The organism is Bradyrhizobium sp. IC4060 (assembly GCF_020193715.1).
Classification (GTDB): domain Bacteria; phylum Pseudomonadota; class Alphaproteobacteria; order Rhizobiales; family Xanthobacteraceae; genus Bradyrhizobium; species Bradyrhizobium yuanmingense.
The window spans coordinates 1-56086 of sequence record NZ_JADYVJ010000016.1; the positions used below are offsets into that span (position 1 = coordinate 1).

A 56086-nucleotide genomic window follows, 5' to 3' on the forward strand; every position below is an offset into this window, starting at 1 on the left:
GCGGGGGCGCCGGGGGCCGGCGCAGGGGTCTGGGCCTCGGCGGCAAACGGAACGGCCAACGCCGTCGCCGTCAACAGGGCGAGAAGTCGCCCGCGCGGCCGGACGGACGCGGCCAAGTAACGGAAATTCATTGCGGAAAACCCTTTCTGAACGGGAAGTGCCCGAACCGCTCCGAAGCGCCGAACCTGGCCGCCTTGGGCGCGGCTCTCTCCCCGTCAATTGAGGCGGATAAGTGACGGGCTCGACGCTCTTGCGCGATTGGGTGCCTTCTTAACGTGGCCGACGAAAAGATCAATGCCGACAAGCGTCTTTGGCCGGTCTGGCGCGAAAGCCCCATCAAATTCCCTGTGATAAGATTCGCCCGACGGTCCTCGAATCACCTTGTGCCGATGTTCATGTTCCAGCGCCTCTTCGAGGGCCCCGGCCTCCGCCTCTATACCCTTGCCCTTGCGCTTGCCGGGATGCTGTCGGCAGGCACCGCCGCGGCCGAGGAGGCCCACGCGATCGCCATGCACGGCAAGCCGGCGATGCCCGCCGACTTCAGCCACATGCCCTACGCCGACCCCGATGCCCCCAAGGGCGGCCGTCTGACCTGGGGCATTCTCGGCACCTTCGACAGCCTCAATCCCTTCATCGTGAGGGGATTGGCGGTGCAGCCGGTCCGCAACTACGTGGTCGAGAGCCTGCTGGCGCGCGGGCAGGACGAGCCGTTCACGCTTTACGGCCTGCTCGCCAGGACCGTCGAAACCAATGACGAGCGAAGCTTCGTCACCTTCCGTCTCGATCCTCGCGCCCGCTTCTCCGACGGCAAGCCGGTCACGGCCGAGGACGTGCTGTTCTCCTGGCAGCTGCTACGCGACCACGGCCGCCCCAATCACCGGCAGTACTACGGCAAGGTCGCCAAGGCCGAAGCGCTCGATCCCCTCACCGTCCGATTCGACCTGACAGGCGCCAACGACCGCGAGCTGCCGCTGATTCTCGGCCTGATGCCGATCCTGCCGAAGCACGCCATCGACTTCGCGACCTTCGAGGAGACGACGCTGACCGCGCCGATTGGCTCAGGCCCCTATCGCGTCACGGCGGTGAAGCCCGGCGCCAGCGTGACGCTTGCGCGCAATCCCGATTATTGGGGCCGCGACCTCGCCATCAATCGCGGGCTCTACAATTTCGACGAGATCCGGCTCGACTATTTTCGCGAGGCCAACGGGCAGTTCGAGGCGTTCAAGCGCGGCCTCTACGATTTCCGCGTCGAGCACGAGCCGCTGCGCTGGCACGACGGCTATGACTTTCCGGCAGCCAAAAGCGGCGAGGTGATCCGCGACACCGTCAAGCCCGGCCTGCCGCAGCCGTCCGAATTCCTGGTGTTCAACACCCGCCGTCCTGTCTTCGCCGACATCCGCGTGCGGCAGGCTCTGACGCTGCTGCTCGATTTCGAGCTGGTGAACCGCAGCTATTTCTTCGGGCTCTATTCGCGCGTGGCCGGCTATTTCGCCGGCTCGGAGCTGTCGGCCTATGGCAGGCCTGCGGATGCGCGCGAGCGCGAGCTGCTCAAACCGTTCGCCACACGGATGCCGCCCGACATCCTGGACGGCAGCTACCGCCTGCCGGTCACTGACGGATCAGGCCGCGACCGCACCACGCTGCGCGCCGCGCTGAAGCTGCTGTCGCAGGCCGGCTACGATCTCGACGGCACCGTGCTGCGCAATCGCGCGACCAAGAGCCCCTTCACCTTCGAGATCATGGTCACGACGCGCGACCAGGAGCGCATCGCGCTCGCCTTCCAGCGCGACCTCAGACGCGCCGGCATCGAGGCCAGCGTGCGCTCGGTCGATCCCGTGCAATTCGACCAGCGCCGGCTCGCCTACGAGTTCGACATGATCCAGAACCGCTGGGACCAGTCGCTGTCGCCCGGCAACGAGCAGTATTTCTATTGGGGCAGTGCGGCCGCGGACAATCCGGGCACCCGCAACTACATGGGCGCCAGGGATCCCGCCGTCGATGCCATGATCGCCGCCCTGCTCGAGGCCCGTGAACATACGGATTTCGTTGCGGCGGTGCGCGCGCTCGACCGCGCTCTGATCGCGGGCTTCTACACAATCCCGCTCTTTAACGTATCGGAGCAATGGATCGCGCGCTGGAATCGGATAGAACGGCCCAAGACCACCTCGCTCTCGGGCTATTTGCCGGAGACCTGGTGGTCGAAGGGGCAGCCGCAAGCTCATCAAGCGAAGTGACGCCGTGAACCAGCCAGCAATATCGCCGACGCTCGACACATTGTTTCAGCGCACGCTGATGCGGCAGCCCCACGCGACCGCCCTGCTCGATCCGCTCAACAAGGCACGCATCACCGGGCACCGGCCGCGGCGGATGACCTATACCGAGGCCGATACCGCCATCGAGGCGCTGTCGGCGCATTTCGTCGAATCCGGCCTGCCCGCCAATTCCGTCATCGCGATCCAGCTGCCGAATACTGTCGAGTTCGTGCTGACCGTGCTCGCGGCCCATCGCGCCGGCCTCGTTGTCGCCGTGCTGCCGCTGCTCTGGCGCCATGCGGAACTGACCGCAGCGCTCAACCGCACCGCCGCGCGCGCCATCGTTACCATGAGCACGGTCGACGGCGTCAGCTATGCTGATCTCGCCATGCACGCCGCGGCCGAGGCGTTCTCGATCCGGCACGTCTACGGCTTCGGAAGCGACCTGCCCGAAGGCATGGCTTCGCTCGACGACGTCCTGGCACGCCCGCCCGGCACCACGCGCGCCGTGATCCAGGACGGCCGCAAGGCGGCCATGATCTCCTTCGACGTCACGGCGGAGGGCTTCCGTCCGGTGCCGCGGCCGCATTTCAGCCTGATCGCGGGCGGCCTTGCGATGTCGCTCGAAGCCGACATCAAGCAGGGCGCGACCGTGATGGCGGCGTTCACGCCGATGTCGTTCGCAGGGCTCGCCTCCTCGCTCGCGGTGTGGCTGCTCTCGGGCGGCACGATGGCGCTGCATCATCCGTTCGAGAACGATGTGCTGGAGCAGCAGATCAACGAGCACGAATGCGAGGTGCTGATCGCGCCGGCGCAGCTCGCGCTGCGGCTCGGCGATGCCGACCTCGCGGCGCGGATGCCGACTTTGCGCAACGTCATCGGCCTGTGGCGCGCGCCCGAGCAGGTCGCGGCGAGCGATGCCTGGATTGCGCCGCATGCGCCGCTGACCGACGTCTACCTGTTCGGCGAGGCCGGATTGTTCGGCGCCCGCCGCGGCGAGGACGGCATGCCGGTGCCTGTCATGCCGGGGCCGCACGGCGCTCCGCGCGAGCAGTCCGGCTCCTCCATCGCCGGCGAAATCCTGCTGACGCCGAAGGGCACGCTTGGCCTGCGCGGCGCGATGGTGCCGATCGCGGCCTACGCCCCGCCGCAGCCGGTCGGCGAGACGCTGACGGCGCAGCCGCCGCGCGACTATGTCGACACCGGCTATGCCGCGCGGCTCGATCGCCCGAGCGGCGCGATCTGCATCACAGCGCCGCCCTCCGGCATCATGGCGGTCGGCGGCTATCGCTTCCTCTCAAACGACCTGCAGGAATGGGCGCGCCGGCTCGGCCAGGGCTCGCTGCTCACGGCGCTGCCCGACCGCCTCTCCGGCCACCGGCTCGCCGGGCGCGCCCAGGACAATGCCCGCGCCCGTGAGGCGCTCAGCGAGCTCGGGCTTAACCCCCTGATGGTCGAGGCTTTTCGCGACCGCTCCGGGCCGGTCTAGGCGCGGTTTCAGCGCCTGCGTTGACGCAGCATTAAGGCGGCCAAACTAGATTGCGGCGGCAAATTGTTGCGCGATCAGAGTTTTTACATGTCCCAGGCGGGCCCGATCCTGTTTGTGTCCGATGCCGAACGCCCCGCCTTCGTGGCGGCGCTGGACGAGGCCCGGCTCTTTCCCGTCGTCGACACCAACTGGACCAGCGCGCCGCGCGCGGTCGAAGAGGTGCAGCCGGCCGCGGTTCTCGCTGCGGTCCATGCCGGACACGAGCCGCATGTGACGCGGCTCGCAAAGACGATCACCGCTCAATCGCCTTACCTGCCCTTCGTGGCCCTGGATGCGGCGGGCACGCTGCCGCACAACGCCCTGCCCTTCTCCTCGCGCGGCGGCAATCCCGACCGGCTGATCGCGCGGCTCCGGGCGGCGCTGCGCGTGCGGACATTGCACGCAACGGTTCTGCGCCGGCTGCCCGAAGTGAAAATCGCGCTGCCGCAGGGCGATCCCGCACGCGATGCCACCGTGCTCCTGATCGGCCGCGGCGCGGCTTACCCTGCGCTCTCCGTCGCGTTCGGCGAACGCGTCGGCGTGGTCGGTGCGCTCTCGATCGAGGCTGCCGCGAAACACCTCAACACCCGCGATCTCGACGGCGTCGTGCTCGCCGAAGGTTTTACCGCGCGCGTGACCGACGCGTTTCTGACCGTGCTCGCCGAGGACACCCGCTTCCGCAGCCTGCCCGTGGTCGTCACCGCCCACCAGCTCACCCAGAGCTACGACCTGCCCAATCTCGAGCTGATCACCGGCGAGCCGCCGAGGATCGCGGCCAACGCGCTGCCCTTGATCCGCCAGCACGCCATGGAAGCGCAGCTGAGCCGCACGCTACGCTCGATCGATGCCGGCGGCTGGCTCGATCCGCGCAGCGGCCTGCTCACGGTGGAAGCCTTCGCCCGCGATTTCGCCAAGGCGGTCGAGCAGACGCTCGCCCGCGGCGGCGGCCTCTCGGTCGCGCGCTTCGCCTTCGATCCCAACAATCCCCGCGCCCAGCTCGACGCCGCCCGCATCCTCAGCCGCCTGATGCGGCAGATGGACTTTGGTGCCGCGCAGAAGGACGGCTCGGTCATCGTCGTGTTCGCCGAGACCGACTTCCGCACCGCGCATATGATCGCGCGCCGCCTGTCGGCGGTGATGCGGCACACCTCCAACGGCAAGCACGAGATGCGCAGCGATCCCGTGGTCAGCGTGGACTCGCTGTCGCCGTCGGACACGGCACGCTCGCTGCTGGCGCGCCTGTCGGCGGAGGCATCGAGGGCGGCGTCGTAGTTTTTCGCGAGCTGCAGCAACAACCACCGTCATTGCGAGCGCAGCGAAGCAGTCCAGACTCTCTGCGCGGAGAGACTCTGGATTGCTTCGTCGCAAGGGCTCCTCGCAATGACGCGGTGAGGCCGGTGCCTCTACGCCGCCTTCTTGCTCTCGGCGAGCTGCGCCAGCTGCCGCATGATCTCCGTCGTGCCCGCGAGCCGCTCCTCCGGCGTTTCCCAGTCCTGCAGGAACACCACCTTCATGTCGGGGCGCACCTTGGCGGCCTGGCCGTAGCTGCGGATGAAGCTCACGAGGCGCTCGGGATGGGCGAAGGAATTGTCGCGGAAGACGATGACGGCACCCTTCGGACCGGCGTCGATCTTCTCGACATTGGCCCGCCGGCAGAACGCCTTGATCGCGGCGACCTTGAACAGATAGCGCACCTCGTCCGGCAGCACGCCGAAGCGGTCGCGCATCTCGGCGCCGAAATTCTCGATCTCCTCCTCGGTGTCGAGATCGGCCAAGCGCCGATACAGCGACAGCCGCACCGAGAGGTCGCTGACATAGTCCTCCGGAATCAGCACGGGCATGCCGATGGTGATCTGGGGCGACCAGCGATCGGCGGCGGGCTCGGAGACGCCGGCCTTGAGATTGACGATCGCCTCCTCCAGCATCGACTGATAGAGCTCGAAGCCGACCTCCTTGATGTGGCCGGACTGCTCCTCGCCGAGCAAATTGCCGGCGCCGCGGATGTCGAGGTCGTGCGAGGCGAGCTGGAAGCCGGCGCCCAGCGTCTCCAGCGATTGCAGCACGGTGAGCCGGCGCTCGGCCTGCGCCGTGATCTTCTGCTGCGCCGGCAGCGTGAACAGCGCATAGGCCCGCAGCTTGGAGCGGCCGACGCGGCCGCGCAGCTGGTAGAGCTGGGCAAGGCCGAACATGTCGGCGCGATGCACGATCAAAGTGTTGGCGTTGGGGATGTCGAGGCCGGACTCGACTATGGTGGTCGACAACAGAACGTCGAACTTGCCGTCGTAGAACGCGGTCATGATGTCCTCGATCACGGCCGGCGGCATCTGGCCGTGCGCGACCGCGACCTTCATCTCGGGCACGTTCTTGTCGAGGAAGTCCTTGACCTCGGCGAGATCGTCGATGCGCGGCACCACGTAGAACGCCTGGCCGCCACGATAGCGCTCGCGCAAGAGCGCCTCGCGGATCATCAGGGGATCGTGCGGGGCGACGAAGGTGCGCACCGCCAAGCGATCCACCGGGGGCGAGGCAATGATCGAGAGCTCGCGCACGCCGGTCAGTGCCAATTGCAGCGTGCGCGGGATCGGGGTAGCCGACAGCGTCAGCACGTGCACCTCGGCGCGCAGCGCCTTCAGCCGCTCCTTGTGGCTGACGCCGAAATGCTGCTCCTCGTCGACGATGAGCAGGCCAAGGTCGCGGAATTTGATCGCCTTGCCGAGCAACGCGTGGGTGCCGACGACGATGTCGACCGAGCCGTCGGCGATACCCTTCTTGACCTCGTTGAGCTGCTTGGTCGGGATCAGGCGCGAGGCCTGCGCGACATTGACCGGGAAGCCTTTGAAGCGCTCGCTGAAGGTCCGGTAATGCTGGCGCGCCAGCAGCGTGGTCGGCACCACGACCGCCACCTGCTTGCCGTCGAGCGCCACGGCGAAGGCGGCGCGCAGCGCCACCTCGGTCTTGCCGAAGCCGACGTCGCCGCAGATCAGGCGATCCATCGGGCGGCCCTTTTCGAGATCCTTCAGCGTGGACTCGATCGCGCCCAGCTGGTCCTCGGTCTCGTCATAGGGGAAGCGTGCGCAGAACTCGTCGTAGACGCCCTGCTGCACCGGCAGCTTCGGCGCTTCGTGCAGCATGCGTTCGGCCGCGATCTTGATCAGCTCGCCCGCGATCTCGCGGATGCGGTTCTTCAGTTTTGCTTTTCGGGTCTGCCAGCCCGAGCCACCGAGGCGGTCGAGCTCGACGGTGGTTTGATCAGAGCCGTAACGCGACAGCAGCTCGATGTTCTCGACCGGCAGGAACAGTTTGGTCTCGGCGGCATAATGCAGCTCGAGGCAGTCATGCGGCGCGCCGGCGACGTCCAGCGTCTGCAGGCCGATGAAGCGGCCGATGCCGTGATCGACGTGGACGACGATGTCGCCGGCGGTGAGGCTCGTCACCTCCGAGATGAAATTGTCTAGCTTGCGACTGGCCTTGCGCGGCCGCACCAGGCGATCGCCGAGGATGTCCTGCTCGCTGATGACGGCGATCTCGTCGGTCTCGAAGCCGCTCTCGAGGCCGAGCACGGCGAGCATGGTCTCGTTGCGCGGCGTCGCCTGCACCGTCCGCCATGAGTTGACGCTGGTAGCGTGGGCGAGCTTGTGGTCGCGCAGCATCGAGGTCATGCGGTCGCGCGAGCCCTCCGTCCACAGCGCGATCACGACCTTCTTGCGCTGCACCTGCAGCGCCATGACGTGGCTGACCACGGACTCAAACACGTTGACATTGCTGTCGTTGCGCTCCGGCGCGAAGTCGCGGCCCTTGCGCGCGCCGGCATCGACAACGCCGGTGCCGTCGGTCGGCACCGAGAACGGCGTCAGCCGCGCCAGCGGGATCGCGCCGAGGCGCTTGGTCCATTCCTCCTCGGTCAGGTACAGCCGGTCGGGCGGCAGCGGCTTGTAGATCGCGCCGCCGCCGGGATGCTCCATCGCCTCGCGGCGGGCCTCGTAATAGTCGAGGATCTGCTTGAAGCGCTCGCGCACGGCGTCCTCGGCCTGCGGCTCGATCGCGATCGGAGCGCCTTGCAGATAGTCGAACAGCGTATCCATCCGGTCCTGGAACAACGGCAGCCAGTGCTCCATGCCGGGATGGCGGCGGCCCTCGCTGACGGCCTCGTACAGCGCATCGTCGCGCTCGGGCGCGCCGAACTCGGCGACATAGCCCATGCGGAATCTCCGGATGGTGTCGGTGACGAGCTGAAACTCGGAGACCGGCACGAGGTCGAGCGAACGCATGTCGAGCAGCGTGCGCTGGGTCTCCGCGTCGAAGGAGCGGATCGATTCCAGGCTGTCCCCGAAGAAGTCGAACCGCACTGGCTGCTCGAGGCCGGCCGGAAACAGATCCAAAATGCCGCCGCGCACGGCGTATTCGCCGGGCTCGCGCACGGTGGAGGAGCGGTTGTAGCCGTTGTGCTCGAGCCAGGCGACGACCGTGTCCATCGGCACGACATTGCCCGGCGCGACCGACAGCGCCTGCGCCGCGACCAGCTCGCGCGCGGGCACGCGCTGCACCACAGCGTTCACCGTGGTCAGCACGATCAGCGGCTTGTCGCTGCCGGTGAGCGAGGCCAGCCGCGCCAGCGTGGTCAGGCGCTGGGCGAGAACGCCGCCATGCGGCGAGACGCGGTCATAGGGCTGGCAGTCCCAGGCCGGGAAGGTCAGCACCGGCAGATCGGGCGCGAAGAACCTAAGTGCGCGTTCGAGCGACTGCATGCGCCCGCCGTCGCGGCAGACGACCGCAAGGCTGACCGCCGGCTTCTTCGGCCGCGCCGCGATGGCGCGCGCGAGATCGGAGACGACGAGGCCTTCGGCACCTTCCGCGACATTGGCGAGCGTCAGCGCGCGGCCGGGCGCGAGCAGCTCGGCCGGAGATTTCATTCCCTGCTTCATGCGTTGCCGTCCGCGATCGGAAACGCCTTGATGCGGGCAAACAGCGCGCCGGCGACGTCGGCCGGCAGCACCTTGTCGCCGGTGATGGCGGCATAGAGATCGGGATCGTTGACCTCGAGCAAGGTCTCGAGCTGGCTCAGCTCGTCGTCGGACAGATTGCCGATCTCGGCATCCGCGAAGCGGCCGAGGATCAGGTCCATCTCGCGCGTGCCGCGGTGCCAGCAGCGGAACAGAAGCCGCTTGCGGCGGTCATCCAGCCCGCTGCTCGATCGTGTCGTTCCCGTCATGTCTCAAATCCAGTCAAACGCAGAAAGCCCGGACGTGCCGGGCGGGGGTGATATAGCCACTTGGACCCCCGGTGTCAGCCCTTGATTTGGCATGGCCGGAGCTCGCGGGCGGCTACGAAAAAAGACGTGGATGCCCGGCATAAAGCGGGGCATGACGGGCCGAAACGATCCTAGATTCGCTCTCATGCGCCCCAGCCTGCTTAATCCGCTGTTTGCTCCCGTGACCAGCCTGTCCGGCGTCGGTCCGAAGCAGGACAAGCTGTTGCAGTACCTGCTCAGCCGCAGCGAGACGCCGCGGCTGGTCGATCTGCTCTTGCATCTGCCGAGCCAGGTGATCGACCGCCGGGCCCGGCCGAAGATCCGCGACGCGGCCGTTGGAACCATGGTGACGCTGGAGGTTACCGTCGATCGTCACCGCCCGCCCCCGCCGCGCAATTCGCGCGCGCCGTATCTGGTCTACGCCAGCGACGATACCGGCGACGTGGTGCTGACCTTCTTCCGCGCCAAGCCGGGCTTTGTCGAAAAGCTCTTGCCGGTCGGCGAGAAGCGCTTCGTCTCCGGCACGCTGCAGATGTACGACGGCATCCCGCAGATCGTGCATCCCGATCGCGTGCTCGACGAGGAGGCGATCTCGAAGCTGTCGGGGATCGACCCGGTCTATCCGCTGACGGAAGGCCTCGCGCTGGGATCGCTCCGTCGTGCCATCGCGCAGGCGCTGCAAAAGCTTCCCGCGCTGCCGGAATGGATCAGCCCGGAGGTGCTGCGGCGCTGCGACTTCCCGCCGATCGCGGAAGCGCTCAACCGCGTGCATCAGCCGGTCGAGCTAACCGACATCTTGCCCGACCGGCCGTTCTGGTCGCGCCTCGCCTTCGACGAGCTCTTGGCCGGCCAGCTCGCGCTCGCCCTGATCCGCGCGCAGCTGCGCCGTCCCGCGGGCGTGCGCAATGCCGGCGACGGGCATCTGCGCAACAAGATCATCGATGCCCTTCCCTACGCGCTCACACCGTCACAGCGCAACGCTGCGGCGGCGATTGCCGAAGACCTCAAGCAGGCGCTGCGCATGCTGCGCCTGCTGCAGGGTGACGTCGGCTCCGGCAAGACCGTGGTGGCGCTGCTCGCGGCCGCCGCGGTCGCCGAGGTCGGCAAGCAGGCCGCGTTGATGGCCCCGACCGAGATCCTGGCGCGCCAGCACATCAAGACCATCGCTCCGCTCGCCGAGCGCGCGGGATTGCGTGTCGCCATCCTCACCGGCCGCGAGAAGGGCAAGGAGCGGCGCGAGATCATCACCGAGCTCGCCGACGGCGAGATCGACCTGCTCGTCGGCACCCATGCGCTGATCCAGGACGATGTCGTCTTCAGGGATCTCGCGCTCGCCATCGTCGACGAGCAGCACCGTTTCGGCGTGCGCGAGCGCCTCGCGCTGACGTCCAAAGGCGAGGCTGTCGACGTGCTGGTGCTGAGCGCAACGCCGATCCCGCGCACGCTGGTGCTGACCTATTTTGGCGACATGGACATTTCCGAGCTGCGCGAAAAGCCGGCCGGCCGCCAGCCGATCGATACCCGGGCCGTGCCGATGAGCCGCATCAGCGAGGTCATGGAAGGCGTCGGTCGCGCGCTCGAAGCCGGCAAGCTGGTCTACTGGATCTGCCCGCTGGTCGAGGAGTCCGGGGCTGAGGGCACCGAGCATCTCACCAACGCCACCAAGCGTTTCGAGACCCTGCAAAAGCGCTTCGGCGATCGCGTCGGCCTCGTCCACGGCCAGATGAAGGGCACCGAGAAGGACCGCGTCATGGCCCAGTTCGCCGCGCACGACATCGGCCTGCTGGTCGCGACCACCGTGGTCGAGGTCGGCGTCGACGTTCCGGCCGCCACCATCATGGTGATCGAGAACGCCGAGCGTTTCGGTCTTGCCCAGCTCCACCAGCTCCGCGGCCGCATCGGGCGCGGCTCCGAAGCATCGACCTGCATCCTGCTCTATGGCGAGCCGCTCGGCGAGATGTCGAAGGCGCGGCTGAAAGTGATCCGCGAGACCACCGACGGCTTCCGCATCGCCGAGGAAGACCTGAAGCTGCGCGGCGAAGGCGACGTGCTGGGAGTGCGCCAGAGCGGCCTGCCCGGCTACCGCATCGCGCGCCCGGAGGTGCATGGCCAGTTGATCGCCCAGGCAAGAGACGAGGCGCTGCGAATCCTCAAGGAGGATCCGAAGCTGAAGGGCGAACGCGGCGAAGCGCTGCGGAGCCTGCTGTATCTCTATGAGCGCGACGAGGCGATTCCGCTGATCGGAGCGGGCTAACTTTGAGGCAGTGCCGCAAGGTTCGTGACAGACGCAAAGGCACCGGAACCTCCACGTCATTGCGAGCGCAGCGAAGCAATCCAGAATCTTTCCGCGGAGGCAGCCTGGATTGCTTCGCTGCGCTCGCAATGACGTGTTGAGAGAGCGAGAATGCGCGATCAGGCCTTCTTCCGCGCGATGCTCGCCGCGAAGGTCTTCATCAACGCGGCATCCACAGCCTCCCCCTTCGCATCCTCCGCCAGATGCTCGAACCACCGCGCAAAGCCCTCGTAGATCTGGCTGGCCGGATGATCGGGCCCGAGGAATCCTGAAATCTCCCGCATCTCGGCGACCCAGCGATAGGCCTTCGGGATCATGTCGGGCAGCGCGACTTCGAGCCGCGCCAAGATGGCGGGCTGGCTCAGCGCGAGCTCGTCGCGCAGTGCATCGGCCGCGCCCGCCTTTGTGGCTGCGATCACCATCGCCGATCCGATGCCGGCGAGGCCCTTGACGATGCCGGCATAGGACATTTTCAACGCCGAGGCCGCGCCGACCGGGCCTTCGACGATCCGCACGTCGAGGCCGAGATCCCCAAGCACGGCAACGTCCTTGGCATGCTCGCCCGACATGTAGAAGGCCGGGCTCTTGCCACCTGGCTGCGGCGGAAAGCCGATGATGCCGGCATCGACGAACGGCGCCTGCGCCGACCCGATGATCTCCTCAATTCTTTGCACGGTATCGACATTGACGGCGTTGCAATCGACCACGACCGGCTTCTTCTCGCGCCTGACGATCAGCGCGGCCAGCCGTTCGGCCAGCGCGACGGCTTCGCCCGGCGGCACGATCGAGAGGATGATGTCGGCGTCCGCGATCGCATCGTCCTCGGCGCCGACCATTCCGGCGTCCGCGGCGCGTTTGCGCGTCGCCTCGCTCCGCCCCTTGAGCGACGTCAGCACGCGCGCACCGTTCTCGCTGAGGCGCCGGGCCACGGCGCTGCCCATGGCGCCGGGGGCGAGGATCGCAATGGTTTTGGACATCGTGCACTCCAGGTCGAATTCCGAGCGGCAGGTTCGGTCGACCTGAGACCAACAGAGGACGAATGCGCCCGCGTGAACGCGACCATCCCGCGGCGGAATGGCCCTACTCCGCCTTCGCAGGCTCGGGCCGGAGCGTGGAGGCATTGGCAATCCGCGCAGCATTCGCCATGCCCGCAAGCGCGGCCGCCTTCTTCGGATCGGGCGACGAGCCCGGCTGCACCACGCCGGCCGACATGATCAGCGTCGCGGCGTCCTCGGCGGTGAGATCGACCTCGATGATCTTGCTTTTGGGGACATAGAAGAAGAAGCCCGTGGTCGGGTTCGGCGAGCACGGCAGGAACACCGACACGTGCTCCTCCTGCCCCGGCAGGCTGCGCGAGATGTCCTCGTTCGGCGACTGCGAGATCAGCACGATCGACCACATGCCCGGCGAAGGAAACTCGACCAGGCCCACTTTCCGGAAGCTCGAGCCCTTGCCCGAGAACAGCGTCTCGAACACCTGCTTCAGGCCGCGATAGATCGCGCGCACCGCCGGGATCCGGCCGAGAAAGGTCTCGCCGACATCGACCAGCGTGCGGCCGATCAGATTGGCCGCGAGGAAGCCGACCAGCGTCAGCGTGAAGAATGCGACAATCAGTCCCCAGCCGGGAATGACGTAGGGAAGATAGGTTTCCGGCCGGTAGGCCAGCGGCACGAACGGCCGCACCACGCCGTCGACCCAGGTAACGAACCACCAGACCAGATAGAGGGTGATCGCGATCGGCCCCGTCACCACGAGGCCGGTCAGGAAATAATTGCGGAAACGGCCCATCAGGCCGGTATGCGGTTCCGGAACGGGATCAAGAGGCGCAGGCGCGTCGTCGCGGGGGGTCATTCGGGTTCCAGGTCGGTCGCTACCACAAGCTAGGGTCTTCTAGCAGGTTTTGGAAGAGAGCGGCCGATCGATATCCAGATTGCCTATTCCACGGTCACCGATTTTGCGAGGTTGCGCGGCTGGTCGACGTCGGTCCCCATCACAACGGCCGTGTGATAGGCGAGCAGCTGCACCGGGACGGCATAGACCATCGGCGTGAAGGCTGCTGCCATATCGGGCATGACGATGGTGACGAGGGACTCGACCGTCGCCTCCGCCGCACCCTTGGCATCGGTCATCAGAATGATGTTGCCGCCGCGCGCGGCGACCTCCTGCATGTTGGAGACGGTCTTCTCGAACACGCGGTCGTGGGGTGCGATGACGACGACCGGCATGGTCTCGTCGATCAGCGCGATGGGGCCGTGCTTGAGCTCGCCGGCGGCATAGCCCTCGGCGTGGATGTAGGAGATCTCCTTCAGCTTGAGCGCGCCTTCGAGCGCCAGCGGGAAGCTGGTGCCGCGGCCGAGATAGAGCACGTCGCGCGACTTGGCGATCCGGTGCGCCAACTTCTCGATCTGGAGCTCGCTCGTGAGCGCATCGGCCATCAGGCGCGGGACCTCGACGAGCCCGTGGACCAGCTTGGTCTCGTCCTCGTCCGACAATTCGCCGCGCGCCTTGCCGGCCGCGATCGCAAGGTTTGCCAGCACCATGAGCTGGCACGTGAACGCCTTGGTCGAGGCGACGCCGATCTCGGGTCCCGCCAGCGTCTGCAGCACCGTCTCGCTCTCGCGCGCGATCGTCGAGGTCGGCACGTTGACGACCGCGATCGTATGCACGCCCTCGGCCTTGGCATAGCGCAGCGCCGCCAGCGTATCGGCGGTCTCGCCCGACTGCGAGATGAAGATGGCGAGGTCGCCCTTGCGCAAGGGGGCCTCGCGGTAGCGGAATTCGGAGGCGACGTCGACCTCGACCGGCAGGCGCGCAAAGCGCTCGAACCAGTATTTGGCGACGAACCCGGCATAGCTCGCTGTGCCGCAAGCGGTGATGTTGATGCGCTGGATGTTCTTGAAATCGAACGGCAGCGCGACCGGCAGCGCGACGCGCTCGGTTGCCATGTCGACGTAGCGCGCCAGCGTGTGGCCGACCACCTCCGGCTGCTCGTGGATCTCCTTGGCCATGAAGTGACGGTAATTGGCCTTGTCGACCAGCGAGGTCGAGGCGGCGTGCCTGATCTTGTCGCGCTGGACGGCATGGCCGTCCTTGTCGAAGATCGCGGCGCTCTTGCGGGTCAGCACCACCCAGTCGCCGTCCTCGAGATAGCTGATCGTGTCGGTGAACGGGCCGAGCGCGATGGCGTCCGAGCCGAGATACATCTCGCCGTCGCCGTAGCCGATCGCCAGCGGCGGGCCGTTGCGGGCGCCGATCATGAGGTCGTTGTCGCCGGCGAAGATGAAGCCGAGCGCGAAGGCGCCGCGCAGGCGCGCCAGCGTCAGCTTCACCGCTTCCACGGGCTTATTGCCGCGGGTGAGCAAATCGTCGACGAGATGCAGCACGATCTCGGTGTCGGTCTCGGTGTGGAACACCGTGCCCTTCTTTTCGAGCTCCTCGCGCAGCTCGCGGAAATTCTCGATGATGCCGTTGTGGACCACGGCGACGCGCTCGGTCGCGTGCGGGTGGGCGTTGTTGACGGTCGGCTTGCCGTGGGTGGCCCAGCGCGTGTGACCGATGCCGGTGGTACCCTTGAGCGGCTCGGCCTCCAGCCGCTTCTCCAGATTCTTCAGCTTGCCCTCGGCGCGGCGGCGCTCCAGGTGCTTGCCTTCGAGCGTGGCCACGCCCGCGGAATCGTAGCCGCGATATTCGAGGCGTTTGAGCGAATCCACCAATTGCTCTGCAACCGGCTCACGCCCGAGAATGCCGACAATCCCGCACATGCGGATCACTATCCCCCAAATCGTCGAAAAATCGCCTAAACGACGCGCTTGGTTTTTAGCGAAAATCGCAGGGAACCAGATACTCAATAATTATTGCTGATTGAGACAGCACGGGCCCGCGACCGCTGCGCCGTCTGCGTCGAATTGGCCGGCCTTAAACCGCGCCCGTTAACTTATTGTCAATACATTTGGCCAACGATTCCGGTCAGGAGAACCAGGCCATGAAAGGCTCATCCGACCGCAAGGGTCTGTCGTCCATGTATCTGCGCGCCAGCGAGACCACGGGCACGCACCTTGCGCATTGGCCGCCGCCGCTGCGCGGCAAAGAGAACAAGCCCCTCTTCATCAAGCATCCCGAAGGCGAGCCGGTGAAGCGCGCCAAGCCGCGCGGCTGGCGCCTGACCCGCGCGATCTTCTCCGAATTCGCCGACGAAGAATAGCGCCGCTCACGTCTCCGGCTTCTTGCCGCCGGTCTTCATCTCGCGATAGCGCGCCGCGCCGCCTTCCCGGATGGTCTGCGGGCTGCGCTCCAGCGCCATCGCGTCGTCGGGGACGTCCTTCGTGATCACCGAGCCCGAGCCGATATAGGCACCATTGCCGATCGTTACCGGGGCGACCAGCGAGGAGTTGGTGCCGACGAAGGCGCCCTTTCCGATCACCGTCTTGTGCTTCTTGAAGCCATCGTAGTTGCAGGTGATGGTGCCGGCGCCGATGTTGGAATTGGCGCCGACGGTGGCGTCGCCGATATAGGAGAGATGGTTGACCTTGACGCCGGCCTCCAGCGTCGCCGCCTTGGTCTCCACGAAATTGCCGATGCGCGCGCCGTCGCCGAGCGAGGTGCCGGGACGCAGCCGCGCATAGGGTCCGATCGAGACCTTCCTGCCGAGCGTCGTCTCGACGATATGCGAGAACGAGTGGATCACCGCCCCGTCCGCGATCGACACGCCGGGGCCGATCACCACGAACGGCTCGATCGTCACGTCCTTGCCGAACACGGTGTCAGTGGACAGATACACCGTCTCCGGCGCGATCAGCGTGACGCCGGCCTCCATCGCCGCCTTGCGCAAACGCGCCTGCATTACGGCTTCGGCCTCGGCGAGCTGCGCCTTGGTGTTGATGCCGCGCACCTCGTCTTCGCTGGTTTCGATCACCACCGACTCCCATCCCTGCCTGCGGACGATTTCGACCGCATCCGTCAGATAATATTCGCCCTTGGAATTGGCATTGCCGATCTGCCCGAGAATGTCGAGCGCACGGCGGCCGTCGATCGCCATCACGCCGGCGTTGCACAAATCGATCTTGCGCTCGTCCGCGCTGGCGTCGGCCTGCTCGCGGATCGCAACCAGGCGGTCGCCCTCGACGATGAAGCGGCCGTAGCCGGTCGGGTCGGCGGCGCGAAAGCCGAGCGCGGCAATGGCTGCGCCGCGGGCGAGCGGCGCGCGCAGCCGCGCAAAGGTCTCGGCCGAGATCAGCGGCGTGTCGCCGAACGCGATGAGGAGATCGTCGGCGCCGCGCGCGATCGCCTCGCGCGCCGCCAGTACCGCATGCGCGGTGCCGAGCCGCTCGGCCTGCACGAAGGTCAGCGCGTCGGGACGGATGCGCTTGGCTTCGTCGGCGACCGCCTGATGATCGGGGCCGATCACCACCGCGAGCGAGGTGCCGGTTCCCTTGGGTGCGGCGGCGAGCACGTGCGCGAGCAGACTCCGGTGCGCGACCGGATGCAGCACCTTCGGCAGGCTTGATCGCATGCGCGTGCCTTCGCCGGCGGCGAGCACGATCGTGAGGCTGGAACGGGCGGTCATCGAAATCCTGACAGCTATGGCCGAATCAAATTGGCGCGGACGGGCGGCAACGCCCTCGGAAGCTATCGCCTTGCTACCCCCGCAAACGCCCGGAATTCAAGTGCGGCGCGCTTTTCCTGTTAATGTTCCCTGATTGATTCGGGGAAGCCGGACGGGGCTGGGCGCTTAACATTCATGGCAAGGGATTCCGACCCACTGGCGGACGCTTTCTCCACCAAGGAGACCGGCGGGCTGTTCTCCGGACTTTTGGCCGAGGAAAGCGCCTTCGACGGGCGCATGATGTGGCGGCTGGGCTCGTGGGGCGTGGCGGCCGTCGGCGCCGTCGTCATTGCCGTGATGGCCAACCAGGCCCAGCTCGGCTGGCGGCGCGACCAGGTTGCGTCCGCCGATCTCGTGCGCCAGGCCGACCGGCTGCAGCTGCTGACCAAGGAGAGCCAGAACGAAGCGCGCCGGCTCGCCGCCGCGATCGAGACGCTGAACAGCGACCGCGACCGGCTGTATTCGCGCGTCACCGTGCTGGAGCAAGGGCTCGATTCCGTCACCGGCGCCATTGCCAAGCAAGCGGCCGCGCCGCCGCCGGGCGCGAAGCCGCAGGACGCAGCACCCGCGGCTCCCAATGTCGCGCCGGTTGCTTCGACGCCGACGGCGACGAGCGAGAAGCCGCGCAGCGAAGCCGCCAAGGATGCTCAGAAGGATTCGCCAAAGGATGCTCAGAAGGAAACGTTGAAGGAGCCGCCGAGCCCGCCGCCGCAGACCGCGGCCGCCGCCTCGCTCGTGCAACAGAATCCGGCCATGACTTCGGCGCTGCCGACCATTCCGCTGGTGCCCGCCAAGTCGCTCATGGCGCCACCTGATCCGGCCGCATCGAAACTGATTCAACCTGAGACAGCCGAGCAGAAGTCCGAGCCGGCGCCCGCCGCAGCCGAAATCGTGGCGGCAGCAACCAAGCCGCCAGAGCCAGCCGAGAGCGAATCCCCTGCCATCGCCGTTCAGCAGACGCGCTTTGCGATCGATCTCGGCGGCGCCAACTCGATCGACGGCCTGCGCGCGCTCTGGCGCGGCGTGACCAAGTCCAACCCGGAGATCGCAGCGCTGCGGCCGATCATCATGATCAAGGAAGGCAACACCGGCCTCGGCATGCAGCTCCGCCTGGGCGCCGGCCCCCTGGTCAATGCCGCCGCCGCCGCAAAATTCTGCGCGGGTCTCGCCGAGAGCAATCGTCACTGCGAGACCACCGTGTTCGATGGCCAGCGCCTGTCGATGCGTGGCGGTCCGGACAAGGTACAAGACAAGGCGCAAGAGAAGACTCAGGACAGAGTCCCGGACAAGGGTTCGGAGACGAGCCAGGACGCTGGCCCTCCAGCTGAAACGGCCCCTGTGTCGAGCGCGAAGCCCGAAAAGCCGCAACGCCGCCGCAGCTACTCCTCAAAACGCACCAAGCGCGACGAGCCCGCCCCCGCTCCCGCCGCGCAGCCGGCGCCAGCACCGGCGAAACCGGAGGCGGCAGCGTCGTCCGCGGGATCGACGCTGTCGTCGTTCTTCAGGCGACAATGACGCCTCGGTCCCGGCGCGCACGCAGCCAGCATGCGACCAACGGACGCTTGGACCTCGGCCGCGCTTGGCAGCAAGTTCGCAGGTCCATGTCCGACGTGCGCGAAGCGTCGCCCCTCCAGAAACGCGGGTCTTGATGAACGAACTGGATGATGTGCTGAGGCTACTCGTCGCGGCGGCTACGGGCCTCGTGATCGGCATCGACCGCGACATGAACGACAAGCCGGTGGGCATGCGCACCCTGGCGCTGGTGGCCTTGGGCTCTGCGCTGATCTCGATTTCCGTGATCGAGTTTCAGAATTTGCGCGACCACCCGGATGCAGTCTCGAGGGTGGTCCAAGGCATTGTTACCGGCGTGCTGAGCGGCGTCGGCTTCATCGGTGCGGGCGTCATCCTGCACGACGTCAAGGCCAAGACGGTTCATGGCCTCACTACCGCGGCGACTGTCTGGATCGCTGCCGGTCTTGGCATCGCCTGCGCGCTGGGCGCCTGGCTGCTGGTGGGCGCCGCCATCGCAGTCACGTTATTCGTGCTGTTCGCGCTCAGCTGGCTCGAACGTCGCCTGGGGTTGAAGTAAGTCTGGTAGTCGCACATGGCCGGTGAGCGGCTTCATGCCTCCGCCCAAGTACCAAATGATACGAACGAGACCAACCTGACACGGCACACTCCGCACCGGACTTGATTCGGAGCGGAGATGACGGACGCGAACTTTCTGCGTGAGCAACTCGCGTTGATCCGCGAACTGGCCGAGCTGGCCGATCCCCACATCAGGAAGCGACTGCTCGCCTTGGCGGAAAAATACGAGCGCCGGCTGGCGGAGCAGAGCCGGAACACGCAAGGTCGCAGCTGATCGTCCTTGATCGCCCTTGGCGCAGGCGATGACCTATTCCATGCGCGCCTTCTCCTTCAGATCGCGGATGCGCATCTCCGCCTCGTCCTTGGACTGGACGATGTCCGACCAATCCTCGACCCGCGCCTCCTTGCTCAGCCTCTTGAGCTCGCTCAGCTGCTCCTGCGTCGGCTTGTCCATGCCTCACTCCTAGGCGGTGTTGGCAACACAATGTTGAGAACCAGCGGGAGGCTCGCGTGTTCCTGGAGAGTGCCCGGGCGGATCAACAGAAACCTCGCCTGCCCTGTTGCCTGGCCGCGCCTTCCCGACCATATTGCGGCCATGACAAAGAAGCCCTTCCGCCTCACGCCCTACCAGGTGCAGTTCCTGCTCGTGGTCGGATTCGTCACCGTCGGCTGCGCGCTCTACGTGCGCTATCTCGCGATCGAGTTTTCGCAAGTAGCGCTCGCCTGCGACGCCGGGCTTCAGACCCTGGTCTGCAAGTCGCGCTCGGTCTCGACCGTGCTGTTCAAGAATTCGGTGTTCGGCATCGTGGCGCTGGTGGTTGCGACGCTGAACCTGATGCGGCCGTCGATCGTGCTGCTGACCGTCGGCCTCATCGCCGCCGGCCTCGGCATCGTGCTCTACAATGTCGTGCTGTCGGGCCTTGCGATCGGCCTGCTTATTCTTGGCTTTGCTCGGCCCGCGCCCGCCACAGCGTGAGCGCGAACAACAGATAGATCGCGCAGGTCCATAGCGACTGCCAATTGTCGCGACCTTCGTTGAACAGCACGTACACGGCGGACAGCGCCAGCACCCCCGCGAACACCGCTTCGGCGATCGGACGCTGGCCGATCTGCGGCCGGTTCAGCATCAGAAGCGCAAACGGCACCACAGCCATCGTCAGCGCGGCGTAAGGAAAATCCTTGTAACGCGGATCGAACACGAAGCCGAGCGCGGTCGCGGAAGCGATCACCGCGGTCACCGCAAGCGTCAGGCCGAGCACCGCGGTGAGCTTCGACCATTTCCGGCCCTCGCGCGGGCCGAGCAGATCGAGGAAGGTCGGCAGGCTGCGGCCGATCACCATCGCCTGCGCGCAGAAAATCGGCGACAGGATGCCGGCCAGCAGCAACGCGCCCCAGAGCAGCCAGCCGCCGATCCCGTAGCTCTCGTAGTACATCTTGTCGGCGCCGATCCCGAGCAGGATTCCGGCGGTCGTCGCCGAGATGCCGACGCCGAGCCAGGCCGGGAAACGCGGTGTCCACGGCCGGCGGCGCAGCGTGATCAGCGCGACAGCGAACACCAGCACGGAAAGCCCCATGCCGGCGCCCATGTACCATTTCCAGTACGGGAAATTGCTGATCGGCTGTCCCGGCGGATATTTCAGGCTCCTGCGCACCGAGTCGTAGAGGCCCCAATAGCCGCCGACGGTGCCTTCCAGCCTGCGCTTCCAGGGCTGGTCGTAGGACTCGATGAGATTGACGCGGAACTTCTGCGCCTTCGCAAGGCCGAGGATTTCCGAGACGACGCGCGCCTGATTGGTGCGCGAGGGCAGTGCGCCGTCGCGCATGCGGCCCGCGCTCGGCCAGCCGGTTTCGCCGATCAGGATCTCCTTGCCGGGAAACGCCACCGCCATGCGCTCGCGGATCTGTTCGACATGGGCGGCAGCGAACTTCGCCCTGATCGGAAAATCCTCCCAATAGGGCAGGATATGAATCGTGACGAAGTCGACGGCGTCATACACCTCGCGGTTCTTCAGCCAATATTCCCACACATCGGCATAGGTCACGGGCACGCCGACCTGGGTCTTCACCAGGCGGATGAGAGCGACGAGGTCCGCCGTCGTCATCTCACCGCGCAGCAGCACCTCGTTGCCGACGATGACGGAGGTGATGACGTCAGGGAATTGCTTGATGAGGCGAATGGCGAGCCCGGCCTGCTCGTAGTTCTTGGTGCGGTTGCTCGAGAGCCAGATGCCCTGCAGCACCTTCATCCCGCCGACCTTGGCGGCGATCGCCGGCACCTGGTCGAGCCCGTTCTCCAGCGAATAGGTGCGGACGCAGTCGGTGATCTCCTTGAGCTGGCGCAGGTCCTGTTCGATCTGGTCGGCATCGATATGGGTCCATGCCTCCAGCGGCGACTGCTCGCCGCGGAACGGCGCGTAGGAGACGCATTGAACCTTGTCGGCGGGATCGATCGGGGCGCGCGCGAGCGTGATCGGCGTGGCAAGCCACCACCACACGGCAGCGATCGCACCCAGTGAGACGAGCAGAAGCGCCAGTGGCGTACGAAGAGAAATCGGTTCCGTCCTCCGCGAAGGGCCGTCGATTACCTTCTCGCACGCCGTCTGCCAAGGGGGCACGTCCGGTGGATCCCTTGCGCCCCCAAGGAATTTACCTGCGCCGGTTCACCGTGATCTAGGATCGTGACCTTGCTGGACAAAATTCGAAATACAGGTCATGGACTCCGAAAGACTTTTCCGCCGCATTGGAGACCCATTTGGACGCCATCAGCTAGCGCGTCCGCGGGGCTCCTGACGCGGACGGCCAGCGGATACATTGGGGAATTCATGCGGCAACGGGTGTTCGAGTCACGAAATGCGGTCCTGCGGCAGTTCGCCGCCACCTTGGCCGTCTCCTGCCTGCTCGTTCTGACCGGTGCTGGCGGCGCCTCCGCCCAGAGCGGTCCGCCGGGCCCCGAACAGGGCAAGGCGGCCGCCCAGCCCGCCGACGCCGCCAAGGACGCCGCCCAGAATCAGCGCCGCACCGACGAGTTCGCGGAAGCCGCCCAGGTCATCAACGGCCCGGCCGGCAATCCCGAATGCGTCTGGCTCGGCCGGCGCGTGGTGCGGCTGATGTGGCGGGACGACCTCGATACCGCATTCCGTCATCTCGACCTCTACGACCGCTTCGGCTGTCCCGGCGGCCACATCCAGGCCGCGTTCCGCTGCCTGACCCGTTTCGGCGGCCAGATCGACCCCAAGGTGGCCGAAACTCTGGATAGCCGCGTGCACGCGTGCTGGATCAACCCGGCCGCCCAGCCGCAGCAGGCGGCGGCCGCGGCCGCTCAGCCGGCAGCGCCGGCCGCCAATGCGCAGCCGCAGCCGGCCGCGAGCCCCTCGCCTGCGGCAAGCCCGTCCCCCACGCCGGCGAAATAGCCCAAGCCCAAATCGCTCCGGTCGTTTCAGCTGCCGTTCAGGAACGACCGGCCATAGAGACGGTTGGCACTGCCGCGCGTCGTTCGAAAAGGCCATGCCCTCATAAGGACATGAGGCCATGACAGTTGTGAAACCGCGCGGCAGAGATATGCTCCCTTTGCCGCGGACTTGGTCGGATCTCGGGGTCGGATCCGCTTCCCTGCCACCTCAGCCCCTATTGGTTTAGCCGCGATGCGCGTTGTCGCCGCCGTTCTGTTGCTCGTGTCTGCACTCCACGCAGGCAGTTGGGGAGTCCTGCGCGACAGGGAACCTGCGCCGGACTTCAAGGGCCTGGTGCCGAGCCTGTCCTATACGCCGTTCGAACCGGGCCATGTCGTCGACCTCAAGGTCGACCCCGACAAGATTCGCGCGGACTTGAAGAAGCTCTCGACCCTCACGCGAGCGATCCGGTCCTACACCGCGACGGAAGGCAGCGAGCTGGTGCCGCCGATCGCGGCCGAGTTCGGCCTCAAGGTCACGGTCGGCGCGTGGATCGACAAGGACGAGGATCGCAACGAGCGGGAGATCAAGGCCGCCATCGAGCTTGCCCGCAAGAACAGCAACGTGATCGGCATCGTGGTCGGCAACGAGGTGATCTACCGCGGCGAGATGAAGGTCGAGGACCTCATCAGCAAGATCAAGAAGGTCAAGAGCGCGGTCCGTGTTCCCGTGACGACGGGCGAGATCTGGAACATCTGGCGCGATTTTCCGGACCTCGCCTCCAGCGTCGACTTCATCGCCGCGCACGTGCTGCCCTATTGGGAAAACTTCCGTTCGGATCAGGCCGTCGACCAGGCCGTGGACCGCTACGACCTCCTGCGCAATCAGTTCCCGGGCAAGCGCATCGTGATTGCCGAGTTCGGCTGGCCGAGCGCAGGCTATAATTTGCGCAACGCAGATCCAGGTCCGTTCCAGCAGGCGCTGACCTTGCGCAACTTCGTCACCCGCGCCGAAGCGCTCGGCATGGACTACAACATCGTCGAAGCCCTCGATCGGCCCTGGAAATTCTTCGAAGGCGGCGTCGGTCCGTATTGGGGCGTCCTCAATGCCAGCGGCGAGCCGAAATTCGCCTGGACCGGCCCGGTCGAGAACCCCGACTATTGGAAGCTGATGGGCATCGCGCTGCTGGTCGGCGTGCTGCTGTCGTTACCGATCCTGCGGATCGAGAAGGCGACCGCGAGGCAAGCCTTCCTGCTGTCGGCGACCGCCAACGGCGTCGGCGCCTGGGCCGCGACCGTGTTCGCCTATTGGAACGGCCACTACTTCCTGTTCGGCTCGGCTTTCGCGCTGACGCTCGGCATGATCCTCCTTGTTCCGCTGGTCCTCATCGCGATGGCGCGCATCGACGAGATCGCCGCGGTTGCCTTCGGCCGGCCGCCGCAGCGCCTGATCGCCAAGAACAAGCCGGTCGAGAACGTGCCCGAGGATTACTGCCCCAAGGTCTCGATCCATATCCCCGCTTATTTCGAGCCCGTCGAGATGCTGAAGCAGACGCTGGATGCGCTGTCGCGGCTGAACTACCCGAACTACGAATGCGTGGTCATCATCAACAACACGCCGGATCCCGCCTTCTGGCAGCCGATCCAGGACCATTGCCGCGCGCTCGGTGAACGCTTCAAGTTCATCAACGCCGAGAAGGTGCAGGGCTTCAAAGCCGGCGCGCTGCGGATTGCGATGGACCGCACCGCGGCGGATGCCGAGATCATCGGCATCCTCGATGCCGACTATGTCGTCGAGCCCGATTGGCTGAAGGACCTCGTGCCTGCTTTTGCCGACCCGCGCGTCGGCCTCGTGCAGGCGCCGCAGGAGCACCGCGACGGCGATCTGTCGATCATGCACTACATCATGAACGGCGAATATGCCGGCTTCTTCGACATCGGCATGGTCCAGCGCAACGAGGCCAACGCCATCATCGTGCACGGCACGATGTGCCTGATCCGCCGCGCCGCGATGGACATGGCCGGCGGCTGGTCGAGCGACACGATCTGCGAGGACTCAGATCTCGGCCTTGCCATCCAAGAGCTCGGCTGGACCACCCACTACACGAATACCCGCTACGGCGCAGGCCTCCTGCCGGACACCTACGAGGCCTTCAAGAAGCAACGGCACCGCTGGGCCTATGGCGGCCTGCAGATCGTCAAGAAGCACTGGCGCCGCTTCCTGCCCGGCGCAAGCCGGCTGACGCCCGACCAGAAGCGCGAATATGGCCTCGGCTGGCTGAACTGGCTGGGCGCCGAAAGCCTCGGCGTGGTCGTGGCGCTGCTCAACCTCATCTGGGTGCCGATCGTCGCCTTCGCCGACATCGCCATTCCCGACAAGATCCTGACGCTGCCGATTGTCGGCGCCTTCATCGTCTCGCTGGTGCACTTCCTGTCGATGTACCGCGCCCGCGTCGCCATCAAGCCCGGCCAGATGCTGGGCGCCATGATCGCGGCGATGAGCGTGCAATGGACGGTGTCGCGCGCGGTGGCGCAGGGCCTGATCACCGAGCACATCGCCTTCGCCCGCACCTCCAAAGGCGGCCTCTCCCGCATGTCGATCGAGTTCCAGGCGTTCTGGGAAGCCGTGATCGGCACCCTGCTCCTGGTCGGCGCCGGCGTGCTGATCGCCACCAACAGCTACAAGCAGATCACCGAGATCTACATCTTCGCCGGCGTCTTGGTGCTGCAGAGCCTGCCGTTCCTCGCCGCCGTCGCCATCGCCATCCTCGAGCTCAGCCGCATCAACTCGTTCCAGTTCTGGCGCGACAGCGCGATCCGCACCGCCGAGCTGATCGGCCTGCGCCCGGTCGCGCTGCCCCACCCGACCGGCACGCCGCAGCCGGTGCCGAGCGAGGTCCGGCGGGAGACGAACTGATCCTGCTCCACGCCGGTCTTCGGCCTCGTGCCTGGAATCACGTGGTCTCCGGCGTGGATGACCGGCCGCCAATCGAGGTGAGAATTTTGGCCTAAGCGACGGATAGCCCAGGCAAATCCCCGCTCCTGCCGCGATCTTCGGCAACCACCCGCACTATTGACCTCCGCAGCCACTCCCCCTACACAGCGCGGGCCGAAGGCATGATCCGGAAACAGCCGGTTTTCCCCGCGACGCGATCTCTAGGCGAAGCGGCAAGACATGCCTCTCGAATGTCCGAACACGATGGCGATCTCTTCGAGCCATCAGCGGCCATGGGAGCGCGTAGCTCAGCCGGTAGAGCACGTGACTTTTAATCACGGGGTCCTGGGTTCGAGCCCCAGCGCGCTCACCAAGCTAATCAAGCACCTAGAGCCAAAATTCAGCCCTTCGAGTTGAGGGGATTTTTGGGGCCTGCACACAGTGTGCACACTCGCCGGGTGCAGCCATGACCGCCATCGATATTGTCGGCTGGGTTCTCTTGGCAGTGGTTATGGTGCTAACCCTAGGCTTTGCGAAGAAGCCGCCAACGTGAGCCGTGCCATTCACAGCGGGTTCATACGTGCTGAGGCACGCTGCGCCCCATGGAGATTCTCAGATGATCGTTTCCGTGCTCGCCGCAGCATTACTTATGGGCCCGCCCGTGCCGGGGCTGGTTCAGCCACCCATCCAGCAGGTCCAGTATGGTGTGCCAAGACACCCGCCTCCATGCGGCCACGGTTGGGACCTGAGCGCCCGAGACGGCATGTGTTATCCGAACGGAGCCCTCCCTCCTCAAGAACAGGCTGCGCGGCAGTACTATCATCGCGGCGGCGGAGGTTACGGTGGAGGCTACGGTAGACATCCCGTCCGATGCGGCCACGGCGCCGACGTCGATATTCGAGACGGTCGGTGCTACCCCAACGGCACGGTGCCGCCACAGTTTCAGCAGGGCCGGCAGGGATATTACGGTTATGGCGACTATTATCACCGCCCAAGGCGCCATTACTATTAAGCTATCAAAGGCCCGCCAGCGCGAACCGGCGGGCTCCTGTCACAAGCCTGTGGCATGTCCGTTGCACAGTCGAAGCCAACTGGGATTTCAGCGCTCAGTTTGAGAATGACACGCTGCCGGGACATGTATTTCGAGCCCGGCAGCGTTCGATTTCGAGACTCGTGAGACAACCGCTATGGCATGAGCAGAATCAAGCGCACGGGCACATTTCCGGAGCCTGCTGCTTCGCCTCCTCCGGATCATCGTCCTCAGCGTCGCTGTCGTCCTGCTCCATGTCGGTGAAATAGTCGCCTCGCATGCTCTTGGTTCATTGCCCGATCCAGGCTCCCGGCCCTGGGTTCGAGCCCAGCGCGCTCACCAATAAAATCAAGTAGCAAAAATCGAAATGCCGTCCGGCTCAGCAGGTGGGCAGGAACAAAGGTCACCCGTTCCAGCTTGAGTCTCGCTGGCTCGTCGGCCGAGTTGGCGGAGGCGGCGCCGACCAGCCGGCACTATGTTTTCTGCGCATGGGTCCTCATGTCGTGGACGAAGAGCGCGACTGGAGGGAGACTTGCGGGTTCTTGTAGCCGAAGACGAAGACCTGATCCGGGACGTGGTGGTCGACATCCTGGAGACTCACGGGCACGAGGTGATGGAAGCTGATAGCGGCGAGCGCGCGCTCGAGCTCTGTGCCGAAGCCACACCCGATCTCTTGTTCACCGACATCAGGTTGGCAGGCTCCCTGACGGGCTGGGATGTCGCCATCCAGTGCAGGCAATCCAATCCGCGCATGCCTGTGATCTACGCCACCGGCTACACGCACGCCGCTCCGCGTCCGGTGTCCGGCAGCATCATGCTCCAGAAGCCGTTCGGGCTTGAACGCCTCTTGGAAGCGATGCAGTCGCTCGCGGGCGATTAGCTGCAGCCAGCCGCGGTCAATGCTCCGCAGACTGACAATTGTCAGTCGTTCGACTCCACACAGGAACGAAGGGCCTTCCGCACGCTTTGGCAGGAATGCCAAATGTCTCGCCCGGGATGGTCAGGCCGCTGCGGCTCGCTCTGCTGTATGGGCACCTGATCGCGCGGGGCACGCGGCTGTATCATCCGGGCGGCTCGCAGCCGGTGTGCAGCCTGTCATTTGCCAAGCAAATGGTCGAGGCGGGTTTGCTCTGCGCAAATGGCGAGAGCTTCGAGCTGACGCAGGAAGGCCGGAGCTTCGCCGGTTGATGCGCACATCATTGGCTTCCCCACGAACTCAACAACCGCTGGCGCGTGACCAGGGTCGTGAAGTCAAGCGAGGCGTTCCAAGCAGCGCGCCCGCCGGATCTGACAATCTACGGTGACAGTGCACTCAACTGTGAACGAAACCTCGACCAATTGCCATTTTTTCCCGAAACGATTCACATATGCGAATGAAGCTACAAAGAAGAATGCCGCTTCCTGAGAGGTGCTGGGCAAATCGGGAGCATGCTTCATTGACTGACGAGGTTCCGTCGCAAAGCCGATTTTTCATTCGCATGGGCGGCAAGGGTTGGATGGTCTACGATCGAGAACGCAGGGGCCCAGCACTGATCGGGACCGATATGGCGGCCAATCTGACCAAGGAGCGAGCTGAACAATTGCTACTTCTGCTGATGCCCTCACGCGCGGAGAGGTCGCGTGCGGCGAACGATGGTGGTTCGCCAGCGTGAACCGGTAGGCCCAATGGTTGCGGCCTCCTTTCTCGCGCGCCGCATTCGAACGTGTTCACCGGCCGCCGTTCGCGTTGCCGTCGGGGCTGGTTCTGGCCTAGACCTCGAAAATTTAATGCTGGACGGTATCTTTTGAGACACCCAGCTCGAATGTTTGAGCAGACGATATCACCCGGCGTGCCACGCTGAGTGGTGCGTCGGGCGGCCTCGGTGTGTCCGCAGCCAGCCCCGGGACGCCCGGGGCCGTTCCTTTGGATTCACGTTTGTTGATGCAGGAACGTCCCTCCAGGACGAACATGTCGTTACCGGGGCCGGCAAGTTTCATCTCAGATCTATCGTAACCCGGTAGGGCCGCTGTTCCAGAGCGGCGGCCCTTGTCCTGAAGCGTGAACCGGGGGCCGCGCCTAGCGCCTCTTTGGCCGATCGGTTTCTGCTGATCGCGATTTAGGGTTGCCACCCTTGCGAATTGTCGGGGGCGGCTTGCCCGCGTGACTATGCCTCTCTTGCATTTGCTCGGCTGCGACTACGCGCGAGCGCAGATCTTCCAATGCGGAAAGCCCAGAAGCAAGCTCATCGAAACGCTGCTTCAGAACAGCGGTGTGATCGAAAGTGCCCATGTACCCCCTCCGTCAACGAGCCGACCGAAAAGTGGGAAAATCATGCAATCGAGGAATGCAGAGGCATGGAGTCAGTTCCTTTGAAGAGTGCTGCGCCGTTGTCGCAGTTCGTGCGATGCGACTCGGCTCCTCCATCCGCGAACGCTCAGAGGCAGGCGCCACGGCTACGATCGCAAATCGCGCCTAGCGCCAATGACGGCCCCGACCGTGGGGGGCTTTTGGGGTGTGAGGCCGGGGCCGCTGGAGGTGCTTGGACCTTTGGGGAAGGCCAAAGCCACCGAAGACTAGGAAAAATCGGCAATCGCTTCTGCTCGCTTTCGCACATTGCTTGTACGTTTTGTTTGCGCAGAACGAAGCCAATTGCCAATGAAGGACTATCTGGCGCAGATCGAGAAACTTGGCAAAGATGCGGCCGAACGCGCCCTGATCCGCGACTTGGCTACCGATCCAGCCAAGCGGGAAGTGTTCGACAGGCTCGCAAGCCACCTCACGGTCCTTGCTGACCAAGTGGAAATGGCGATGGTTGAGCGGAAGGCCGGGACCGACCCGTCTCGGCCTTAGAAGCACGCCGCGGATCCGGTGCCCGATCCGCGCAGACATGGCCCAGTGATTTTGTGGCTCCAGGCTTCGAAGCCGCAGTGGTGGTCGACATGCTGAGCGGAGCTGCGGAGATGCTGATGCACCGCCAATCCAGATCAGCATGGGAACGTTTCGATCGGCACTGAGTCCTACAGGCGCAATCCATCCCGTTTCCTCGTGGATCGAACGATGGAAAAAGCACTCGCCTATGCCATCTCGGCGGCCCTTGTGGGCTTCGGTCTTTTGATCTTTTTCGCCGGTCTGTCTTCCAGCTCGCCCGCCTTATGGACGATCGTCGCGCTGGTCCCGATCACGATCGGGATCGTGAGCGCCTTTGGTCCTGTGTGACTTGATGTGGAAACCAGGGCTTTAGGTCAGCCCGTCTGTATTTTTCGAATCGGCAGCCCGTGTTCGCTCTCTCGGAGCTTCCAACCGCTGGTGACCCGCGTGAGCCATTTCGTCTCGATGCTTCTGCTTGCGACGGCCCTGGTCCTGACGTTGTGCTTCGGAGTGGCGGCCTGGCGCCTCTCGGCAGACAAAGAGGCCGACATCACCGCCACGATTTCCCATCAGGAATACGGTTGGAGGCCAAGGCCCAGCAACTGAAACTTTGACAAACCCGCTGACATCGCGCCGGAAACGTGTAGGATTCCCCAAAACCGGAGGAACGGCATGTTTGAAATCAACGGTTTCGACACGGCGGGCGTCGTCAATCTCAAGCGGTCCTCACTCGCCGCGGCCCTCAAAAAGGCCAGGGAGCTGGTCGAGGACGGATGCTGGGACGTTCAGGTCGTTGATCCCACAGGCCGGGTCTATACCTCGTTCGAGGAGGAAGCGGCCTAGCCAGAACGCGTCCTCAGCTCTCCGGCGCCGCCACCGCAGCCGGCGCGGTCAGCGGAGCCCCTCCGATCGACACCGGCCCTAGAGGCCCCAGGGGCTTGGGCTCACGCACCAGCCGCTTGCGCATCGCGGCGGATAGTCCGTAGCGCGCATTCGCTCTGCGAACGGACGATGTCACGTCCGACATCATCACATTCTGCAGCGAGTCGACCTTGGCGATCAGCGTGGACAGCTGCGAGGAGATCTTCTTCACGTCGACCCGCTCGTCCGTGATGCTCTGCCGCAGCGACAGCAGCAAGAGTGAATCCTGCTGCAGCAAGGCTGCATTCTGCTGCAGCGTCTGGTTGTTCTCATGCAGCGAAGCGGTGTGCTGCTGCTGGGCCGACTGGATCTCCTTCAGGGCGGTGACGACCGGATCCGGTTTCGGTGCCGGTGCCTCCTGCCGCGGCAGCAGTTCGGCGAGGCTGGCAACATTCAATGACGGCATGCCGGAGGGCGACGTATAGATGGCCGCCGCGCCGTTGATGGCGAGGGCACACACCGCCAGCGGCAGGATCGTCTTGCGGCGGGGCGTGATTGGCGGCGTTTCAGCTTCCGGGCCTGCGGGTTCCTGCGCGCCTGCAGCGTCTGCAAGGGCGACGGCGTCGAGCTCTTCGGCGAAGCTTGGCGTTTCGAAGGACGTGGTCATTTGCACTGACCCCCATGGAGCGAGCAACAGGAAGCCGCCCCTGGAACGCCCTCGCGACGATCCGCTTACGCAGCACCCATACACAACTGCCTAAAATTGTCGGCTTTCTGGATTAATTCCGCGTTAGCGGCGCGGCCGGCGGACGGGCCGGCGCCCCCGGCCGATTACGGATCCGGCGCAAGCTCCTCGCCGCGCATCCGGCAACAGCCATGCCAGCAACGGATTTTCCGAAGTTGGCATAATGCCACTGTTTTGCCCGACAAATCAACGGCCAAGTGACGGCGCCTCCGGCACGGACTCGGCACGATAGGCCTGATCCGGGTCGTGGACCACGCTTGCTTGGGCCACCTCGGCCGCGATGGACGCGCCGAATGCAGAACGCCTTATCGCACAAGCACATAGCTACTGTGCATGGGGTTGTTTTCGCACTTTCCGATTTACCCCTCGTCCAGCAGCTCGAACAGCTCGTGCGTCCGCTCAAACCGCGAGCGCCACATGTGCTTTGGTAGAGCGCGATGCACCGAGTCGACCTGTTCCCCCGTCGCTCGCAGATTACAAACCTGGTCCTGTCGGGCTCGTAACGCGTTTGGGCGACACAGTCGTTCGTCGCTCGACCCGGGCCTTGGCATCCAGCACCTTGTCTCCAGCTCGTGCGGCTCGCGGCCGACTGATCTGGTCCGAAAGGCTCGAGCCTCTCCCTGACAGACTATTTGAACCAACACTGGCGTTTCCTTGAGCCTGTGTTGCCGGTCGGAATCTCCTTTGGGAGAACGCCGAACCAGCGGCCTTTTGATCTTCATTGCTCGTGCCGCTGCCAATTGCGCCGATCGGCAGGCCATTTTGAGCGCGACCAGCCCCGGCATTTCTCGCGGCCTGAGCTGCCGCCCGCGACCTCGCAGGCGTGGCGGGCTGGACGTTCGAATTGGTCGCTTCGCTGTTGGTGCCCAGATCTCCGCCGGGCGCGATGTCCTTCGTCCCCATCCCTGGGGGTGCTGAGGGACCTGCATTGCCCGCACTCGTCCCCATTCCAGAAGGCGCCGAGCCGCCAGCGCTACCCTGCCCCGTTCCCATGCCCGCTCCGGCGGAGCCGGCATTTGCGCCGCCCGCTTGCACCAGGGCCAACAGACATGAGCCTGCGACAATCGTGGCAATCACTGGACGAATGGCATGTGACATCGGACGATCTCCTTCGCCACGCCCAAATTAACTATAATGGTGGAGCAGGGTTTCCGCTACGAATTCGCAGTTGCGAGCGCTGACGAACGCGCAAGCCCCTACCCCTCGTCCAGCAGCTCGAACAGTTCCTCTACCCGCTCGAACGGCGCATCGCGCATCGGGCTGTGATAGACGACGCGGTCGCCGTCGCGTTGCAGTGACTTGCCTCGCGACTTGCGCAGGCGTCCGGGCAGGAACGTCGCGGCCGCAGCTTCAGGCCCGACGTCGAGGCGGATGATGCCGCGTCGCTTGCATTCGATCCTGAGCTTGGCCGCGGCGAAGAAGTCGCGCGAGAGCTTCGGTAACGGTCCGAAGCGGCGGGAGGTTTCCTCCTCGAGGTCGTCGAGATCGTCCTCGTCGTTGCATCGCGCGGCGCGGGCATAGAGCTCGAGCCGCACCGGCTCGGACTGCACGTAGCTCTCGGGCAGCATGTCCCCGACCGGCAGGTTGAGGTCGGGCACCCACAGCTGCTCGTCGCTCTTCTCCGAGGCCATCTTCAGCAGGTGGCTGTAGAGCACGGGCCCGAACACCTGGACGTGGCCGGATTGCTGCTCCGAGAACAAATCGCCCGCGCCTCGCAGATCCAGGTCGCGCTCGCTGATGGCAAAGCCCGCGCCCGGCCGGCTGAACTCCTCGAGCACGGCGAGGCGCTTCTCGGATTGTCCGGACTCCGTCTCGGTGAGCAGATGCGCGAAGGCGCGGATGCCGCCGCGGCCGACGCGTCCGCGCAGCTGGTGCAGCTGGGCGAGGCCGAACTTTTCCGGCCAGCACACCACGATGGTGTTGGCGCGTGGAATGTCGAGGCCGCTCTCGACGATGTTGGTCGCGAGCAGGACGTCGGCATGGCCTTCGACGAAGCTCATCATGCGGTCGTCGATCTCGTCGGCCGCCAACCTGCCGTGCAGGCAGACGATGCGCAGGTCCGGCGCCACGGCCCGCACCCGCGCCAGCATGGGATCGAGATCCTGGATGCGCGGGCAGATCAGGAAGCTTTGGCCGTGGCGGCGCTGCTCGCGCAGCAGCGCCGAGGCGATCGCCGCATCCGACAGCGGCGCGATCCGGGTCGCGACCGGAAGCCGGTGCACCGGGGGCGAGGCGATCACGCTGAGATCACGGAAGCCGGCAAGGCCGGCGGCCAGCGTACGCGGGATCGGCGTCGCGCTCATCATCAGCACATGGACGTTCTTGGCGAGCCCTGCGAGCTTTGCCTTTTCCGCCGCGCCAAAATGCTGCTCCTCGTCGACGATGACCAGGCCGAGATCATCGAACCTGACGTCCTTGCCGGTGAGCGCCTGTGTGCCGATCACAACTTTGATCCGGCCGCTGCGCAGGCCCTCCCTGGTCTCCCGCAGCGCCGCGCCCGAAGTGGCGCGCGAGAGGTTGCCGACCTCGATGCCGAACGGGGCAAATCGCTTCTGGAACGTCGCGACGTGCTGGCGGGCCAGCACCGTCGTCGGCACCGCGACCGCCACCTGCTTGCCCGACAGCACCACCGCGGCTGCGGCGCGCAGCGCGACCTCGGTCTTGCCGAAGCCGACATCGCCGCAGATCACCCGATCCATCGGATGGCCGGATGCGAGATCATCCAGCACGTCCCGGATCGCCTGGGCCTGGTCGATGGTCGTGAAGTAAGGAAAACGCGCGACGAACTTCTCGTAGGCCGATCCCGGCGGCACCAGCTTTTCGCCGCGCCGCCGCCGGCGCTGGCTGATGTGCTTGGCGAGCGCCTTGCCCGCGATCTGGATCTCGCGCTCGGCCTCGCTGCGGCGCGCCCACCACGTGCTGCCGTCCGCCTTGTCGAGCGAAAGCCTGCCGAGCTCGGCGGCGTAAGGCCACATCAAGGCGAGATCGGGCGGCGGCACCAGCACCGCATTGTCGCCGGCGAACTTCAGGCGGATCATCTCGCGCATCGCGCCCCCGCCGGTGTTGACGGTCTGCAGGCCGTCGAGCAGGGCAAGGCCGCGCTGGAGATGAACGACCACCGTGCCCTGCTCCGGCGCATCGGCATGGTCGAAGGCCGCGCTCCAGGCGCGCGCCATCGGCTGCGGATGATGCGCGCGGCTGCCGAGCACGTCGGACGCCGTCACCACGACCAGAGGCTTCTTCGCCGGCACGACGAAACCGGCATCGAGATCGGCGAGCAGCGCCATCTCACCGCCCCGCCCGCGGGCCGCCTCCTCCCAGTCTTCGCAGCGCTCCGCCTTGACGCCGCTCATCCGCTCCATCACGCGCAGATCGTCCTCGTGCGCGGCAACGAGGATCAGCCGCGACCCGGCCCGGCGCGTCTCCTCGACGAAGCCACGCAACGCCTTCCGGGAGGATGTCAGCTTCGAAAATTCCGGGATGGCCTGGAACGGTGCCCTCCGCGGCAGCACCTTGATGCCCTTGGAGAGCCGCTTCCAATCGCTGCGCCCGAGATATTCGCGCTCCCGCTCGCTGCGGGGCGCGGCCTCCTCGATCGTATCGAGCCATCCGTCGGCATGCGACGGCACGCCGGCATCGGCGATCCATCTGGCGCCCGCGCAATAATCGAACAGGCTGGCGCGCTTGCCGCCTTTGCCGGCAAGGCCGAGCCGCTCCGACATGGGATCGACGAGCAGCTCCCTGGTCTCGAAGATGATCCTATGCTCATGCGGGTCGAAGGCCACGATCCGTTTGATCGTGTGCTGCGAATGCTCGATCCGGAACGGCCCCAGCGCGCCCGCCGGGAATATCTCGAAGGTCTGGCCGTGGAACAGCGCCCCGCCCGGATAATCCGGCTCATCGTCGAGATCGTAACCGAGGGATTGGAGGCGGGACTCCAGCTCCTGCTCGGAGAACGTGCCGCCCACCTTCAAGCTCAGGCTCAGGCGCGACAGGCTGGCCGGCGGCGGCATCCGCTCCATCACCGCTTCGGCCGTCGATACCAGAAACACCGGCTTCTTGGACTTCGCAAGGCGCCTCAGCACGGAGGCTCTGCGCCCCGCGAGCTCGTGCGAGGGCTCCAGTTGATCGAACGGCAAGGTATTCAAGCGCGGAAACACCAGCACCTCGCAGGCGGGGTCGAGCGCGTGAATGACGCTGCCGAGCCGCTCCGCCCTGTTCTCGCTCTCGGCGAGAAACACGATGCCGCTGCGTCCGGACTGCTTCCATTGTCCAAGCAGATGAAGGGCCATCATGCCGAGAGGCGACGAAGACGAGATCGTGGCGCGCTGCGATCCTTTGCTCTTCTTCGGCGGCTTCTTGGCCACCCTTGCCTTCGTGGAAAGCCTCACTTGGACCCGTTTCTGCTCTTGAACCGCCGCAAACTGAATGCGAGCCGCCTTGCCCCTCGAATCGGCAGCTCGGCGCCATGCATATGGGATTTGCCCTGCGAACGCACCCCTCCTCGATAACGTTCGAGGCGGCGGCGCGATCCTTTCGATCTGCTCTTGGCTGTGAGAATGGAGGCACGAAAAAGCCCCAGCGCTTGGAGCCACGCTGGGGCGTTTCGTTCGAAATGAATCGGTTAAGCAATGACGTCTTCATAGCAGCGGTTTCGCCGCGCGCTTGTGAACTGGTTCACACGTCTTGTTGGCTCGGCGATGTCTGGCGGCATCGGGCCAGGCCGGCATTCAAGCTTTCTTCAGACATTTCGGATCAGCTGACGATCCATTTCAAAGTGATTGTCATCCGCGCATGAGTTCGGTCCAGGTTCAGTGCACGCGGTGCAAGAACGTGTTTCGCGATCGCGCCGGCCGGTTGCAGGACGGCTATTCCAGGCAATGTCCGAGCTGCGAAGTCGTGCTGTTCTTCGCCGAGGACTCGCAGCATCCTTTCATCAAGCGGGCGATGCGCAGTGCGCGCCAGGTCCGCAAGGAGATGCGGGAGCTCCAGGCCGCGAAGCTCGCCGCACCCGAGCCGGAGGTGGCGCAATCGAGGAGGTTTGCTGGCAGGACGCGATCGGCGGCGCGGGAGGACTAGCGGCTCAGCTTCGCCGCCGCTTGCGCGGAAACAGGCGGTCGCGGATGTAGCGCGAGGTCGCCGTCAGGCGGATGCCGCGGGGCTTGTGCCAGGCGGCGCGGTCGATCTCCTTCTTGTCGCCGATCGCCAGCCTGCCCTTGGCGGACTTGGCGATGAAGATCGCGTCGCTCATCTTGCGGCCGGAGCGCTTGTTCCTCGCCTTCACTTCCTTCCAGAGGCTGATCCTGCCGAGCTTCAGCTTGGGCAATTCCTCCTTGATCTCCCGCCGCAGGCAGTCCTTCTCCGACTCGCGCGCACGCTTGCGGCCGCCCGGAAACATCCACAGGCCGTCCGATCGGCGTCTGACCAACAATACCTTGCCGCGCCTGGCGGCAACCAGCTTGGAAGACTTTGCCATTGCTGCCGTTGTCGAAAACAGAATCGACCCAATGGTAACTTGTCTAGTCAAACAGACAAGTTAGCGAAGCGCCTTGATCACAAGCCACGAGCTAACCGGCATGGGCGGCTGACACCGCGCTGGCGGGGCGAGATCAACCCTTCCCCGCCTCCGCCCGGTCCTCGGTCCTGATCCAGGCCATCATCATTTCCCAGGCCACCGACAGGATGATCGGTCCGATGAACAGTCCGACGATGCCGTGGGCCAGCGTACCGCCGATCACGCCGACGAAGATCACGATGGTCGGGGTGGTCAGGCCACGGCCCATGACCAGCGGCTTCAGCATGGTGTCGATGAAGCCGACCAGGACGAAGAACACGGTGAGCAGCAGCGCGGTGGTGACGTCCTTAGCGGTCCAAATCCAGATGATCACTGGCAGCAGCACCAGGAAAGCACCGATCTGCACGATCGAGAGCAGCAGCACGATGAAGGCAAGAAGGCCCGCGCTCGGCACCGAGGCGAGCTTGAAGCCGATTCCGGCGAGCAGCGCCTGGACGATCGCCACGCCAATGACGCCCTGCGCCACGGCGCGGATGGTCGCACCGGCGAGCGAGAGGAAATGCTCGCTTTGCTCCGGCACGATGCGAAACAGGAAGTTGCGGCCGGCCGCGACCAGGCGCGGCCCATGCGGAAACAGGAAGCCGGCCACGAACACGGAGACGAGAAACTGGAGCGTGCCAAGGCCGGCGTCGCCCGCGAGCGAGAGCAGCGGGCCGGCCAGCGGCTGAAGATACGGCGCCACCTCGCGCACCGCCGTCCGAACGTTGTTGTAGGCCTGATCCCAGAGCTCGTAGAGCCAGGGGCCGACCAGCGGCCAGGACTTAAGCTGCTCCGGAGCCGATTGGAGCACGAGGTCGCCGGTGCCGAGCTGGTGCGCCAGCTCACGCACGCCGTCCACCGCGCTGATGCCGAGCCAGGTCGCCGGGCCGATGACGATACCCAGCGTGATCAGGGTCAGGATTATTGCTGCGGTTTTGGGCCGGCCGCCCAGGATCTTGGCGACCCAGCTGAATGCCGGATAGAACGCGACCGCCAGCACGCCGCTCCAGGCCAGGATCGGCACGAATGGGCGGATGATCAGGAAGGTCCAGATGATCAGCAGGGCGAGCAGGCCGAGGCGGATCACGAGCTGGATGACGTCCTCGCCCGTCAGCAACTGACGGAGGCTTTTCACGGGCACAGCTTTCCTTGCGAACGCAACTTCCGCGCTTGCGGGCTCAGCCGTTATTGCCAGCAACGCATCTGGCGTCAAGACGACCGGCTGCCGGATACCGCATCGCCCGTCCCAACCCGGCTTGGCTAACGCGGGTTAACCGGATTTCCCCGCGCCGGTTTACGCCGCTGCAAATGCTGGTGACTACCTTTCTTCGTAGTCACCGAAACGCATTCTGGGCCATGGCCAACAGCATCTGGACGATCGAAGAATTCACCTGCACCGGTTGCGGCATGAACTACACCGCGACCAGAGAGGAGCACAGCGAGGCTCACAGCGGCAGCTTCAAATGCGGCATCTGCAGCGGCATCGTGCATGCCTGGTCCGGCAAGCACCACTTCTTCGGCTGGCAGGCCGTGAAGACGAGGCCACCGGTGTTCGGGCGGCGCTGGGCCGGCGTCGAATGGTAAGCCGCCTGCAGTGACGCCGGATCCGCCGAATTGCGCCGGCGCCGTTTGCACTCCGTTCACCGATCGCGGCTAGATCAGGACGGATCCTCCGCTTCGAACGCCATGGCCGACCTCAACGCCGTCCTGACCAGGCTCAACGACCGTCTGCTTCGCCTCGAGGGCGAGCTGTTCGTGCTGCGCTCGCTGGCGCGCGCGACATTGACCGCGGGCGACGACCATGCCGCGCGCATGCGCAAGCTGGTCGAGGCCGCAAAAGTCGCGCTCGACGACGAGGCCAAGCGCCCTCTCGACAAGCCGACCCGAAAATATGTCGATGCCGCAACCGCACTGGTAGAGGAGCTGCTGGTCGAACCCACCCCGGCGCGGCCGCTGTTCACGGTGATCGACGGCGGCCGACGCGACTGAGCGCCCGCCTCAGCACGGCGATGACTACCGCCCATACATGCCCGGCGCACGTGCCCCGTGCGGGTAGCACTGTCCCTGCGAGTAATTGTAATCATAGCCGTCCGGACAGAGCCCGCCGCGTCGTCCGTAATATTGAGGGCGACCGTAAGCGCCGGGCGCGTGCGCACGATTCGGGTAGCACTCGCCTGTCGAGTAATTATAGTCGTAACCGTGCGGGCACAGGCCACCACGGCGCCCATAGCCCGAGCCGTGGCCCCCGGTGTAGACACCCGGCGCGTGACGGTCGTTGGGATAGCAGCGGCCGTTCGAGTGGTTGTAATCGTAGCCGTGTGGACATTGCCCGCCCGGACCGCCCCTGAACTGAACCTGCTCCACCATGGGCGCTGTCGGCGCCGCAGGCACGGTTGCAAGCGCAAGCAGGCCGGCCAGCGCAAGTTCGATCATGACGATTCCTTCAAAACACGGGACAAGCCTATCAGGATTCGCGTCCCACGAAACGACATGGCAATTGACGCATGGCTGGCCTGAACCCCGCATGAACCGGGCTCGGACTGCGACAATGCGTCAACGCCAGGCATCGCGCACGATGCCGACGTCTAGATCGTGGACTTATCCGACTTGAGCCGGCTGAGCCCCGCCTCGATGATCGCGATCTCCTCGTCGATCTGACCGATCGGCAGGCTGAAATCATAGCCGGACCGGCTCTTCAGATCGACCGCGAGCCGCTGCCTGTGCATCATCAGCTCGTCCAGTCCACGGCGGTTCTTCAGACGCACATAGGCGTCGACGATCTGCTCGATCGCGTTCGGCATGAGATCTGTCCCGGCGAAAAGGCCCGGCGGCGCGCCCACGCCGGCGGACGATTTCGGTGTCGCGGTACGCAATACAAATCCGCGACGGATTCGTCGATACGCCAAGCTGGTTGAGATCGTGTTACCGTTCGATGATTTCGTCAGTCGTGGGCATGAAAGGCCGCCGGCGGCCAAAAGCCGGGGTCGAAAACGGATGCGGGTTTGAAATGTCACCAGCCCCGGTTGGCGCACCCTTATCAGCCAATCCGAGGCATCTCTGTTAAGAACGAAACACAGGAACCCGCTACAGGCTCTCGTCGACGACGCAGCGCCCCAGGCAACGGTAGGCGTCCGAGATCGGCGCCACCTGATGGCGCAACGCCGGTCGGGACCGCCGGGTAAGGCCCGCCAGCTTGGGCCGACGTGGCCGCCAGCAGCGTCGCGACAACAAAAAACCCGACGCTCCGCATGCCTTCACTCCCAAGCCGATGTCATGCCCGCTTGGAAGGCGCCGGACGGCTCGACGGCGCAATCCCGGCGTTCGCGCAAGCGGCGCCCGGCGCATTGTTGATAACCCACGCAAACGCTGCGCGGGTGGTGACAGGGCATGCGGACGTGTTATCGGGGGATGACGCAGTTGCGAGACGGATCGGACACCCATGCGAATTACCCTCGTCGGCTCCCGCCATTTTGGCGTGACCACCCTGAACATGCTCCGGGAGCACAGCGTCTCGGTCGTCCGGGTCGTGGTGGCGGACGCCGACGACCGCCTCGCCGCGGCGGCCAAGGCGGCGGGCATCGAGGTGCAAGTGCAAGCCAATCCCAAGCTGGTGGTGGCCTCCGAGATCGCCCCGGACACCGATCTGATCATCACCGCGCACAGCCATGCCAGGATCGGCAAGGATGCGCTCGCCGCCGCCAGGCTCGGCGGGATCGGCTATCATCCCTCGCTGCTGCCGCGCCACCGCGGCAAGGCCGCGGTGGAATGGACCATCAAGGAAGGCGACCCCATCGCTGGCGGCACGATCTACCATCTCGCCGACCGCATGGATGCCGGCGCGATCGCCGCCCAGGACTGGTGCTTCGTCAAGAAGGGCGAGACCGCACGAGAGCTTTGGGAGCGCGCGCTGGCGCCGCTCGGGCTCAAGCTGCTGGCCGACGTGATCGATTACGCCAAGGTTCACAAGGCGCTACCCGCCAAAGTCCAGGACGAGCAGTTCGCGACCTCCGCGCCGAGCCTCTCCTGAGCCAAGACCCTCTGAGCCAGCCCTCTGAGCCGAGGTCTCCTGGAGTCGTCCTGACGTTTACCCTTAACGTGCGGCGCCCTTGATTCTGCTTCGGAAATTGGAGCCAAAAGCGCAAATAAACCATTGTTCCCAAAGGAACAATTTTCGCTTTGGCATCGCAACAAATTTCCGTCACATTTCGTCCGAATAAGCGTCAGCAACTCAGACACATTCAAGGACGAATTCATGCGTTTTGGTCGCATTGCGGTGTTCTGTGCCGCCCCAGTTCTCGCTGGCACCCTCGCCGCCCCCGCCTTCGCCCAGAATCCCTATGACGGCAATTGGCAAGTCACCATCGTGACCAAGAGCGGTTCGTGCGAGCCGACCGCAAGCTCGATGCTGACGGTTGCCGGCGGCAAGATCACCGCGCCCGGCGCTAACGTTTCCGGCACCATCGGCAGCGGGGGACTTGTGAAAGTTTCGATCAATGGTGCATATGCCAACGGTCAACTCAGCGGCAACGCCGGATCGGGGAAGTGGAATGGAGCATCTGCAGGCATACCGTGCAGCGGGCGGTGGGAAGCATCGCGCCAATAAACCAATTGAGGCTCGCGCCCGGAACCGGCGGCTGCTGATCGCGGCCGCCGTTTTGTTTGGGGCTGGGATCGCCGCGACCGAAAGCAGTGCCCAGTCCGGCCCGTTCGCCCCGCTGGCGGGCAGCTGGAGCGGTAGTGGCACGGTCACGCTGGATGACGGCTCGACCGAGCGGATCCGCTGCCGGGCCAAATACGCTCCGATCGGACCGACCATGGAGATGTCGCTGACCTGCGCCAGCGATGCCTACAAATTCAACCTCGGCGCCAACGTGAAGGCCGAAGGCGGCGCCATTGCAGGCAGTTGGTCCGAGACCAGCCGCAACATCTCCGGTTCGCTCCAGGGCCGCGGCAGCGGCGGAAGCTACGAGCTGGTAGCCTCCACTGCGGGCTTCAACGCCAACATCTCTCTCAAGACGTCCGGCAACAAGCAGAACGTCACGATGCGCGCGGACAGTCAGTTCCGCGGCGCGCACATCTCGATGTCGAAATAAGACGCTAGCTCACGCGACAATCGATCCGGCGCCCGCGCCGGATCGATTTTTTATGGGCCGGGCACGAACGCCGTGACCTCGATCTCGACCTTGGCACGCTCGTCCACGAGGCCTCCGATATAGAGCAGCGTCGAGGGCGGAAAATTGCGGCCGAGCGTTTCCTTCCAGGCCGCGCCAATGCCGGCACCTGCCGCTTCGTACTCGGCGCGGCTGGTCAGGTACCAGGTCAGGCGGACGATGTGCTCGGCGCCGGCACCGGCCTCGCCCAGCAGCTTAACGATCCGCTTCAGCGCCGTCGCGACCTGGGCTGCCATGTCGGGATCGTAACTGCCGGCCTCGTCGCCCCCGGTTTGGCCGGCGAGTACCACCCATCGGCCCGGCCCCTCGGTCACGACGCCGTGGGAAAAGCCGCGCGGTTTCTTCCACTCGGCCGGCTGCAAGATGCGCATGGGCAATGTCTCCCGATCTTTGTCGTTGTTCGCTGATGCCTTAGCATGCCGCCCAGCATCGCTGCATCCGCAGATTTGGCCGTTGCAAACGGCGGCAATGTCGCCGATACCGGCCGCCCCTCCTCTGTCCATCCCTTTCCGTATCCGCCGCAGATGAGCACCACACCGTCGAAAATGATGGCTGCACTGTGGATGGCCGGCTGGCTGTCGCTGATGCTGATCATGGCGGTGGCCGGGCGCGAGACCACGCGCGAGCTGAATGTTTTTCAGATCATGGAAATGAGGTCGCTGGCCGGCTTCGTCTTGCTCTCACCGATCATCTACCGCGCCGGCGGCTGGAAGGTGCTCAAGACATCGCGGTTGCCGCAGCATGTCGGCCGCAATTTGGTGCACTATGTTGCCCAACTCGGCTGGTTCTTCGCACTGACACTGATCCCGATCGGCCAGGTGGTCGCAATCGAGTTCACCATGCCGATCTGGACGGCCGTCCTCGCGGCGAGCTTCCTGTCCGAGCGGATGACGCCATGGAAGATCGCCGCCATCGTGCTCGGCCTCGTCGGCGTTATCGTCATTGTCCGCCCCTCGACCGGGGAGATCAATCCGGGGCAGCTCATCGCGCTTGGCGCCGCCATGGGATTTGGCGTCGCGATGGCGCTGGTCAAATCGCTGACCCGCACCGAGAGCGCTCTCTCGATCCTGTTCTGGATGCTGGTGGTGCAGTCGGTTGCGGGCTTCATTCCGACGCTGTTGGTCTGGACGTGGCCGTCGCTCTATGTCTGGGGCTGGGTCGGCGTGATCGCCGTCTGCGGCACGTTCTCACATTATTGCCTGGCCAGTGCGATGCGCTACGCCGACGCGACGATCGTGGTTCCGATGGATTTCCTGCGGGTTCCACTGACTGCAACTGCCGGTTGGCTGTTGTATTCCGAGCGGCTCGACGCTTGGACCCTGCTCGGCGCCGCGCTGATCCTGTTTGGCAATTTACTCAATTTGAAGCCCGTTTCGTCGGTTCCCGCCCGGGCCAGGTGAACCTCGCGCCGCCTCGCGCGACAAAACCAAGTGGCCGTGTGATTTGGATCACGTTGGAGCGACACTCCATCGTGCACATTCGGCCACACAGCAGCGGGTTGAACGCAACGGACTGCCGTTTTGGTGGCGCGAAGTCGGGCACTTCGTGTAGGTTCGTGGCCGATTTGTTGCTGCCTGCAATTCGATTCTGGGGATTTCAGAATGCGCTATCTCACCCTCCTCGCTTCGCTGATGTGCATGGCGCTGTCGATCAGTGCCGCCAAGGCTGACCGCCGCGTCGCCTTCGTCGTCGGCAACGGCTCCTACAAGAACGTCGCGCAATTGCCGAACCCGCCGATCGACGCCAAGGCGATGGCGGCCACGCTGCGCAATGTCGGCTTCGAGGTGATCGAAGGCTCCAATCTCAGCCGCGACCAGATGACCGAGAAGCTGCTTGATTTCGGCCGCAAGGCGCAAGGCTCCGATATCGCGCTGTTCTATTATGCCGGCCACGGCATCGCGGTCAGCGGCACCAATTACCTGCTGCCCGTCGATGCCGACATCAAGTCGGAGATGGACGTCAAGCTGGGCGCCGCCATCAACATCGACCTGACGCTCGAGCAGACCATGGGCGATGCCAAGGTCAAGCTCGTCTTCCTCGACGCCTGCCGGGACAATCCGTTCGCCGCGAAGATCAAGTCGAATTCGGCGACCCGCAGCGTCAACGTCCAGAGCGGCCTCGCCGAGATGAAGTCCGGCGAAGGCACGCTGATCGCGTTCGCCACCGGCCCGGGCCAGACCGCACTCGACGGCCAGGAAGGCAACAACAGCCCGTTCACGCGGGCGTTGATTGACAACATCACCAAGCCCGGCGTCGAGATCCAGCAGGCCATGACGTCGGTGCGCGCTCAGGTCAATGAAGAGACCCGCAAGGGCCAGCTGCCCTGGGGCCACACCAACCTGACCGGCTCCGTCTATCTCAATCAGGCGCCGACCACCCAGGTCGCCGCTGCGGCCCCGACCGCGACCGGCATTGTGCCGGCGGCGACCGGAAGCTCGGACGGTGTCGAGCTCGAATACTGGCGCTCGGTCAAGGAGTCCAACAAGGCCGAGGAGCTCAATGCCTACCTCACCGCTTACCCGAACGGCCAGTTCAAGGCGCTGGCGCTGGCGCGGCTAGCGGCGATCAAGAGCGGCCCCTCGACCGCGACCCGCACGCTCAATGCCGGCGTCGATCCCGCCACCTTCACGGATGAGGCTACCCAAGTGACCGAGGACCAAATCGGTCTCGACAAGAACAAGCGTCGCGACGTGCAGCGTCGACTCACGGCGCTCGGCTTCGACACCAACCAGACCGGCGTCTTCAACGACGAAACGCGGTCCGTGCTCAAGCGCTGGCAGACTGCGCGCGGCTATCCCTCCTCGGGTTATCTCAACAAGAACCAGCACAAGGCCCTGCTCTCGGAAATCGTGGCTGCCCCGGCAACGGCGAGCGACGGCAGCCAGAAGCCGGCTCGGCGCGCCGCCACCGCCCCGGCTCAGAGCAGCGCGCCGGCACCGGCTCCCCAGCCACGCAGCAATCCCGGCGATGCTGCCGGTGCGGCCTTCGTCGGTGGCGTCGTCGGCGGCATGATGGGCGGCATGTTCCGCCGCTGAGAGCGAGACGGATCCCAGACGACAGAAGCCCGGCTCGCGCCGGGCTTTTTCGTTTGTGATCCTCATGGTGAGGAGGCGCGAAGCGCCGTCTCGAACCATGAAGGCGCGCCTCGACCAGCGGGGCCTTCATCCTTCGAGACGCTTGCTTCGCAAGCTCCTCAGGATGAGGAGCTACAGCCCATCCGCGAAGTCTACTTCCCTGCCACCTTGCGCAGCGCCTCGTTGATGCGATCCTGCCAGCCGGGACCGCCCTCCTGGAAGAACTCCAGCACGTCCTGGTCGATGCGCAGCGTGACCTGCTCCTTGATGCCGGGCACGGCGTTTTGCTTGGGCGGCGCCGTGGCGACCTTGGCCGTCACCTTCTTGAACGCCGCCTCGGCCTCGGTCCTGGCATCGCCCAGCGTGCGCGGCCGTCTCGGTTGATCCGCCATGTCCTAGATTCCCTCAAACAGAGCCGTCGAAAGATACCGCTCGGAGAAGGACGGCACGATCGCCAGGATGGTCTTTCCGGAAGCTTCCGGCCGCTTGCCGATCTCGAGTGCGGCGGCGATCGCGGCGCCCGAGGAGATGCCGCCCGGAATGCCCTCATGCCGCGCCAGCGCGCGCGAGGTCTCGATCGCCGTGGTCGAGTTGATCTTCACGATCTCATCGATCACGGAGCGGTCGAGGATGTCAGGGACGAAGCCGGCACCAATGCCTTGGATCTTGTGCGGAGTATGCTGTCCCCCCGAGAGCACCGGGCTCTCCTCCGGCTCGACCGCGACCACACGCAAGCCCGGCTTGCGCGGCTTGAGTACCTGGCCGACGCCGGTGATCGTGCCGCCGGTGCCGACGCCGGCCACGAAGAAGTCGATGCTGCCGCCGGTGTCGTTCCAGATCTCCTCCGCGGTGGTGCGGCGGTGCACCTCCGGATTGGCGAGGTTCTTGAACTGCTGCGGCATCACCGAATTCGGCGTCGTCTTCAAGAGCTCCTCGGCGGCCGCGATGGCGCCCTTCATGCCCTGCGCCGCCGGCGTCAGCACCAGCTCCGCGCCGAGAAAGGCCAGCATCTTGCGTCGCTCGATCGACATCGATTCCGGCATCACCAGCTTGAGCCGGTAGCCGCGGGAGGCCGCGACGAAGGCGAGCGCAATGCCGGTATTGCCGGAGGTCGGCTCGATCAGCACGGTGTCCGGCTTGACGATGCCCGCCTTCTCCATCGCGATGATCATGGCCGCGCCGATGCGGTCCTTCACGCTCGCGGCAGGATTGAAATATTCAAGTTTTGCCAAAATGGTCGCGTTCACGTCGTGCATGCCGGGCAGCCGGCGCAAGCGCACGATGGGCGTGTTGCCGAAGGCATCGACGATCGAGTCATAGATCCGGCCACGGCCGGGTTGGTGCGCTGCACCCGTGTTGGACGATACGTCCATGATGAACTCCCTGTGGCGACGATCTGCACGTCTGTCGCGGCCCTGCGCAGTTACGGACAGCTTGCGGCGACACGCAAGCGGCAATGCAGCACATGTTAAATACGCTGCATCGCAAAATCGCGTGAGCTTTAATTAGCAGAGAACCAACGCATTTGTGTTGCGACCTCGTCAACTGATTCTGCTTATGTTAGACTTAGGTCTCAAAGCAGGGAGGTCACCACGATGTCAGCGGTTGCTGAAGTGATGTCGACCGTAGCGCTAAGGCGTGATCCGCGTTGCAGCGAGTTGCCGACCTGTCCCGTCTGCGCCGACTCCATGGTCGCCGCTGAAGCATCTGCCTACGTCTCGGACCACATCATCAGCTACCTCTGGACTTGCGACAATTGCGGCTACGGCTTCGTGACCAAGCATGCCGTGAAGCGGCGGCTCGTGTGCAACTGAGTTTGGACTGTTGAGCTAGCGCGGGGCGATATCGCCCCTCGCCCAGTCCGCGCGCGTACGCTGATAGAACTCCTCGAAATTTCCTTGCGCGATCGCGTCCCTGATGCCCTGCATCAGGGACTGGTAGTACGCGACATTGATCTCGGACAGCAGCATCGCGCCCAGCGTCTCGCCGGCCTTGACGAGATGATGCAGATAGGCGCGCGCGCAGTTCCGCGTCGACGGCCATGAGCTCTCTTCATCGAGCGGGCGTGGATCGTCGGCATGGCGCGCGTTGCGCAAATTGACCTGGCCGTAGCGCGTGAAGGCGACGCCGTGCCGGCCGTTGCGGGTCGGCATCACGCAGTCGAACATGTCGATGCCGCGCTTCACCGCCTCGAGGATGTCGTCGGGCGTGCCGACGCCCATCAGATAGCGTGGCCGCTGCTTCGGCAGCAGCGGCGCGGTCTCGTCGATCATCGCCAGCATGACCGCCTGCGGTTCGCCGACGGCGAGCCCGCCGATCGCATAGCCATGGAAGCCGATCCCGACCAGGCTTTGCGCGCTCGCATGGCGCAGCTCGGGCACGTCGCCGCCCTGCACGATGCCGAACAGCATGTAGCCATCCGGGGCGCTCGCGAAGGCGCGCTTGCTTCTCTCCGCCCACCGCAGCGACAATTGCATCGCGCGCTCGATGTCGGCGCGCTCGGCAGGCAACCGTACGCATTCATCCATCTGCATGGCGATGTCGGAGCCGAGCAAACGCTGCACCTCGATCGACCGCTCCGGCGACAGCTCGACCTTGGCGCCGTCGATGTGCGAGCGGAACGTGACGGCGTGCTCGCTGACTTTGCGCAAATCCGCCAGCGACATCACCTGGAAGCCGCCGGAATCGGTCAACATCGGTCCGTTCCAGCCTGTGAACGTCTGCAGGCCGCCGAGCGCCGCGATCCGCTCGGCGCTTGGACGCAGCATCAGATGGTAGGTGTTGCCGAGCACGATGTCGGCGCCGGCATCGCGCACCTCGCGCCAGTGCATGCCCTTCATGGCACCGGCGGTGCCGACGGGCATGAAGGCCGGGGTCCGCACCACGCCATGCGGGGTGGTCAGGCGCCCGGTGCGCGCGGCCCCGTCGGTGGCGAGCAACTCAAAGTGATTGGGAAGGTCATTGTCGGGATTCATGGCGGTGCTTATTGCGTGTCGGAGCAGGCTGATCAACCCGCCGACCGCGCTCGGGCCGGTTTGTGCATCAGACTGGGACACCGACCCACACAAGGATAGTGTGCCCGCGCCCTTGTCAAACGAAACGATACAGTATAGTTTTGTGCGCGGGCTGGACGAGATGCCGCGGCGAACTTGCCGGCGGCGGTAGATGCGTGATCGCCAGCCACCGACAATGCCGTACCCTTCGTGTTCGACCGACGCATCCGTCTCCTCGCGTGACCGGATCAGGCAGACTGGCGTCGGGCTGATCGGATCGGTGGTCCTGATCTGCAGCCTGGCGCTCGGCGCCTGCACCGCCCTGCCCCGCACGCCCTACACGGCCGCTGAAGCCAGCGCCTCGCGCGTGCTGGATATCGACGGCCTCCGGCGCTACGCCGACGAGCCGGCCACCAAGTTCAGCTTGGAGAAAGACAACAGCACTGCGACGAGAACCTATCTGGCGCTGTCCGGCGGCGGCGCTGACGGCGCCTATGGCGTCGGCGTGCTCCACGGCTGGACCGCGGCCCGAACCCGCCCCACCTTCTCGGTCGTCTCGGGCGTCAGCACCGGCGGCCTGATCGCGCCGTTCGCGTTTCTCGGACCGCAATATGACGACACGCTGAAGAAGGTCTACACCAGCGGCATCGCGGAGAGCCTCCTGAACGATCCCAGCATCATGCGCGTGCTGTTCGGATCCGGCCTGTTTGGCAACACCAGGCTGCGCGAGCTCGTTGCACGCTATGTCGGGCCCGAGATCATGGCGCAAGTCGCGCGCGAGCACGCCAAGGGCCGCAGGCTGCTCGTGGTGACGACCGACCTCGACACGCAGCGCACCGCGATCTGGGACATGGGCAAGATTGCCGCGGTCGGAACGCCCGAGGCGCTCAAGCTGTTTCGCGACGTGATGGCGGCCTCCGCCAGCATTCCCCTGGTGTTTCCGCCCATCATGATCGATGCCGAAGGCGGGGGCCGCAAGTTTCAGGAGATGCATGTCGATGGCGGCGTGACCGCGCCGGTGCTGACCTTGCCCGAAGCTCTGCTGTTCCAGAGTGGCCGTCTGCCCGGCAATGCGAAGGTGGACATCTACATCCTCGTCAACAAGAAGATCGAACGCAACTTCGAGCTCGTCTCCAACGGCACCATCGACGTCGCCTCGCGCAGCCTGTCGGCGATCACCCAATCGCAGACGCGCTCGATCATCTTCTCGACCTACGATTTCGCCAAGCGCAACCGGCTGGGCTTCCATCTCTCCTACATCGCGCGCGACTATCCTGCGCCGCCGTCGGAAGGGTTCGACACAACCTATATGCGGGCGCTCTACCAGTACGGATACGAGAAGGCTGCATCCGGCCAGGCCTGGACCTCGACGCTGCCGTGATCCCTCGTGACGGAACGAGGCAATACCGAAACCGTTGACGATATGGCCAATTCGGCCAGATTCGCGATGACGCCTCCGCTCCTGCGCGATATAGAGCGAATGACCGATATCACGACCGCGCAGGAATCATTGGGCATGGGATTGACTGCGACCAGGACAAGACCGGCAGCGCCACGGCGCGAGGTGCCGAAATCGCGTGGTGGCCGGCCGACGAAGACCGCTGCGATCGAGCGCGATCTGCGGCTGATCGAGGTCGCCACCCGCCTGTTCCTTGATCGCGGCTTTGATGCGACCTCGCTCGATGCGGTCGCGGAAGCTGCGCGGGTCAGCAAGCCCACCGTCTATTCCCGCTATGGCGACAAGCGCGGCCTGTTCGCGGCCGTGCTGAGGCGCGAGATCGAGCGCTGGCTTGCGCCGCTGTCGGCGGCGGCGGAGACGCAGCTCTCCAGCGCCTCGAACATCCCGGTCGAGCAGCGGCTGGTCGAGATCGGACGCGAGATGCTGACCTTCACCTGCGGCCCGGATGCCGTCGCCTTCAGCCGCATGATGACGGCACAGGCCATCAACTTCCCCGACGTCGCCAAGCTCGGCAAGGAGGAAGGCTGGCTCAAGGCCGTCGCCACCACGGCGCGCTTCTTCGACCATCTGGTCGCGCAAGGCGCGCTCGATGTCGACGACACCACCATCGCAGCCGAGGTGTTCCTCGACGTCGTCGTCGGCCACACCCACCGCATGGCGACGTTCGGAACGGCGCTGGAGCTGAAGGCTGCCGAGAAGCGCATGCGCGCGGCGATCAAGCTGTTCCTGGCCGGCGCGCTGGGACCTGCCGACCGCGTCCAGGACACCTCGAAACTCGCGCCACGGCGCCGCTCCTCCCGCTGACAATTCCGTGAGCTTGCGTGCTTTCCCCAGGCGGCGACGATGCGGCGTCATTGACCGAAATAAAACGATACGGTATGGTTTCATTACAGTCGGTTCGGGCCGCTTTTTTCACCAGCCCCAAAGAGGTCCGGACCCGCTTCGATCGCCGCGGCGGGTACAGCCTGCCGCGGCGCTCCGCGGCCGGCCGATGCCCAAGGCCGGCCGCGAATTCTTTACGATCATCCGGCACACTCGCTGGCCGAGGGTTTCGAGCATGACGACTGCCCAACGATGGACCTCGCACCTGCTTGCGATCGCATTGCCCGCGTTGCTCATCGCTGCGCCGGCACATGCTGTCGTGACCGCGAGCACGCCGACCGCGCTTCACAGCGACACAGATGGTGATGCCGAAGCGGACCGCCAGGCAGTCAGCCGCGAAATAGAGCGATTCCGCGGCTCCTCGATCACGATCAGCCAGGCCATGGCGATTGCCGAAGCCCGCCATGCCGGCGCCACCACCGCCGATGTGAGCTTCGATGGCGGCTCGGGCGTGCCGGTCTACCGGGTGAAGACACTGCACAACGACCGGATCTGGCGCCACACCATAAATGCTGCGACCGGCGAACTGGTCGGCGGGGAAGCGGCCCTACCCCTCACCGAGCTCGACCGCGAGGACCGCAGCAACCTCGCAGCGCTGGGTGCGATCAGGCACCGCCTCTCCGATGCCGTACGCGTCGCCGAGCGCGCCGCCGCAGGCAAGGCCATCAGCGGCGGGCTGGTCCGCGAGCGCGGCCGGCTGAACTTCTCGATCGTCGTCGTCAGCGGCGACGACCTCAAGGAGGTCACCCTGGAGCCGCCTGGCGCCAAGGGGAAATAGCGGGTGCCAAATAGCGGCAGGCTGCCCCCGGCATCGGCCGGGCCGAAAAGCCATTGACGGCCGCAAGACTCTCCCGCATAAGTCGCCGCCATGTTCACGACCACCAAACGCACGACCAAAACCACCACGGCCGAAGGGGCCCGGGGAGGCGTGCGCGCGTAGGTCGTCGACTTAAACGCATCAGCTCTACGGCAAGCCCCGCCCTCGATGGTCCGGGGCTTTTTTGTTGTCTAAATTCTCAATGCAACGGAGGACAAAGTGAGTAACGATCCCGTCGTCGCGATTGTCGGCGTCACCGGTGCGGTGGGCGCCGAATTCATCGCCACCATGGACAAGCGCGGCTTTCGCGTCGGCAAGCTCAAGGCACTGGCGAGCGCCCGCTCGGCCGGCAAGACGGTGTCGTTCCGCGGGCAGAGCGTGGCCATCGAGGAGTTGACCGAGCGCTCCTTCGACGGCGTCGACATCGCGCTGTTCTCCGCCGGCGGCAGCATCTCCAGGAAGTATGCACCGATCGCGGTGAAGGCCGGCGCCGTCGTGGTCGACAATTCCTCGGCCTTCCGCATGGACCCAAACGTGCCGCTGGTGATCCCCGAGATCAACGCGAGCCGCATCCGCGACCACAAGGGCATCATTGCGAACCCGAACTGCGCCGCGATCACCGCGCTGGTGCCGCTGTGGCCGATCCACCAGCAGAACCGCATCAAGCGCGTGATCATCTCGACCTATCAGGCGGCCAGCGGCGCCGGCGCCGCCGCGATGGAGGAGCTCGTCGAATCCACCCGCGCCAACCTCAACGGGCAGGTCTATACGCCGAAGGTGATGCCACACCCCTACGCCTTCAACCTGTTCAACCACAACACCGCCATCGACCCCGAGACCGGCTACAACGACGAAGAGACCAAGGTCATCAAGGAGACCCGCAAGATCTTCGAGGACGACAGCATCGCCGTCGGCGTCACCTGCGTGCGCGTGCCGGTGCTGCGCGCCCATTGCGAAGCCATCACCTTCGAATGCGAGAAGCCGATCAGCGAGGACCAGGTCCGTGCCATCATGGCGCGCGCGCCCGGCGTCAAGGTGGTCGACGACCGCGCCAAGAACTACTTCCCGATGCCGATCGACGCCTCGGGCCAGGACGACGTCCTGGTCGGCCGCATCCGCAAGGATCTCAGCGACCCCACCGGCCATTCGATCTCGATGTTCGTGGCAGCCGACCAGCTGCTCAAGGGCGCGGCGCTGAACGCCGTGCAGATCGCCGAGCTGTTGCCGCAGAAGGTGATGGCGTAACGGGAGGTGCGTAGGGTGGGTTAGCCTAGCGGATGCGCGAAGCGCGGCCGCTGGGCGTAACCCACCTCTTTCGTATCCGCGGAAACAGAAGCGGTGGATTACGCCTGACGGCTAATCCACCCTACGGGACCGCTCGAAACAGCAAACACGCATCGCCATACGAATAGAAGCGATAGCCCTGCGTGATCGCGTGCGCATAGGCCTGCTTCATCGTCGCGAGCCCCGAGAAGGCCGACACCAGCATGAACAGCGTCGACTTCGGAAGGTGGAAATTCGTCATCAGAATATCGATCGCGCGGAAGCGATAGCCGGGCGTGATGAAGATCGACGTCTCGGCGGCGAATGGCTGGATCGTGCCGTCCTCGCTCGCGGCGCTTTCGAGCAGCCGCAATGACGTGGTGCCGACGGCAACGATACGGCCGCCGGTCTCCCGCGCGGCGTTGAGCCGCTGCGCCGTTGCGGCCGAGATCGTGCCCCACTCGGCGTGCATCTTGTGGGCTTCGGTGTCGTCGACCTTCACCGGCAGGAACGTCCCTGCCCCGACATGCAGCGTCACGCGGTTGAGGCCGACGCAGCGGTCGCGCAGCGCCTGCTCCAGCGCGGGCGTGAAATGCAGCCCCGCGGTCGGCGCTGCAACTGCGCCTTCATTCGCCGCGAACATGGTCTGGTAGTCAGCGAGGTCCTGATCGTCTGGCGTGCGCTTGGAGGCGATATAGGGCGGCAGCGGCGGGCTGCCGAGATCGGCGATGGCCTGGTCCAGCGCCGGGCCGTGGAACGAGAACGCCAGCGTCACCTCGCCCTCGGTGCCCTTGGCCTCGACCTCGGCGTCGAGATGACCGAGCAGGCAGACCTTGCCTTCGTTGCCGAAGCGGATGCGGTCGCCGGGGGCGAGCTTCTTGGCCGGCTTCACCAGCGCCTGCCAGCGCGAGCCGTCGAGGCGCTTGATCAGCGTCGCCTCGATCTTCGGCTCGGTGTCGCGGCCGATGCGGCGGCCCTTCAATTGCGCCGCAATCACCTTGGTGTCGTTGACGACGAGCTGGTCGCCGGGCCTCAGCCATTGCGGCAGGTCGGAAATGATCTGATCGCGCAGCGCGCCATTCTCGACGACCAGCATCCTCGCGGAATCGCGCGGGCTCGCCGGGCGCAGCGCGATGCGCTCGGGCGGCAGATCGAAATCGAAGAGATCGGTGCGCATGAGCAGGCTTGGCACGACACAGCCAGACCCTCATGGTGAGGAGGCGCTTAGCGCCGTCTCGAACCATGAAGGCCGGGTTGCAGCAGTGGGGCCTTCATCCTTCGAGACGCGCGTTCCGCGCTCCTCAGGATGAGGATCGAGTGACTATTCCTTGTCTGCGGCCATCCGCGCCTTGACGATCTTGTCGGGGTTCTGCACCGGCTCGCCGCGCTTGATCTTGTCGACGTTCTCCATGCCCTCGGTGACCTTGCCCCACACCGTGTACTGGTTGTCGAGGAAGCGGGCCTCGTCGAAGCAGATGAAGAACTGGCTGTCGCCGGAATCGGGATTGGCGGCGCGGGCCATCGAGGCGGTGCCGCGCACATGCGGCTCCTTGTTGAACTCGGCCCTCAGCTTCTTGCCGGAGCCGCCGGTGCCGGTGCCGTGCGGGCAGCCGGTCTGCGCCATGAAGCCCTCGATCACGCGGTGAAATACGATGCCGTCGTAGAAGCCCTCACGGACCAGCTCCTTGATACGCGCGACATGGCCGGGCGCGAGGTCGGGGCGCATCTCGATGGTGACGGGGCCCTGCGTGGTCTCGAGGATCAGGGTGTTTTCGGTGACGCTCATGCTCGTCTCTCTTGCGTTGGGGGTGAAGTCTTGTCGGGTGACGTCTTGCGGCTGCGGAACTGGATCGCGAATGGACGTCCCGCGGCGGCGCCGGCCATTGCATCGGTAAATGGCACCGGCGTGCAGCGTTGCAACGCCTCCATCACCGCGATCCGGTATTGCAGCCGGTCGTTGTCAGAGGCCTCCGCGGATTCATAGGTAATCCTCGGATGGCCCAGAATGTTTCCGGCCCGGTTAAAGCTCACCAGGACGGTGATGTCGAGTGGGCGGGCCCTCGCCGGCGACGGCGGTCTCCAGCAGGTGCGCAGGTGCCGGAAGATGTCCTGGATCGTGTCGACCTGGGCGGCCTCCACGGCCGCAAGGGAGGTGGCGAGCAACAGCACCGCGGCAACCAGCAGGAGCCTGCCACCGCGGCGCGCCATGGCCGCGCCTATTTGATGTCTGAGGCGACCTGCACCTTCACCATCTTGTCGGGATCGGTGACGGAGCCGCCGGGCGAGCCGGGGGGCGCCTTCTTCAGCTTGTCGACGACGTCCATGCCCTGCACCACCTCGCCGATCACGGTGTACTGGCCGTCGAGGCTGCCGCCGTCGGCGAACATGATGAAGAACTGCGAGTTGGCGCTGTCGACGCTGTCGCCGCGCCGGGCCATGCCGACGATGCCGCGGGCAAAATGCACCTTGGAGAATTCCTGCTTCAGGTTCGGGTATTTCGAGCCGCCGGTGCCGTTGCCGTTCTGGCCGTCGCCGGTCTGCGCCATGAAGCCGTCCATGACGCGGTGGAACGGCACGTTGTTGTAGAAGCCTTCGCGCGCCAGCTGCTTGATGCGTTCGGCATGCTGGGGCGCGATGTCGGTCCTGAGCTTGATGACGATGCGGCCCTTGGTGCTGTCGATGACGATGGCGTTGGCCTTGTCGAGATTTGCCGGCAATTGCTGCGCCACCGCCGGCGCCGCGAACAGAAGCGCGGCAAGAACTGCGAGAATTCGGATCATGACAACTCCGGATCAGAGAGAAGAGGAAGCGCGCCGTTTTCAGGCGAATTTGGCCTTGAGCTGTGCCGCGACCTGCGGCGGGACGAAGGCCGAGACGTCCCCGCCCATGCCGGCGATCTGGCGCACCAAAGTGGCGGTGATCGGGCGGACCATGGGAGAGGCCGGCAGGAAGACCGTATGCACCTCCGGCGCCATGGCCTCGTTCATGCCGGCGAGCTGCATCTCGTAATCGAGGTCGGTGCCGTCGCGCAGGCCCCGGATCATGATGGTCGCGCCGTGCTTGCGCGCCGCGGTCACCGACAGATCGTCGAACGTCGTCGCCTCCAGCACGCAGCCGGCCTGCGCCGCAATCGGACCGCAGACCTCCTCGAGCATCTTGAGGCGCTCCTCGGTCGAGAACAGCGGCTTCTTGCCGGGATGCACCCCGATCGCGACCACGAGCCTGTCGCACAAGGAAACGCTGTGCCGGACCACGTCCAGATGGCCGTTGGTGATGGGGTCGAAGGAACCTGGGTAGAAGGCGATGCGCGGCATGGCCCCGTCCTACCGCGCCCCGCCCGGGCCGGCAAGCCGGGCAGGTTCCTAGCCCGTTTCCGGTCCAGCCCCTCCGAAAATGTCCCGTTGGGCGTCAGCGGCAGCCGGTTTGTTTCGTCCTCGGGCGGCCACGAAACAAAACGGAGCGCGAACGAAACCATTTCCCACATCGGCGAAGACGTCCGGAAACTGGCCATGGTTACTAATCCGGCCAACGAATGACGGGCCGCGTACTGGGCGTAGGCGGCCGCATCACAGGGGACTGTCATGATCAAGACCATTTCAGCGATCGCTCTGTCTGCGTGTGTTGCCGCGGCCCTCACCCTCCTGCCCGGCTTTGCCCCGAAGGTCGAAGCCAGCGTGCCGCAGCCGCTGGCCAAGAGCGACCGGCTCGACATCCGCAGCATCGGCCGTGACTGCTCGCAGCAGGCCTGGCCGAACTTCGAAGCGTCCTGCCTGCGTAGCGCCGGCACCAAGGCCAACGTCCGCGAGGCCCGCCTCGTGACCGCCAACCGCACGCCGTAATCGGATCTGTCAGGTTCGTGTCGGGCGGGTCCCTCAAGACCCCAGGAATTTCTGTGACGTCTCGTCGCAGACTACGCGACGCTCGCGCCCGTCGGAATGGCCCGACGGGCGCGATCTCGTTCAGGGGGCACTATCGGCTGCGAGGAACGGCGGGTGGATGAGTCCCGATTCGCCAGCCTCTATTCCCCGTTCGCTCCATTCCCGTTCTCGGCCTCT

Annotated in this window: 53 protein-coding genes, 1 tRNA gene and 1 pseudogene (1 of these 55 cut by a window edge); 31 read left to right on the top strand and 24 right to left on the bottom strand. The window is 65.3% G+C overall.

Going from position 1 to position 56086, the window contains the following annotated elements:
- A pseudogene (locus tag I6F16_RS32740) lies at positions 1-131 on the bottom strand (invasion associated locus B family protein); the annotation flags it as partial.
- A 258-nt stretch (positions 132-389) separates the two neighbouring features.
- On the opposite strand from I6F16_RS32740, the gene I6F16_RS32745 reads away from it, so the two are divergent.
- From I6F16_RS32745 to I6F16_RS32755, 3 genes are all read left to right on the top strand, one after another.
- The gene (locus tag I6F16_RS32745; protein WP_225174302.1) at positions 390-2234 is read left to right on the top strand and encodes an extracellular solute-binding protein; all 1845 of its coding nucleotides are present in this window, start codon (positions 390-392) and stop codon (positions 2232-2234) included.
- A 4-nt stretch (positions 2235-2238) separates the two neighbouring features.
- On the top strand, positions 2239-3741 hold the full coding sequence (locus I6F16_RS32750) for a class I adenylate-forming enzyme family protein (protein WP_225174294.1): 1503 nt from the start codon (positions 2239-2241) through the stop codon (positions 3739-3741).
- An 87-nt stretch (positions 3742-3828) separates the two neighbouring features.
- Complete coding sequence (locus I6F16_RS32755) at positions 3829-5052, top strand: GGDEF domain-containing protein (RefSeq protein ID WP_225112448.1); 1224 nt, start codon at positions 3829-3831, stop codon at positions 5050-5052.
- Between the two features lie 131 nt (positions 5053-5183).
- On the opposite strand, the gene mfd is transcribed toward I6F16_RS32755, so the two are convergent.
- Positions 5184-8702, bottom strand: a complete 3519-nt coding sequence (gene mfd / locus I6F16_RS32760) for a transcription-repair coupling factor (protein ID WP_225174295.1) — start codon at positions 8700-8702, stop codon at positions 5184-5186.
- Positions 8699-8989 (bottom strand): succinate dehydrogenase assembly factor 2, encoded by a 291-nt coding sequence (locus I6F16_RS32765; RefSeq protein ID WP_036012510.1) that lies wholly within the window; start codon positions 8987-8989, stop codon positions 8699-8701. The genes mfd and I6F16_RS32765 overlap by 4 nt, the downstream gene beginning before the upstream one ends.
- Before the next feature lie 184 nt (positions 8990-9173).
- Here I6F16_RS32765 and recG point away from each other — a divergent pair, with 184 nt between their 5' ends.
- Complete coding sequence (recG, locus tag I6F16_RS32770) at positions 9174-11282, top strand: ATP-dependent DNA helicase RecG (RefSeq protein WP_225174296.1); 2109 nt, start codon at positions 9174-9176, stop codon at positions 11280-11282.
- A gap of 158 nt (positions 11283-11440) precedes the next feature.
- On the opposite strand, the gene I6F16_RS32775 is transcribed toward recG, so the two are convergent.
- The 3 genes from I6F16_RS32775 to glmS form a co-directional block, all read right to left on the bottom strand.
- Positions 11441-12298, bottom strand: a complete 858-nt coding sequence (locus I6F16_RS32775; protein ID WP_225112451.1) for an NAD(P)-dependent oxidoreductase — start codon at positions 12296-12298, stop codon at positions 11441-11443.
- Between the two features lie 103 nt (positions 12299-12401).
- The gene (locus I6F16_RS32780; RefSeq protein WP_036012517.1) at positions 12402-13172 is read right to left on the bottom strand and encodes a DUF502 domain-containing protein; all 771 of its coding nucleotides are present in this window, start codon (positions 13170-13172) and stop codon (positions 12402-12404) included.
- A gap of 83 nt (positions 13173-13255) precedes the next feature.
- On the bottom strand, positions 13256-15082 hold the full coding sequence (glmS, locus tag I6F16_RS32785; RefSeq protein WP_225174297.1) for a glutamine--fructose-6-phosphate transaminase (isomerizing): 1827 nt from the start codon (positions 15080-15082) through the stop codon (positions 13256-13258).
- Positions 15083-15303: 221 nt separating this feature from the next.
- Between glmS and I6F16_RS32790 the strand changes: the two genes are divergently transcribed.
- Positions 15304-15522, top strand: coding sequence for a hypothetical protein (locus I6F16_RS32790; protein ID WP_036012532.1), 219 nt, complete (start codon positions 15304-15306; stop codon positions 15520-15522).
- Between the two features lie 6 nt (positions 15523-15528).
- On the opposite strand, the gene glmU is transcribed toward I6F16_RS32790, so the two are convergent.
- Entirely contained in the window at positions 15529-16884 is a 1356-nt protein-coding gene (gene glmU, locus I6F16_RS32795) for a bifunctional UDP-N-acetylglucosamine diphosphorylase/glucosamine-1-phosphate N-acetyltransferase GlmU (protein WP_225112453.1), read from the bottom strand.
- Between the two features lie 174 nt (positions 16885-17058).
- On the opposite strand from glmU, the gene I6F16_RS32800 reads away from it, so the two are divergent.
- The 3 genes from I6F16_RS32800 (at position 17059) to I6F16_RS32810 (ending at position 19285) form a co-directional block, all read left to right on the top strand.
- A complete protein-coding gene (locus I6F16_RS32800) occupies positions 17059-18438 on the top strand; it encodes a hypothetical protein (protein ID WP_225112454.1) in 1380 nt (459 codons plus the stop codon).
- A 133-nt stretch (positions 18439-18571) separates the two neighbouring features.
- Positions 18572-19012, top strand: a complete 441-nt coding sequence (locus I6F16_RS32805) for an MgtC/SapB family protein (protein ID WP_036012541.1) — start codon at positions 18572-18574, stop codon at positions 19010-19012.
- A 117-nt stretch (positions 19013-19129) separates the two neighbouring features.
- A complete protein-coding gene (locus I6F16_RS32810) occupies positions 19130-19285 on the top strand; it encodes a hypothetical protein (RefSeq protein WP_157786023.1) in 156 nt (51 codons plus the stop codon).
- Positions 19286-19318: 33 nt separating this feature from the next.
- Here I6F16_RS32810 and I6F16_RS32815 read toward each other — a convergent pair whose 3' ends face one another.
- The gene (locus I6F16_RS32815; protein WP_156447140.1) at positions 19319-19465 is read right to left on the bottom strand and encodes a hypothetical protein; all 147 of its coding nucleotides are present in this window, start codon (positions 19463-19465) and stop codon (positions 19319-19321) included.
- Between the two features lie 141 nt (positions 19466-19606).
- Here I6F16_RS32815 and I6F16_RS32820 point away from each other — a divergent pair, with 141 nt between their 5' ends.
- Positions 19607-19987, top strand: a complete 381-nt coding sequence (locus I6F16_RS32820; protein WP_036012544.1) for a hypothetical protein — start codon at positions 19607-19609, stop codon at positions 19985-19987.
- Here I6F16_RS32820 and I6F16_RS32825 read toward each other — a convergent pair.
- Positions 19947-21506, bottom strand: a complete 1560-nt coding sequence (locus I6F16_RS32825) for a beta-1,6-glucan synthase (protein ID WP_036012546.1) — start codon at positions 21504-21506, stop codon at positions 19947-19949. The genes I6F16_RS32820 and I6F16_RS32825 overlap by 41 nt on opposite strands.
- 327 nt (positions 21507-21833) lie before the next feature.
- Here I6F16_RS32825 and I6F16_RS32830 point away from each other — a divergent pair, with 327 nt between their 5' ends.
- The 8 genes from I6F16_RS32830 to I6F16_RS32865 all read left to right on the top strand — a co-directional run bounded on the left by I6F16_RS32830 (position 21834) and on the right by I6F16_RS32865 (position 30055).
- Positions 21834-22421, top strand: a complete 588-nt coding sequence (locus I6F16_RS32830) for a hypothetical protein (RefSeq protein ID WP_036012549.1) — start codon at positions 21834-21836, stop codon at positions 22419-22421.
- Positions 22422-22652: 231 nt separating this feature from the next.
- Positions 22653-25316 carry a glycosyltransferase gene (locus I6F16_RS32835; protein ID WP_109143693.1) on the top strand — a complete coding sequence of 888 codons (2664 nt, stop codon included), beginning with the start codon at positions 22653-22655 and terminating at the stop codon, positions 25314-25316.
- 315 nt (positions 25317-25631) lie between these two features.
- Positions 25632-25707 (top strand) — tRNA-Lys (locus I6F16_RS32840).
- Positions 25708-26896: 1189 nt separating this feature from the next.
- Positions 26897-27244: a response regulator gene (locus I6F16_RS32845; RefSeq protein ID WP_036012559.1), complete on the top strand. Its 348-nt coding sequence runs from the start codon at positions 26897-26899 to the stop codon at positions 27242-27244.
- 116 nt (positions 27245-27360) lie between these two features.
- Complete coding sequence (locus I6F16_RS32850) at positions 27361-27552, top strand: hypothetical protein (protein ID WP_225112455.1); 192 nt, start codon at positions 27361-27363, stop codon at positions 27550-27552.
- 1447 nt (positions 27553-28999) lie between these two features.
- Positions 29000-29194, top strand: coding sequence for a hypothetical protein (locus I6F16_RS32855; RefSeq protein ID WP_225112456.1), 195 nt, complete (start codon positions 29000-29002; stop codon positions 29192-29194).
- Positions 29195-29401: 207 nt separating this feature from the next.
- Positions 29402-29560 carry a hypothetical protein gene (locus tag I6F16_RS32860; protein ID WP_164936882.1) on the top strand — a complete coding sequence of 53 codons (159 nt, stop codon included), beginning with the start codon at positions 29402-29404 and terminating at the stop codon, positions 29558-29560.
- A gap of 324 nt (positions 29561-29884) precedes the next feature.
- Positions 29885-30055 carry a hypothetical protein gene (locus I6F16_RS32865; RefSeq protein WP_167361663.1) on the top strand — a complete coding sequence of 57 codons (171 nt, stop codon included), beginning with the start codon at positions 29885-29887 and terminating at the stop codon, positions 30053-30055.
- 13 nt (positions 30056-30068) lie between these two features.
- Here the strand turns inward: I6F16_RS32865 and I6F16_RS32870 are convergent, their stop codons facing one another.
- A complete protein-coding gene (locus I6F16_RS32870) occupies positions 30069-30740 on the bottom strand; it encodes a hypothetical protein (protein ID WP_036012564.1) in 672 nt (223 codons plus the stop codon).
- A gap of 1274 nt (positions 30741-32014) precedes the next feature.
- Complete coding sequence (locus tag I6F16_RS32875; protein WP_225112545.1) at positions 32015-35113, bottom strand: DEAD/DEAH box helicase; 3099 nt, start codon at positions 35111-35113, stop codon at positions 32015-32017.
- 499 nt (positions 35114-35612) lie between these two features.
- Between I6F16_RS32875 and I6F16_RS32880 the strand changes: the two genes are divergently transcribed.
- Positions 35613-35897 carry a hypothetical protein gene (locus I6F16_RS32880; protein WP_036012567.1) on the top strand — a complete coding sequence of 95 codons (285 nt, stop codon included), beginning with the start codon at positions 35613-35615 and terminating at the stop codon, positions 35895-35897.
- 4 nt (positions 35898-35901) lie between these two features.
- On the opposite strand, the gene I6F16_RS32885 is transcribed toward I6F16_RS32880, so the two are convergent.
- Complete coding sequence (locus I6F16_RS32885; protein ID WP_157286040.1) at positions 35902-36294, bottom strand: NUDIX hydrolase; 393 nt, start codon at positions 36292-36294, stop codon at positions 35902-35904.
- Between the two features lie 133 nt (positions 36295-36427).
- Entirely contained in the window at positions 36428-37513 is a 1086-nt protein-coding gene (locus I6F16_RS32890) for an AI-2E family transporter (protein WP_109143691.1), read from the bottom strand.
- A gap of 215 nt (positions 37514-37728) precedes the next feature.
- Here I6F16_RS32890 and I6F16_RS32895 point away from each other — a divergent pair, with 215 nt between their 5' ends.
- On the top strand, positions 37729-37956 hold the full coding sequence (locus I6F16_RS32895) for a hypothetical protein (protein WP_057029249.1): 228 nt from the start codon (positions 37729-37731) through the stop codon (positions 37954-37956).
- A gap of 102 nt (positions 37957-38058) precedes the next feature.
- Positions 38059-38361 (top strand): hypothetical protein, encoded by a 303-nt coding sequence (locus I6F16_RS32900; RefSeq protein ID WP_027575377.1) that lies wholly within the window; start codon positions 38059-38061, stop codon positions 38359-38361.
- Between the two features lie 596 nt (positions 38362-38957).
- Here I6F16_RS32900 and I6F16_RS32905 read toward each other — a convergent pair.
- On the bottom strand, positions 38958-39173 hold the full coding sequence (locus I6F16_RS32905; RefSeq protein WP_036012594.1) for a hypothetical protein: 216 nt from the start codon (positions 39171-39173) through the stop codon (positions 38958-38960).
- Positions 39174-39811: 638 nt separating this feature from the next.
- Here I6F16_RS32905 and I6F16_RS32910 point away from each other — a divergent pair.
- The 3 genes from I6F16_RS32910 to I6F16_RS32920 all read left to right on the top strand — a co-directional run bounded on the left by I6F16_RS32910 (position 39812) and on the right by I6F16_RS32920 (position 41465).
- Positions 39812-40399 (top strand): formyltransferase family protein, encoded by a 588-nt coding sequence (locus I6F16_RS32910; protein WP_036012580.1) that lies wholly within the window; start codon positions 39812-39814, stop codon positions 40397-40399.
- A gap of 225 nt (positions 40400-40624) precedes the next feature.
- Positions 40625-40975, top strand: coding sequence for a hypothetical protein (locus I6F16_RS32915; RefSeq protein ID WP_036012597.1), 351 nt, complete (start codon positions 40625-40627; stop codon positions 40973-40975).
- Positions 40920-41465 (top strand): hypothetical protein, encoded by a 546-nt coding sequence (locus tag I6F16_RS32920; protein ID WP_074447965.1) that lies wholly within the window; start codon positions 40920-40922, stop codon positions 41463-41465. Before I6F16_RS32915 ends, I6F16_RS32920 begins: the two co-directional genes overlap by 56 nt.
- A gap of 50 nt (positions 41466-41515) precedes the next feature.
- Here the strand turns inward: I6F16_RS32920 and I6F16_RS32925 are convergent, their stop codons facing one another.
- Positions 41516-41914, bottom strand: coding sequence for a RidA family protein (locus tag I6F16_RS32925; protein WP_036012586.1), 399 nt, complete (start codon positions 41912-41914; stop codon positions 41516-41518).
- 153 nt (positions 41915-42067) lie between these two features.
- Between I6F16_RS32925 and I6F16_RS32930 the strand changes: the two genes are divergently transcribed.
- The gene (locus I6F16_RS32930) at positions 42068-42943 is read left to right on the top strand and encodes a DMT family transporter (RefSeq protein WP_225112546.1); all 876 of its coding nucleotides are present in this window, start codon (positions 42068-42070) and stop codon (positions 42941-42943) included.
- A 201-nt stretch (positions 42944-43144) separates the two neighbouring features.
- Positions 43145-44578: a caspase family protein gene (locus I6F16_RS32935; RefSeq protein WP_057029251.1), complete on the top strand. Its 1434-nt coding sequence runs from the start codon at positions 43145-43147 to the stop codon at positions 44576-44578.
- Between the two features lie 191 nt (positions 44579-44769).
- Here I6F16_RS32935 and I6F16_RS32940 read toward each other — a convergent pair whose 3' ends face one another.
- Complete coding sequence (locus tag I6F16_RS32940; protein WP_036012607.1) at positions 44770-45009, bottom strand: BrnA antitoxin family protein; 240 nt, start codon at positions 45007-45009, stop codon at positions 44770-44772.
- 3 nt (positions 45010-45012) lie between these two features.
- Positions 45013-45990, bottom strand: coding sequence for a cysteine synthase A (gene cysK, locus I6F16_RS32945; RefSeq protein WP_036012610.1), 978 nt, complete (start codon positions 45988-45990; stop codon positions 45013-45015).
- 222 nt (positions 45991-46212) lie between these two features.
- Here cysK and I6F16_RS32950 point away from each other — a divergent pair, with 222 nt between their 5' ends.
- The gene (locus tag I6F16_RS32950) at positions 46213-46431 is read left to right on the top strand and encodes a hypothetical protein (RefSeq protein ID WP_036028144.1); all 219 of its coding nucleotides are present in this window, start codon (positions 46213-46215) and stop codon (positions 46429-46431) included.
- Positions 46432-46446: 15 nt separating this feature from the next.
- Here the strand turns inward: I6F16_RS32950 and tgt are convergent, their stop codons facing one another.
- On the bottom strand, positions 46447-47592 hold the full coding sequence (tgt, locus tag I6F16_RS32955) for a tRNA guanosine(34) transglycosylase Tgt (RefSeq protein ID WP_057029253.1): 1146 nt from the start codon (positions 47590-47592) through the stop codon (positions 46447-46449).
- A 214-nt stretch (positions 47593-47806) separates the two neighbouring features.
- Between tgt and I6F16_RS32960 the strand changes: the two genes are divergently transcribed.
- The 4 genes from I6F16_RS32960 to I6F16_RS32975 all read left to right on the top strand — a co-directional run bounded on the left by I6F16_RS32960 (position 47807) and on the right by I6F16_RS32975 (position 52013).
- The gene (locus I6F16_RS32960) at positions 47807-48991 is read left to right on the top strand and encodes a patatin-like phospholipase family protein (protein ID WP_225174298.1); all 1185 of its coding nucleotides are present in this window, start codon (positions 47807-47809) and stop codon (positions 48989-48991) included.
- Between the two features lie 135 nt (positions 48992-49126).
- Positions 49127-49873: a TetR/AcrR family transcriptional regulator gene (locus tag I6F16_RS32965; RefSeq protein ID WP_036012628.1), complete on the top strand. Its 747-nt coding sequence runs from the start codon at positions 49127-49129 to the stop codon at positions 49871-49873.
- A 253-nt stretch (positions 49874-50126) separates the two neighbouring features.
- Positions 50127-50729 (top strand): PepSY domain-containing protein, encoded by a 603-nt coding sequence (locus tag I6F16_RS32970; protein ID WP_225112458.1) that lies wholly within the window; start codon positions 50127-50129, stop codon positions 50727-50729.
- A gap of 258 nt (positions 50730-50987) precedes the next feature.
- Entirely contained in the window at positions 50988-52013 is a 1026-nt protein-coding gene (locus tag I6F16_RS32975; RefSeq protein WP_225112459.1) for an aspartate-semialdehyde dehydrogenase, read from the top strand.
- 121 nt (positions 52014-52134) lie between these two features.
- On the opposite strand, the gene queA is transcribed toward I6F16_RS32975, so the two are convergent.
- From queA to coaD, 5 genes are all read right to left on the bottom strand, one after another.
- The gene (gene queA, locus I6F16_RS32980) at positions 52135-53208 is read right to left on the bottom strand and encodes a tRNA preQ1(34) S-adenosylmethionine ribosyltransferase-isomerase QueA (RefSeq protein ID WP_225112547.1); all 1074 of its coding nucleotides are present in this window, start codon (positions 53206-53208) and stop codon (positions 52135-52137) included.
- 144 nt (positions 53209-53352) lie between these two features.
- A complete protein-coding gene (locus tag I6F16_RS32985) occupies positions 53353-53817 on the bottom strand; it encodes a peptidylprolyl isomerase (protein WP_225174299.1) in 465 nt (154 codons plus the stop codon).
- Positions 53814-54239 carry a hypothetical protein gene (locus I6F16_RS32990; RefSeq protein WP_225112461.1) on the bottom strand — a complete coding sequence of 142 codons (426 nt, stop codon included), beginning with the start codon at positions 54237-54239 and terminating at the stop codon, positions 53814-53816. The genes I6F16_RS32985 and I6F16_RS32990 overlap by 4 nt, the downstream gene beginning before the upstream one ends.
- Positions 54240-54247: 8 nt before the next feature.
- The gene (locus tag I6F16_RS32995) at positions 54248-54811 is read right to left on the bottom strand and encodes a peptidylprolyl isomerase (protein ID WP_036012644.1); all 564 of its coding nucleotides are present in this window, start codon (positions 54809-54811) and stop codon (positions 54248-54250) included.
- Between the two features lie 39 nt (positions 54812-54850).
- Positions 54851-55345, bottom strand: coding sequence for a pantetheine-phosphate adenylyltransferase (gene coaD / locus I6F16_RS33000; protein WP_036012646.1), 495 nt, complete (start codon positions 55343-55345; stop codon positions 54851-54853).
- Positions 55346-55612: 267 nt separating this feature from the next.
- Here coaD and I6F16_RS33005 point away from each other — a divergent pair, with 267 nt between their 5' ends.
- On the top strand, positions 55613-55870 hold the full coding sequence (locus tag I6F16_RS33005; RefSeq protein ID WP_036012649.1) for a hypothetical protein: 258 nt from the start codon (positions 55613-55615) through the stop codon (positions 55868-55870).
- Between the two features lie 179 nt (positions 55871-56049).
- Here the strand turns inward: I6F16_RS33005 and gyrA are convergent, their stop codons facing one another.
- On the bottom strand, positions 56050-56086 hold the end of the coding sequence (gene gyrA, locus I6F16_RS33010; RefSeq protein WP_225112462.1) for a DNA gyrase subunit A. Its footprint extends 2696 nt past the window's final position; the window shows 37 of its 2733 coding nt (coding positions 2697-2733); its start codon lies off the right edge, out of view; the stop codon is at positions 56050-56052.

Excerpts from the sequence above, each read along its gene's own strand:
- I6F16_RS32745 (WP_225174302.1), top strand. The coding sequence starts at position 390 with ATGTTCATGTTCCAGCGCCTCTTCGAGGGCCCCGGCCTCCGCCTCTAT.
- I6F16_RS32755 (WP_225112448.1), top strand. The coding sequence starts at position 3,829 with ATGTCCCAGGCGGGCCCGATCCTGTTTGTGTCCGATGCCGAACGCCCC.
- mfd (WP_225174295.1), bottom strand. The coding sequence starts at position 8,702 with ATGAAGCAGGGAATGAAATCTCCGGCCGAGCTGCTCGCGCCCGGCCGC.
- I6F16_RS32765 (WP_036012510.1), bottom strand. The coding sequence starts at position 8,989 with ATGACGGGAACGACACGATCGAGCAGCGGGCTGGATGACCGCCGCAAG.
- recG (WP_225174296.1), top strand. The coding sequence starts at position 9,174 with ATGCGCCCCAGCCTGCTTAATCCGCTGTTTGCTCCCGTGACCAGCCTG.
- I6F16_RS32775 (WP_225112451.1), bottom strand. The coding sequence starts at position 12,298 with ATGTCCAAAACCATTGCGATCCTCGCCCCCGGCGCCATGGGCAGCGCC.
- I6F16_RS32780 (WP_036012517.1), bottom strand. The coding sequence starts at position 13,172 with ATGACCCCCCGCGACGACGCGCCTGCGCCTCTTGATCCCGTTCCGGAA.
- glmS (WP_225174297.1), bottom strand. The coding sequence starts at position 15,082 with ATGTGCGGGATTGTCGGCATTCTCGGGCGTGAGCCGGTTGCAGAGCAA.
- I6F16_RS32790 (WP_036012532.1), top strand. The coding sequence starts at position 15,304 with ATGAAAGGCTCATCCGACCGCAAGGGTCTGTCGTCCATGTATCTGCGC.
- glmU (WP_225112453.1), bottom strand. The coding sequence starts at position 16,884 with ATGACCGCCCGTTCCAGCCTCACGATCGTGCTCGCCGCCGGCGAAGGC.
- I6F16_RS32800 (WP_225112454.1), top strand. The coding sequence starts at position 17,059 with ATGGCAAGGGATTCCGACCCACTGGCGGACGCTTTCTCCACCAAGGAG.
- I6F16_RS32805 (WP_036012541.1), top strand. The coding sequence starts at position 18,572 with ATGAACGAACTGGATGATGTGCTGAGGCTACTCGTCGCGGCGGCTACG.
- I6F16_RS32810 (WP_157786023.1), top strand. The coding sequence starts at position 19,130 with ATGACGGACGCGAACTTTCTGCGTGAGCAACTCGCGTTGATCCGCGAA.
- I6F16_RS32815 (WP_156447140.1), bottom strand. The coding sequence starts at position 19,465 with ATGGACAAGCCGACGCAGGAGCAGCTGAGCGAGCTCAAGAGGCTGAGC.
- I6F16_RS32820 (WP_036012544.1), top strand. The coding sequence starts at position 19,607 with ATGACAAAGAAGCCCTTCCGCCTCACGCCCTACCAGGTGCAGTTCCTG.
- I6F16_RS32830 (WP_036012549.1), top strand. The coding sequence starts at position 21,834 with ATGCGGCAACGGGTGTTCGAGTCACGAAATGCGGTCCTGCGGCAGTTC.
- I6F16_RS32835 (WP_109143693.1), top strand. The coding sequence starts at position 22,653 with ATGCGCGTTGTCGCCGCCGTTCTGTTGCTCGTGTCTGCACTCCACGCA.
- I6F16_RS32850 (WP_225112455.1), top strand. The coding sequence starts at position 27,361 with ATGGTCAGGCCGCTGCGGCTCGCTCTGCTGTATGGGCACCTGATCGCG.
- I6F16_RS32855 (WP_225112456.1), top strand. The coding sequence starts at position 29,000 with ATGAAGGACTATCTGGCGCAGATCGAGAAACTTGGCAAAGATGCGGCC.
- I6F16_RS32860 (WP_164936882.1), top strand. The coding sequence starts at position 29,402 with ATGGAAAAAGCACTCGCCTATGCCATCTCGGCGGCCCTTGTGGGCTTC.
- I6F16_RS32865 (WP_167361663.1), top strand. The coding sequence starts at position 29,885 with ATGTTTGAAATCAACGGTTTCGACACGGCGGGCGTCGTCAATCTCAAG.
- I6F16_RS32870 (WP_036012564.1), bottom strand. The coding sequence starts at position 30,740 with ATGACCACGTCCTTCGAAACGCCAAGCTTCGCCGAAGAGCTCGACGCC.
- I6F16_RS32875 (WP_225112545.1), bottom strand. The coding sequence starts at position 35,113 with ATGATGGCCCTTCATCTGCTTGGACAATGGAAGCAGTCCGGACGCAGC.
- I6F16_RS32880 (WP_036012567.1), top strand. The coding sequence starts at position 35,613 with ATGAGTTCGGTCCAGGTTCAGTGCACGCGGTGCAAGAACGTGTTTCGC.
- I6F16_RS32885 (WP_157286040.1), bottom strand. The coding sequence starts at position 36,294 with ATGGCAAAGTCTTCCAAGCTGGTTGCCGCCAGGCGCGGCAAGGTATTG.
- I6F16_RS32895 (WP_057029249.1), top strand. The coding sequence starts at position 37,729 with ATGGCCAACAGCATCTGGACGATCGAAGAATTCACCTGCACCGGTTGC.
- I6F16_RS32900 (WP_027575377.1), top strand. The coding sequence starts at position 38,059 with ATGGCCGACCTCAACGCCGTCCTGACCAGGCTCAACGACCGTCTGCTT.
- I6F16_RS32905 (WP_036012594.1), bottom strand. The coding sequence starts at position 39,173 with ATGCCGAACGCGATCGAGCAGATCGTCGACGCCTATGTGCGTCTGAAG.
- I6F16_RS32910 (WP_036012580.1), top strand. The coding sequence starts at position 39,812 with ATGCGAATTACCCTCGTCGGCTCCCGCCATTTTGGCGTGACCACCCTG.
- I6F16_RS32915 (WP_036012597.1), top strand. The coding sequence starts at position 40,625 with ATGCGTTTTGGTCGCATTGCGGTGTTCTGTGCCGCCCCAGTTCTCGCT.
- I6F16_RS32920 (WP_074447965.1), top strand. The coding sequence starts at position 40,920 with ATGGAGCATCTGCAGGCATACCGTGCAGCGGGCGGTGGGAAGCATCGC.
- I6F16_RS32925 (WP_036012586.1), bottom strand. The coding sequence starts at position 41,914 with ATGCGCATCTTGCAGCCGGCCGAGTGGAAGAAACCGCGCGGCTTTTCC.
- I6F16_RS32930 (WP_225112546.1), top strand. The coding sequence starts at position 42,068 with ATGAGCACCACACCGTCGAAAATGATGGCTGCACTGTGGATGGCCGGC.
- I6F16_RS32935 (WP_057029251.1), top strand. The coding sequence starts at position 43,145 with ATGCGCTATCTCACCCTCCTCGCTTCGCTGATGTGCATGGCGCTGTCG.
- I6F16_RS32940 (WP_036012607.1), bottom strand. The coding sequence starts at position 45,009 with ATGGCGGATCAACCGAGACGGCCGCGCACGCTGGGCGATGCCAGGACC.
- cysK (WP_036012610.1), bottom strand. The coding sequence starts at position 45,990 with ATGGACGTATCGTCCAACACGGGTGCAGCGCACCAACCCGGCCGTGGC.
- I6F16_RS32950 (WP_036028144.1), top strand. The coding sequence starts at position 46,213 with ATGTCAGCGGTTGCTGAAGTGATGTCGACCGTAGCGCTAAGGCGTGAT.
- tgt (WP_057029253.1), bottom strand. The coding sequence starts at position 47,592 with ATGAATCCCGACAATGACCTTCCCAATCACTTTGAGTTGCTCGCCACC.
- I6F16_RS32960 (WP_225174298.1), top strand. The coding sequence starts at position 47,807 with ATGCCGTACCCTTCGTGTTCGACCGACGCATCCGTCTCCTCGCGTGAC.
- I6F16_RS32965 (WP_036012628.1), top strand. The coding sequence starts at position 49,127 with ATGGGATTGACTGCGACCAGGACAAGACCGGCAGCGCCACGGCGCGAG.
- I6F16_RS32970 (WP_225112458.1), top strand. The coding sequence starts at position 50,127 with ATGACGACTGCCCAACGATGGACCTCGCACCTGCTTGCGATCGCATTG.
- queA (WP_225112547.1), bottom strand. The coding sequence starts at position 53,208 with ATGCGCACCGATCTCTTCGATTTCGATCTGCCGCCCGAGCGCATCGCG.
- I6F16_RS32985 (WP_225174299.1), bottom strand. The coding sequence starts at position 53,817 with ATGAGCGTCACCGAAAACACCCTGATCCTCGAGACCACGCAGGGCCCC.
- I6F16_RS32990 (WP_225112461.1), bottom strand. The coding sequence starts at position 54,239 with ATGGCGCGCCGCGGTGGCAGGCTCCTGCTGGTTGCCGCGGTGCTGTTG.
- I6F16_RS32995 (WP_036012644.1), bottom strand. The coding sequence starts at position 54,811 with ATGATCCGAATTCTCGCAGTTCTTGCCGCGCTTCTGTTCGCGGCGCCG.
- coaD (WP_036012646.1), bottom strand. The coding sequence starts at position 55,345 with ATGCCGCGCATCGCCTTCTACCCAGGTTCCTTCGACCCCATCACCAAC.
- I6F16_RS33005 (WP_036012649.1), top strand. The coding sequence starts at position 55,613 with ATGATCAAGACCATTTCAGCGATCGCTCTGTCTGCGTGTGTTGCCGCG.